The following is a 56994-nucleotide window of genomic DNA, read 5'->3' as shown; positions in this document are numbered from 1 at the left end:
AAAGTTAATCCGGCGCCGTTTTGCGTCCTTGATGAGGTGGATGCCCCCCTCGATGATGCCAATATCGGCCGCTTCAACCAGCTGGTGAAAAAGTTTGCCGCCCACAGCCAGTTTCTCATTATTACCCATAACCGGCGGACCATGACCATCGGTGATTTTCTCTACGGGGTAACCATGGAAGAGGATGGGGTTTCCAAAGCGGTGTCGGTACAACTTGCTGACTATGACCGTACAACCGAGCAGCCCCTGCCGGCCGCCGAAGAGTTGGCTGGATGATGGCGGCAGGATAGGGCGGAGAGCGAATAGCATTATGACGGATACAAGAAAAAAGGGTTTTATCGGGCGCTTGTTTTCGCGCCGGCAGGAGGATGAGCCCTTCGCTGAAAGTGGAGAGGAGGCGGCCGCTGGGGATGAACTGCCGGTGGAGCCTGAAACCGCAGGCGGGTCGGCCTCGGCAACCGTAGAGTCTCCTGTGGTGGAGGAAGAAACCGCGGTGGCTGACGGTGGCGGAGGGGATGTTCCGCAACCGCAACAGGAGTCGGAAGCGGGAGCGACCGGTCTGTTCTCCCGGTTGAAAAACGGTTTGCAGAAAACCCGCAAACGTTTTGTCGGGACCCTGGATACGCTTTTTTATGGCAAGAAGGAGATTGATGAGGAGTTCCTTGAGCAGCTGGAGGAGATTCTGCTGACGTCCGATCTTGGAGTGCAGACCAGTTATCGTTTGTTTGCCGAGGTGGAGGAACAGGTCAGCCACCAACTGCTGGAGGACCCGGTTCAGTTGCGCAGATTTTTGCAGCAGGAGATTGGCAGAATTCTCCAGACGGCCGAGCAGCCTTGGGAGATTACGGCAAAACCATACGTGATCATGGCGGTCGGTGTGAACGGCGTCGGTAAAACGACAACCATCGGCAAGCTGGCTGCCATCTTTGCCTCCCAGGGGAAAAAGGTGATGCTCGGGGCGGCAGATACCTTTCGGGCGGCAGCCATTGAACAGCTGGAGGTCTGGTCTGAAAGGGCAGGGGTGCCCCTGATCCGCCAGAAGATGGGAGCTGATCCGGCGGCCGTTTCGTTTGATACGGTCACATCAGCAATGACCAAAGAGGTCGATGTGGTTATCATTGATACCGCCGGCCGTCTGCATACCAAAGTGAATCTCATGGACGAGTTGAAGAAAATGAAGCGGGTGGTTGGCAAGGCGCTTCCCGGGGCTCCCCATGAGATTCTGCTGGTTCTTGATGCCAACACCGGGCAGAATGCCATCAATCAGGCACGCATGTTTCACGAAGCCCTGGGGATAACGGGACTGGTGATGACCAAGCTTGACGGCACGGCGAAAGGTGGGGTTATTGTCGGTGTCTGTGATGAATTGAAACTGCCGGTCCGTTATATCGGGATTGGTGAACAGCTCGATGATCTCCGACCATTTAAGGCGGATGATTTTGTCAATGCCCTTTTTGAGCGAGTCTTGTAATCAGTAAAGAATAGAAACTTTCTGAGGGACAGTACCGCCCATGAGCCGGGAAACCGAACTTGACGATCTTGAGCTCGATAAATTGCTTGAGGATGATGACTTCCTGGAGGATTTCGATTTTGACGACCTCTCGGACAACCTTCAGGAACAGGAAGAGGAACCGGTTCCTGAAGTGGAGAGAACTGTTGGTACACCGGTCACCAACGAACCTGTTGCGGTTGAACCGGGAGGTGGCGAGCAGGGTGGCCGGCTGGCTGTTCTGCAACCATTGTTTTTTCTCCTTGCAGTGGGAGCGGGTGGGCTGCTGCTCATCCTGCAGTTTTATCTGGCCCTCGGGGTCTTCCGGCACCAGCCAATCATCAGGACAGGGCCGCGCGAGATTGCCATCGCTGATATTATTACCCGGCAACTGAGCGAATTAGAAGATGAAGAACTGCCGGCTGAAGTACTTCCGCCTGAGATTGTTGCCTTTCGATTTCATTATCCCCTCTATTCCCTCCATGGCCTTCAAGTGTTGGGAGTTGATGTCAAACTATGCTATGTTGCCGGCGAGACGGTGCTTCCCTCTCCTGAGCAAGTCAAGCAGTTGAAACAGGAGATTCACGGGGCTCTGGCTGCCAAGGTTGACGGCCGCTTGCTGGATGAACTGGGCGATCAACCCGAGAAGTTGTTTGACGGGTTGATTTGGGAAACCCTGATTGCCGTGCTGGAACAGTGGAATCTTCAGCCGGACAGGATCGATTTGGAAAACCTGCTGATTCATTAGCTCTTTTGCCTTGTCATGACCTTTCCCCTTGAACAGCTGACTGCCTGCCTCCGTTCTTTTCCTTCGCTGCTCCTTGCCTACTCTGGAGGAGTTGATAGCTCACTGCTCCTTGAAGTGCTGCGGACCGAGGCTGATATCCCTTTCAGGGCGGTTTTTATAGATCATCCAGGATTGCTTGATGGAGAACGGCAGGCGGCATTATCCGTCATCCAGGCGGTTGGCGGCCTGGTGGAAACCCTTTCCCTGCAGGAGATGGAGAAGGTCTGGAGCGGCCGGCAGTCGGAGCGCTGCTATTACTGCAAACACCTGTTTTTCAGCCGGCTGTTGCGCTTGGCTGATGATCTGCAGCTGGCTGTTGTCTGTGATGGTACCCATGCCCAGGATGATCCCGCCCGGCGGCCGGGAATGAAAGCCCTTGAAGAGCTGGGGATCATGAGTCCATTACGGCTCACCGGGTGGACAAAGGAGATGATTCGTCACCAGGCCAGGATTATGGGATTGTCATGCTGGGACCGACCGGCCCGTGCCTGTCTCGCTGTTGCTGTTAAGGGTCCAGTTACCGGGAATCTCCTGCAACACCTTACCCTCCTTGAAACGTTTACTTCGCATGCCCTTGCCATTCCGGTGCGTTTCTGCATCGATGATCAGCAGCTGATTCTTCGGGCAATGGACCACCACCATCAACAGGTCAGGAGGCTGGTGGCGGGGGATGAATTTCAGGCGCTGATCCGGTCGATGGGGTTTATGCAGGTTGTCATTGAGTCGCTGACCGGCGGAGCAAGGCGGTAATATTCCACTGGACATGACCGACGGTGCTGTTCGGAAACCTGTTTCCATATCCATCAGGGACTATTCTTACAAATGAAGATGGCGCTGGCACTCCCGTGCCAGCGATAATGTCTGCCAGCTGAGTGCTGGTATTTTCACAGGTACATGCCATGGATACAAGATATATGCGGGATCTGCTTGAAAAGTACCAGGAGGGGAAGATCAGCCTGGATCAGGTGATGGATGTCCTGAAGGAGATGCCTTACCGGGATGTGGGGGTCGCTCATCTTGATACCCATCGGGGCTTGCGCGGCAAAGTCGGTGAGGTGGTCTTTGCCCAGGGGAAATCCGTGAGCCAGTTGACCACCATTCTTCAGTATATGGTGGGCTTGCCCGGCAATATTCTGGTTACCCGCCTGTCAGCGGAAAAAGCAGCGGCGTTGCAGCCCCTGTTTCCCGGTTTTACCTATGATGAGGAGGGGGAGTTTCTGCTCCTGAAGAGGCATGAGGTGAAGCCTTCCGGTCGGGGAACGGTGCTGATTGTAACGGCCGGGACTTCCGATCTCAAAACTGCCAGGGAGGCGGCGGTAACCCTTGAACTGATGGGTCAGGAACCCGAAGTGCTGATCGATGTGGGGGTTGCCGGCCTGCACCGGTTGTTGGCTTATCGGGAAAAGCTGGGTCAGGCTGCGGTGATTATTGTTATTGCCGGCATGGAGGGGGCGCTGCCCAGTGTGGTTGCCGGCCTGGTGGACAGCCCAGTTATTGCGGTGCCCACCAGCATCGGCTACGGCGCCTCTTTCGGCGGTATGGCGGCGTTGCTCGGCATGCTGAATTCCTGTGCTGGCGGTGTTGGTGTAGTGAATATCGACAACGGTTTTGGGGCCGGATATCTGGCCGGCTTGATCAACTGGCAGGACTGATGGCCTGGTGACAATGCCATCTTTTTGATTGTGCAATCGATTACTCAGGTTTTGCACTCTCAGGGGCATAAGCCTGCTTCGAATCTGGAGCCGTTACGGTGTCAGCTGGTTTCGACCACCAGATATTCCCGCAGGTCCCGCAGGCTGGTAATAATCATTTTGGTGGTGGGAGGCAGTTCTGCCGGACTCAGTTCAACCGTTATGGCGCCCTCATAGTTCAGTCGTTTTAGCAGGTAAAGGAAGCGGGTGAGGGGCAGGAGGCCGCGACCGGGGAACAGGTGTTCCCGGCCATGACCGTAGTCGCTGAAATGAATGTTGCGAATGCGTCCGGTTTGGTAGAATTCCTTAAAGCCGTTGAGAAAGTTAGGGTTGTGAGAGCCGAGATGGGTGGTGTCGAAAGTCATGTACAGATTGTGCTTTTCGATAAACCTGACCATATCCTCGGTCTTGCGCAGCATGTTGGGATTGAAGCGGATTCGGTTGCCGACGTAGGGCATATTTTCAATGGTGATTATGGTCTGGTTGTCAGGTGTCAACTGCTGGAAATCTTTTACCTGACGAAACCAGCGCCAGAAAGTAAATTCCGGTGGCAGCCATAGCGGTGGATGGAAATTGACCAGGGGTATCTGAAATTCATTCGCAAGGTCAATGGTTCTGAGCAGGGTTTTAACCTGGTTTCCCCACCCGGAAATCTTAAAAAAAGGGGCGTGAATCGAGGCGATCGGGCAGATTTTTATCAGGGTTTCAATGATCGTACGTGGGTCAAGCCGTTCAAAAACCTCATTGATAATCAGTTCCACCCCGTCGAACTGGCATTCTTTGGCAATGGCAAAAGCTTCCGACAGCTTCAGGTGGAAGAGGGTGCCAGCTGACAGCACAAGGGGAATTTTGCGAACCATTGTTGCGGCTCCGGTTGTCCCGATGATGCCCTCGTTGTTTTGCAGATCTGACATGGATTAAGTTGAGTTTTCAGAGGATTAAGTGGCAGGGAGCGGCCATGGTTTACCGTATACCTCTATAACTGAAACCGTGAAATCTTGTCAAATAGATTACTTGTCACGCCAAACGATTGCCAATTCTTCCCCTGCAGCCGGTCCTGATCAATATGATGTTTGGCTGCTGAGAACATGACCGTTGGAAGGGGATGAAAAGCTGAGCCGTCGATTTTCCAATAATGCCCCGTTGCCGAGGGCTTTTGATGTTCATTGAGCGCCTTCCCTCTGCCAAGCATGGGGATAGTGTTTGACATTCATGATGGTACTTATTATAGACGTATATGTCGGCAGGAGGAATTGGCATCCTGCCATGGGAACAGTTTGAGAGTGCTGCTCGGGGGAGGGGTTGTTCCATGTTTGGCATAGGAATGCCTGAATTGATCTTGATACTGGTGGTGGCGTTGGTGGTTATCGGACCGAAGAAACTGCCGGATCTGGCAAAGTCACTTGGTCGTGGTATGGCGGAATTCCGGCGGGCAACAGATGACCTGAAAGATTCCATCTACGCAGAGGATAAAAAACCAACGGAGACTGATGTGCAGCAGGCGGTGGCCAAACAGGAAGTGGCAAAAGTACCGCCGACCATCGGCCTCGATGAAACTGATAAGACGGAAGATCAAGCCGATGAGCAAGGCGCAGAAGCAGGAAGCTAAAGAGCAGGGATTGACCCTGACAGAACACCTGGAAGAATTGCGCCGGCGGCTGATAGCTTGTTTTGTTGCAGTCGGACTGGCATTTTGCGGCACCTATTATTTTGCCAAGGATCTTTTCCAGTTGTTGATGGCTCCCTTGTTGGCGGTCATGCCGCCGGACCAGGGGCTTATTTTTACCGGTTTGCCGGAAGCATTCTTTACCTATCTTAAGGTAGCCCTGGTTGCTGCCTTTTTTATCGCGGCGCCGGTTATTCTCTATGAGATCTGGAAGTTTGTTGCCCCCGGGCTCTATTCCGAAGAAAAAAAATACATCTTGCCCTTCGTTTTTTTCTCGACGGTTTTTTTTGCCGGCGGTGCCATGTTCGGCTACTATGTAGTTTTCCCTTTTGGTTTTCGCTTTTTTGTCGGTTTTGCCACCGACTTTATCAGGCCGCTACCCTCGGTAAAAGAGTATTTTGCCTTTGCCACCCGAATGCTCTTTGCCTTCGGAGTGGTTTTTGAGCTGCCGGTTTTCAGTCTCTTTCTGGCCCGTATCGGGGTAATCAATGCTGCCATGCTGGTTCGCCAGCGCAAATATGCTTTCCTCGGCGTTTTTGTTATTTCTGCTATTTTGACGCCACCGGATGTTCTCAGTCAGCTGATGATGGCGGGTCCGCTGATGATTCTCTATGAAATCAGCATCATTGTCGCCCGGATTTTCGGTAAAAAAGAGAAAGCTGATGAAACTGCGGGTACTGATGATCTGCCTGAAACAAGGGGGTGAGCATGACAGGGAAACGCTATAAGTATGTTCTCGGGCTGCTGCTGCTGGTTGGTGTGCTGATCTGCAGTGCCTGTATGGGGATGGACAATGACCTGAAATTCAACCTGGAGTTTGACCAGCTGCAGGGACTCAGCGAAGGTGATCGGGTTTATTTTAAAGAGTATCCCGTTGGTACCATTGGTATGATTCGCGTCCATGAGGACGGCATGTTTCTCGTTCAGGTACGTATCCAGGATGCCCAGCGGGCCGTAGCCTCACGGAATAATGTGTTTGTTCTTGATAATGATCCGGTAGTGGTAGGCAAAAAAGCGATCATGATTAAAAAGGGCAGGAAAGCCTCTCTGGTGCCCATCCGAGACAATGAAACGATTGCCGGCTGCACAAGCTTGGCCTACTACCTGCAAAGAAACCGGGAAACTCTGGAGGAAACTTCCGAGGTCATGAGTAAAACGTTTGAGGAGTTCCTTAATGACTTGAAGGATGTGCCGCAGTCAGTTGAGTATCGTGATCTGCAGCGCTCCCTGCGGGAAACCCTGGAGCAGCTTCTCCAGGAGGGGGAGCATTACAAGGAGAAGGTCCAACAGGAAATTCTTCCGGAGTTGCAGCGACGGATAGAAGAATTGAAACAGCAATTCCAATTATCTACTGAAGAACCTTTGCCGGAGAAACCGACCCCCCCGGTGGAAAGAGAGAAGTTATAGCCGGACAGGGGAACTTTTTGCATGTTCGGTAAGCCCATGCGTCATCCGACCGACGTGCGGGCGAGCGAATGCCGGCGTCCCTGACTCTGACAGGTTGTTCCACCGTGAATAGATTCATAACGATCAAGCCGTACTTGCTCAGCATACGTCAATGGTATCCAGGATCGCCTCATGCTCACCGTGTTATCCCTCTATGATGATGTCCCCAAGGATCGGCTGCTCAATCAGGTGGTGGATCAGTTGAGCGATGGCGGCTTGGCTATTGTTCCCACTGATACCAACTATGCCGCTGTCTGTTCCATCGATGCCAGACAGGGTGTTCAGCGGCTGTATGCGTTGAAAACCGGCAAGAAGCAGAAACAGTTTACTCTTGTGTGTGCAGATTTGACCGATATCAGTCGTTATGCAGTCGTCAGTAAACAGGCCTATCGCTGTATGAAAGGATTGATTCCCGGTCCTTATACCTTTATTTTGCCGGCTTCCCGGCAGGTGCCCAAGATGGTCATGACCAAGCGGAGAACCGTTGGCGTCCGGGTTCCTGACCGTCCAGCCTGCCAGGCATTGCTTGCCGGACTTGGCAGCGCCCTGCTTGCCGTCAGTGCCAGAGACGATCAGGGCCAGGTTGTTGGCTCCGTTGCCGGCCTTGTTGACCGGTTTTCCCATGTGGTTGACTATCTGCTGGATGCTGGGGATATCGTTTCCGAGTCATCAACCATTATCGACCTTACCACCACGGCGCCTGAAATTATTCGGGAGGGTAAGGGGCAGGTCGATTACCTGTAGCTGGTTGAAGTGTGGCCGGGGAGTTTTTTATTGACGGGGAGTAACTGGTTTTGTTAAGCTTCCCAATACGTTACCTTTTCCCGGGAGGGTCTGGCTGATAGCCGGTCGCTTTTGCAAGGTTTTTATTATGGTAAGGAGCTGAACATAGATGAAGTATATAACCAAAATGACCGTTCTGGTTGCTGTCGGTGTCCTGCTTTTTATAGCGGGCAATGTCGCCGTCTATCTTTCGCCGGAGATAAGGGCGCATCAGCGTGGTGTGCTGGTTAACCTGTATGGCGAGCACCGCGGGGTCCAGGAGAAGGAGCTGCAGCCTGGTAAATACGTCTGGTTTCTCTCCGGCTTTAATCCTCTGGCCCAACGGGTTATTATTGTCGATATCTCCGAGTCCAACCTGGAATTGGTAAATGGCGGCTGTGCTGAAAACAAGCTGGCTAATGAAACAGGCAGCGTCAACCTGGAAACTATGGATAGTGAAATTATCAAAGCTGACGTTAGCATCTGGTATCGGGTTATTCCTGAAATGGCTGATGTCTTTGTCACTTCGCTGGCCGCCGATGATGTGGTCAGTCTGATTCGCAACACAGCTAGATCGGTTATCCGCAACAAGTCCGGCTACTATGAGGTTGAATCTATTTTCAAAGGTGAAGTAAAAGAACAGATCATTGCCATTTCGAAAGATGGCATGAACGAAGAGTTGAAGCCTCGGGGACTGGAGGTTAGTTCGATTGAATTTAAAAAATTGTTGTTCAGTGAAGAGATTGTTACGAAGCTGACGGAAAAAACCCTGTCGGCAAAAGATATCGAAATCAACAAGAATAAAACGCTGGCCGCTATCGAAGCATCCAAGAGGATGGAAGAAGAGGCCAATGGCTTTAAGCTGGCCGAAATCCAGAAAGCGGAAGCTGCAAAGCGCCGTATTGTTCTGGCTTCGGAAGCTCAGATGGTGGAGGCAAAGAATGCCATGGAGGCGGCTAAAATGGAGTCCGAGGGGATTATGGCTCTTGGTAAAGCCGAGGCCGCATCCAAACGCTGGGAAGCGGAAGCCTATGAAGGTGACGGCGGTGAGCGCTATATGCGGGTCCGGATTGCCGAATCGCTGGGGAAGGGGATTGGCAGCTGGGAGATTGTGCCGGAGAACATGAGTATTACCGCCGTTGCCGAAAGTTTTGAAAAAGCTATCAACGTCGGTCTGCCGGCTGCGACCGGCAAGAAAAAGTAGTCGTAAAAAAAACGGCGCCTTCAGGCGCCGTTTTTTTATACTCGCGAGTCAATCGGTGGTCGGTCAGTCGTTTTTATCCACCGCCAGAATGTGTTCCAGGTTGTCAGGGTCATTCAGGTCAAGTTCGAGATCAAAAATCTGATCGTCATCGTTTAATTCGATCACTTTGCCGCCTTCTGAACGCGTTGTGCCACTCTTGCTGTCCACTTCTGAGATGGCATCATCAAGATCTAGAAATTCTTCATCTTCTTCCTGGCTGGCCTCTCCCAGGATTTCCAGATCAGCCAATGATTCTCCGTTGGTGAGCATGTCGTCCGTATCTGCTGTTGTCTGCGATTTATCCATGGTGGTAAAGTCGTTTCCTACAACCACCGCCTCCGGCTGGATATCTTCCATGGAACCCAGGCTGTCCATCGTGCCCAAGCCTTCCAGGGGCAGTGGAGTATCGGTGGTGCTGCTTGCCAGAATAATCCTTTCGACATCCTGATCATCATCCTTGTTTTCCGGCTGTTCGACAACGTCCTCGGTGTCTTCCTCTGCCACCATTTCAATCTCTGCGGATTCCTCGATCGGCGGTTCTTCAACGAAAAGGACCGGCTTGCTGTTCAGGAGATTCAGCTGTTTTCTTGCCTCTTCCAGCTGGTGGCCGCATTTGATGCATTCTGTGAGGTAATCAAAGCTGGTAAAACCACATTTGGGACATTTCATGGGTAAACCTCGCAACATTGCTAAAATGATAAATCGATACGTTTTTCCGAACAGATTTTTCAGTTTGGGGTATGATCGTCATTTCAGGTCAATTTCTTGAAGGTTTTTTACCGGCTGAAAATAATTGTTCAGATACTGGATGATGGCCATGGCAGCGATGGCTGCGGTTTCAAGGCGGAGAATGGGGCTGCCAAGGCTCACCGGCCGGTATCCCCGGCTGTTCAACCAGATGATTTCCTCGCGGGCGAAACCGCCTTCCGGGCCGATGATAATGATGATCTCATCAGCAGCGGCCAGGAGCGTGGTACATGACGAGATGCCCGTGGTTGCATGGTTGTCAAATACCAGGGCGATTTTCCGGTGGTCGGCCAGGGCTGGCAGGGAGGTGAGGGCAAGAGGCAGGCACAGCTCAGGCAGAAAGGGGTTGCCGCATTGTTTGAGCGCTTCTAGAGCGGTTTTCTGCCGTTGTGCGTGTTTGCGGGCTACCTCCCGGTCGTTGCCAGGTTTGACCATCGAATAACGGCTCACCAGGGGTATGATGCGCTGAATGCCAAGTTCCACCGCCTTCTGGACGATGATATCAAATTTTTTTCCCTTTGGCAGAGCTATTGCCAGGGTGACTGCCGGTCTGGGCGGCGGCGACTGGCGGGTTTCCTCGATGGTTGCCTCAAAAGTCTGCTTGCCGGGATCAATGCAGCTGATGGTGCCCCGGTAGACGCCGCCGCAACCGTCGAGGAAGCGAATGGTTGAACCAACTTTCTGGCGCAGTACTTTGACGGTGTGATAGTATTCCTGCTGGTCAAAACAGGCGGTTGATGCCGTAATCCGGCTGGTAAAACTGAAGTTGGCCATCAGTCGTGATCCAGGGGGTGTGCTTCGGGGAGTTCGGCAAAAAGGTCATACTCATGGGCCTCGTGAATCTTGCCGTTGATGATGGTTCCCGGAGTGGCAAAACCATCAGTGATATAGGTAACCCCATCAATATCAGGAGCCTGGAAAGAGGTTCTGCTCTGGAGCAGCAGTTCGGTTTCGCTGCTTACCCCTTCAACCAGCAAAGGAATGCTTTTGCCCCGGTAGACCGCCAGCTGCCGGCTGGTTACTTCCTGCTGGCAGGTCATGATCGCCCGGCAACGCTCTTCCTTCACCCGGTCCTCCACTTGTTGATCAAGGGAAGCAGCCCGGGTTCCGGTTTCCGGCCAATAGGGAAAACAGCCGAGATAGGTGAAGTGGCCTTCAGCAATAAAATCAAGCAGAAGCTGAAAATCGTGATCGGTTTCACCGGGGAAACCGACAATGACCGTGCTCCTCAGGTGTATGGTGCGCCCTAGCGACTGCAGTTTGTGGATCGTCTGTCTGATTGTTTCCGGTTGATCATGGCGGTTCATCCGCTGCAGGATATGCCCACTGATATGCTGGATCGGCAGGTCAAGGTAGGGACAGATTTTCTCTTCTTTTCCCAGCAGCGTGATCAGTTCATCAGTTATCTTGCCCGGATAGGCATAGAGCAACCGCAGCCAGCTGAGCCCGTCAATGGCTGCCAGTTGTTCCAGCAGGGGTACCAGGGTTGACTGTCCGGGGCGTTCCCGGCCGTAGGCGGTAATATCCTGGGCAATAATATTTAATTCCCTGATGCCGTAATCTGCCATCCGGCGGGCTTTATCCAGCAGCAGCGACGGGGCAAAACTGGTTTGTGGTCCTTTAATCTGCGGTATGAAGCAGTAACTGCAATGGTTGTTGCAGCCCTCGGCAATTTTAAGATAGGCGGTGTATGGCTGACTGCATATCTGCGGGATGGCCGTCAAGTCGGCATAATTGGTGGTGCCGGCATGAAATCTGGCGACCGGAATGCCGGCATGGAGTTTTTCCAGCAGGGCAGGGAGCAGGGGAAACGATGAAGTCCCCACAGCCAGGTCAATTTCCGGAACTTCCTCAAGGAGTTTTTTGCCGTATCGTTGGGGCAGGCAGCCGGCGACCGCCAGGTAACGGCAGGAGCCGGTATTTTTCAATTCCGCCAGCTCCAGGATTGTCTCCAGCGATTCTTCGACTGCCGGCTGGATAAAAGCGCAGGTGTTGACGATAATAATGCCGGCCTCTTCCGGTCGGGCCGTCAGGGGAAACCGGGCGGCCGTCAGCAGCTGGAGGAGCTGTTCAGCATCAACCTGATTTTTCGGGCACCCCAGGGTGACCAGCGCGGTAATCGGCAGTGGTTCTGGCATCTGGATATCAACGTTGGCCGGCAGAGGGTTGTAAGACGATGGTAGACAATGTTTTTTGGCTATAGCAGTTCTCCCTTCTCTTGACAAGCGGATCTCTGCATGGCAGAAATGGGAAAAAGCTGAATATGCTGTTTCGGGAACTTTTACCCGGTGTTTTCCCACTGCTGGCAGCGTTGCAATTGCCAAGCCCGTACATGTGCCAGGTGACGGTATGAATGATATGTTGGAATCCCATTCCTGGCAGCTTTCACCTACCGAAGCGGTGGAGGTTCAGCGTCATCTGCGAGAGCAGGTTGTCATTGCCGACCGGTTTCCGTGGCCGCTGGGAACGGTTGCCGGGGCTGATATCTCCTATGATCAGCGTACCGGAATGCTTTTTGCTGCCGTTTTGACCTTCAGTTATCCTGGATTGACCCTTTTGTCGGTGTGCCAGCATCAGGCCAAGTCGCAGTTTCCTTATCTTCCGGGGTTGTTATCCTTTCGTGAAGGACCGTTGCTGGCAGCAATTCTCAGTCGGCTTTCTGTCCTTCCTGATCTGCTGGTCAGTGATGGCCAGGGAATTGCCCATCCCCGTGGTCTGGGGCTGGCTTCCCATCTGGGAATCCTTTTTGATCTGCCGACAATAGGTTGCGCCAAAAAAAGGCTGGTGGGAACGTATAGGATGCCGGGGGAAAAGAAAGGCAGCATGGTACCGTTGATGGGGGTAGACAACAGGCAGATTGGCATGGTTGTCAGGACGCGGGACCGGGTTAAACCGGTTTTTGTTTCTCCCGGTCACCGGATCAGCGTTGCAACAGCTGCAGCACTGATACTACAGTTGACCGGGTGCTACCGATTGCCTGAGGTCACCCGCCAGGCTCATCATCATGTCAACCGGATGAGGCAGGATTGGCTGGCTGCGCATCCCTTCAGGCAGGGCTGATCAATCTTGATGGCTTCGTAACAACTCCACCTTCTTCTTCAAGCAGCAACCTTCGTCACTGCGGCGTACTGTATGGTCAACCCATTCATCAGGTTTTGCTTGCCTCAAATCTGGAGCTGTTACTATGCCATCCGGTTTCCAAGGCTTATTGCCAGTTGTTACGAGTTCATCAATCTTCCTGGATCAGGATCCGATGCTTCAGCAGATCCATCTCCTTGATGGTAGCTTTGACGTTCAAACGTTCACCAAACAGGCCCGTCAGTTCGAGCGAACCGTCTTCCAAAGGGGTGATCAGGGAGACATTTTCCATGACCATCTCTTCGGTTCCGTTTTCCTTGATTAAAAAAGCATTAGATTGACACATTGAATCCTCCAGCTGTTTTGTTCAGATTCGGCATGGGTAAATGGTACGGTGTTCCGGTGCCATGCCTGATTGATGGCTTAGGTCTCACGACGACAAATTGTAGACTAGCACAGTGGTTTCCCAATAATCAAGATGCAAATTATTGTTCTTTTTCATTGACATGAGGGGGGAAATGCGCTAACGAAAAAGAGCTTCACGCGCATTTTTTTTTATCCACAACTTAACAGTTAACGTAAAGTGATAAAAAGGAAAGAGGGGGTTGCCCGATGGCTTTGAATTTTGATCTGACTGAAGAACAGGAGATTCTCCGCAAAAGTGTACGATCCTTTGCTGAGAAGGAGATAGCTCCGGTAGCGCAGGAGCTCGATGAGCGGGAGGAATTCTCACTGGAAGTGACCAGGAAGATGGCGGACCTGGGGCTTTTTGGCATGTTTGTTTCACCTGAGTATGGCGGTTCCGGACTTGATTATGTTTCTTACATTATCGCAGTGGAGGAAATTGCCCGGGTGGATGGTTCGCAGGCGGCAACGGTTGCCGCCGGCAACTCTTTAGGTATCGGACCGATCTATTATTTTGGTTCGGAAGAGCAGAAGAAAAAGTGGCTGCCTCCACTGTGTTCCGGTGAGATGTTGGCTGCCTTTGGGTTGACCGAAGCCAATGCTGGCTCGGATGCCGGCAACTCCAAAACCAATGCCGTTCTCGATGGTGATGAGTGGGTAATCAACGGCTCAAAGATTTTTATTACCAATGCCTCGACGCCCATAACCGGGGTTATTGTCGTGCAGGCGGTGACCGGAACCCGGCCTGACGGCCGGCCGGAAATGAGTTGTATCCTGGTGCCGGCTGGCTCTGCAGGTCTTGACTGTCGGGTCATGCATAAGAAGATGATGTGGCGGGCTTCCAATACCACCGAAATCTATTTTGATGATTGCCGGGTCCCCAAAGAAAACCTGCTGGGTAAGCGGGGTGACGGCTTTCATATGATGCTTTCCACCCTTGACGGCGGTCGTCTCAGTATCGGCTCCATGGGGCTGGGCGGCGCCCAGGGGGCCTTTGAAAAGGCGTTGCGCTATGCCGGCGAGCGCAATCAGTTCGGCCGGCCGCTGCTTGATTTCCAGGTAACCCAGTTCAAGCTGGCCGATATGGCCATGGAAATTGAACTGGCCAGGAATCTGCTCTATAAGGCCTGCTGGTTGCGGGATAATAAGCGGCCGTTCTCCAAGGAAGCGGCGATGGCCAAATTGTACTGTTCCGAAACCATGGGCCGGGTGGTGAATCACGCAGTGCAGATTCACGGCGGCTATGGTCTGATGAAAGAGTACGATGTGGAGCGATTCTACCGGGATCAGAAGCTGCTTGATATCGGTGAGGGAACATCAGAAGTCCAGCGGATTGTTGTTTCCCGTTTGATCAGATAATGGTTCACCCGTACAATGCACTGCCGGCCACGGTCAGGGTTGTTGAAGTCGGCCCCCGGGACGGCTGGCAGAATCTGCCGGAATTTTTGGCGACCGAGCAGAAAATTTCTTTGATTAATGCCCTTTCAGCCTGTGGCTTTGCTGAAATAGAGGTCAGTTCCTTCGTCAGCCCCCGGGCCATTCCCCAGCTTCGCGATGCGGCTGATGTTTTTGCTGCCATTGACCGGGTTGCTGGTACCGTCTATTCGGCCTTGGTGCCTAATGAGCGGGGATTGGAGCAGGCCATTGATGCCGGAGTTGACAAAGTGGGCTTTTTCATCTCCGCCAGTGAAACCCATAACCGGCACAATATCGGCCAGACGATTGCTGAGACCAGAGCGGTTATTGGCAGAATGACCACCCGGGTGCCAACAACCATGAGTGTCCGGGCTTCCATCTCCAACGTGTTCGGCTGTCCCTATGAAGGCCGGGTTCCGGTTGCCGGGGTGGCGGGGCTGGTCAGTGAGTTGATCTCTTTGGGGATCAACGAAATAACTTTGTGTGATACTTTGGGGGTAGCAACGCCGCTACACGTGGCGGTGGTGCTGGAACACCTGGCAACCGCCGGACTGCAGGCCGATTTTGGTCTCCATCTCCATGATACCTGTGGTCGGGCCCTGGCTGGAGTTGTCGCCGGCCTGCAGATGGGCATAACCCGCTTTGACAGTGCCGTGGGTGGACTGGGTGGCTGTCCCTATGCTCCCGGTGCCGCCGGCAACCTGGCAACCGAGGACTTGGTTTTCTGCCTTGAGGATATGGGCCTTGCCACAGGAATTAAACCTGAAGCCCTGGTGCAGGCGGCAGAACTGTTTGCCCGCACCATCCCCCAGGCAAACAGTCATATGCTGGGATTTCTCAAAGGGTGTGAGATGGCGAAGGAATCAACTGCATCTTGATGGGATAGCTGCCCATTGCAGATAACAGGAAAGACTTAAAAAGAGGTGTGTAATGGCAGAGACAATTCTGACTGATAACCGTGACGGTGTGCTTCTGATTACCTTGAACCGTCCGGAGAGTATGAACTCACTTAACCGCGAGCTGCTTGGTTCCTTGGCCGACGTGGTGAAAGAGATCGCTTTTGACCGCGATGTTCGGGTAGTGGTGATTACCGGTGCCGGCGAGAAATCCTTTTGCTCCGGTGCCGATCTGAAAGAACGGGCGACCATGAGCCCCGCTGAAGTCAAGCAGTATATCTACAACATCAGAAATACCTTCACTATGGTGGAAAATCTGCCCAAACCGGTGATTGCGGCGATCAATGGTTTTGCTTTTGGCGGCGGTACGGAACTGGCTATGGCGGCGGATATCCGGATTGCCGCGCCCAATGCGGTCATGGGGTTGACGGAAACCAGCCTGGGGATCATTCCCGGGGCCGGCGGCACCCAGCGGCTGGCCCGCCTGGTGGGTAAAGGGAAAGCTAAAGAGCTGGTTTTTCTGGCCCAGCGGCTCAAAGCTTCTGAAGCGCTGGAAATCGGTCTGGTGAACCGGGTGGCAGCAGAGGGCAAGCTCCTCGACGAGGCTCTGGAGATGGCGGCTAAAATTAATGAAAATGCCCCCATTGCCCTTGAAATGGCCAAGTATGCCATCAACCATGGCAGCGAGGTTGATCTGGCTTCAGGCTTGGCGCTCGAATCCAACTGTTACGCCGTAACCATCCCCACCAAGGACCGCCAGGAAGGCTTGCTGGCTTTTCGCGAAAAGCGGAAACCGGTATATATCGGCGAATAAATTATTTCACCTTCTGGTGAAATGGCTATAACCAGCAGCATAACCTAATTTTTTTGGAGGAAAAGCGATGTCAAACCATGATCTCTTCGACGTGTTTAAGCGGATGCCGAAAAAGGTCAATATTGGTGATATTACCGTCAGAGACGGTTTTCAGCACGAGGAACACTTTATTCCCACTCGGGCCAAGATCTTTTATCTGCACGAAATGGCCTTTGCCGGTATCAAACGGATGGAGGTGACCAACCTTGGCAACCCCCGCAATATGCCCCAGTTCAGCGACGCAGAAGAGCTGCTGAAAAGTGTCCACAGCGATATTTTCAAAAAGCGGCTGACCAAACGGGGCATCAATCCCAGCGATATTGAATGGACCTGCATCACGATTCGTGAAAGTGCGGTGGATCGGGCGATTGAGTTGAAAGAAAAGGGCTATGGGCCGGATCGGATTCTGATGATGGTATCCACCGATGAACAGCACCATTTTGCCAACTCCGGCACCACTTTGCCGCAGTATTGGAAAGAGGCTGAACGCTGCATTAAAAAGTGCCATGCTGCCGGCATCAAGATGTGCGGGACGGTGAGCACCATCTGGGGCAGCCCCATTTCCGGTCCGACCAAATTTGAGGACGCAGTAGAGTTTACCAAGAGATGGCTGAGCATCGGTGCTGATGACATCGAACATGCCGACCATGATGGTTCGGCACCGCCGGACAAGGTCTACCGTTATTTTTCCATGATTCTCGATGCCCTGCCCAATACGGACCTGCATATAGGTCATTTCCATGTTACTCGGGGCTGGGGGAATGCCAATGTCCTGGCTGCCCTGCAGGCTGGAATTACCAATTTTGAGGCAACCATCGGCGGTACCGGCGGCCAGCCGGCCAATTTCGTCGATGGAGTGCCGGGACTGGGTACCGGGCAGTACTATTACAAAGATCCCAACGTGGTCGGCCTTTCGGTATTGGAAGATATGCTGGTGATGATGGATGAGATGGGGATTGAAACCGGCATCGACATTGACCGTATTCTGGAACTGGGGACCATGATGGAAAGAACCGTCGGCCGCCGCCTGCGTTCCGAATCGATCCTCAACGGGCGGATTCCCAAAGAGGTGCGTACTGATTTCAAACGGCCGCAGCTGCCCATTCAAAAAGAGAAGAACGGTGAAAAACCCGGTCAGCTGATTCCTGACGGCTGGCCTGAGAATGCCGTTGTACCGCCGGAGATTTCCGGCCTCAAATAAGTTATTCTGAAACCGGAAGATTCTCTGCTTCTAATGGTTTTTCTACCCCGGCTGCTGCGCCCCTTTCCCTCCTTCACTGTGCAGCAGCCGGGTTTTTTCTGCCCGCCGAATCTTCCTTGATCGAAGTTGCATACACGGTATTATTGTCCCTTTGTTTCAGCTTGAGTCCTCCCGGCGTCTGCTGATCGCCAGGCTGATGGTTCTGGGTTGATTGGCAGCCCGTCGTGGTAGGCTATCCCGGATTACCAGCTCGAACAGTCCCTCTTTTTCACCTCATCTCCTCCGTTTTGATGCGTGCCAATAGCAGTCTTAGGATCGTTGTTTTTTTGCTTGATCCTCAGCTGTTGCCTCCTGCGAAAAAAGAAAAGAGACCGGCAAAATCAACTTGACATCACCGGACCATATGTATACAGTATACCCCGTTTTGCAGCTCTTGACATGATGGTAAAGGTGAGACTATGCGGGAAATTGCAGTAGGTAGTATCAGTGATGCTGTGGCCAGTCTCTGTATGGCGGCCAATTACGAACTTGGTGATGACATGCAGGCGGTGATTGCCACTGCCATCGACCGCGAGGAGTCGCCCACCGGTATTGATATCCTCAAACAGCTGCAGGAAAATGCTGCTATTGCCGCCCATGATCGGGTAGCCATCTGTCAGGATACCGGTCTGGCGGTTGTCTTTGTTGAAGTGGGCCAGGAGGTTCACCTGGTTGGTGGTGATTTGTCAGCCGCCATCAACGACGGTGTCCGACGCGGCTACCAGGAAGGTTTTCTGCGAAAATCATCCTGCCATCCCTTTACCCGCAAGAATACCGGCGACAATACGCCGGCCATCATTCATTATTCCCTGGTTCCCGGAGACAAAGTTAAAATCATTGTTGCCCCCAAAGGCGGCGGCAGTGAGAATATGTCAAAAGTGGTGATGCTCAAACCTGCTGACGGCATTGAGGGGATCAAGCGGGAGGTGGTTGCCTGGGTGCAGCAGGCCGGTGCCAATCCCTGTCCGCCCACCATTGTCGGGGTCGGTATCGGCGGTACCTTTGAGCGGGCTGCCCTGCTGGCCAAAGAGGCGTTGCTGCGTCCGGCCGGGGACCCCAGTGCCGACCCAGAACTTGCCCTGCTGGAAAAGGATCTGCTGGCAGCGATTAATGAACTTGGCATCGGTCCCCAGGGGCTTGGCGGCCGGGTGACCAGTTTTGCCGTCCATGTCAAGATGCTGCCCTGCCATATTGCCAGTCTGCCGCTGGCCATCAATATTCAATGTCATGCCGCTCGGCATAAAGAGGTTGTCATTTAATAAAGAGGTTGCTATGAGTGAAGCTATTCGCCTGACTCCGCCATTGACCGATGCTGATGTGGAGCGCCTGCGCAGCGGCGATCGGGTTTTGATCAGTGGAACGATCTACACCGGGCGGGATGCGGCCCATAAACGTCTGGTGGATCTGCTGGAGCAGGGCAAAGAACTGCCATTGCCGTTGCAGGGGGAGATTATCTATTTTGTCGGGCCGACCCCGGCCCGGCCGGGGCATGCCATCGGTGCTGCCGGACCGACGACCAGCTACCGCATGGATTCCTATTCTCCCACCCTGCTGGCCCATGGACTCAAGGGCATGATCGGCAAGGGGGGGCGCAGTCAGGCGGTAAAAGATGCCATGAAGACCTATAAGGGGATATACTTCACCGCAGTGGGCGGAGCAGGTGCCCTGTTGGCCCAGCGGATCAAAAAGGCGGAAGTGATTGCTTATGAGGATTTAGGGCCGGAGGCCATCCGCCGTCTGGAGGTAGAGGATTTTCCGGTGGTGGTGGTCAATGATATTTACGGCAATGACCTGTATGAGCAGGGAGTCAGCCAGTACCAGAAATAGGGGAAAGGCCATGAAAGCAACGATTTCTCAGGATACCGTCCGCGCCGATTTTGTCCAGAAAGTGGCGGAAATCAGCGGTGAGAATTTCTTTAACTGTTATCAGTGCGGAAACTGTTCGGCTGGCTGCCCATCGGTGGAAGAGATGGATCTGCTGCCCAGCCAGGTGGTCCGCTATCTGCAGCTTGGCCTGGTGGAAGAGGTGAAAACCTGTAAATCCATGTGGGTGTGCGCCGCCTGCCTCATGTGTCATGCCCGCTGCCCCAAGGGGGTGGATATTTCCAAGATTATGGATGCCCTGCGGGTGCTGCGCCTGCGGGAGGATGAGCATAATTCCCGGATTGATGTTACGGATTTCGATGATGATTATCTTGAGAGGGCACCACAGATAGCCATGATCAGCGGCTATCGCAAATTTCTCTCGCTGTAAGAGATTGGCATACTTTTTTTGGAGTTAGCAGATGAACTATACCTACTTCCCGGGCTGTACCCTCTACACCAAAGCCAAGAAGCTCGATGATGCCGGTCGTGAGTGCAGCCGGCGCCTGGGGTTTGAGCTGGATGAGCTTCCCGACTGGACCTGCTGCGGGGCAACCTTTCCGCTGGTGAATGATTATCATATCGCCATGTCCGGCCCCACCCGGATACTTGCCGACACCAAGGAGCAGGGCAGTGATAAGCTGGTGGCGCTCTGCTCGGTCTGCTACAATGTGCTCAAACGCACCAATCACGTCATGCGCACCGATGAAGAACGGCGGGCTAAGATTACCGATTTTATTGAACGGGACTATCATGGTGAGACCGAAGTGCTGCATTACCTTCAGGTTCTGCGTGATGAACTGGGTTTTGACCAGCTGGCTGAGAAGATCAGCAAGCCACTGGAAGGCCTGAAGGTCGCCTGCTACTATGGTTGTCTGCTGCTGCGGCCGGTGAAGGAGATCGGCCTTGACAGCATGGAAAATCCCACCATCTTTGAGGATTTTGTCCGTGCTTTGGGAGCGGAGCCGGTTGATTTCCCTTTTAAAATTGAATGCTGCAGCGCCTTCCAGACCGTCCATTCTATGGATCTGGCCACCCGCTGTTCACGGGATATTCTCAACAGTGCCAGAAACTGCGGTGCCGACCTGGTGATCACCACCTGCCCCTTGTGCCAGTTCAATCTGGATGACCGGCAGCCGGAGATAAAAAAAGCCGACCCCTCCTTCGAGCAGATTCCCGTGGTCTATTTCACCCAGCTGCTGGCCCTGGCCTTGGAATTACCGGTGGCTGAACTCGGGTTTGAACGTAATCTCATCGATCCGCTGCCCATGCTGCAGGCCAAAGGGATCGGAGTCGAATAGGGGGCGCGAGGCATGGGAGACGTTGTGCAGATGAGTGAAGAGCAGCAAAAGGCACCGGCAGCAACTGTACCCGTAGATCGACGGGTTATGGTGATCGGCGGCGGCATTGCCGGGATTACCACCGCCATCGATCTCGGCAGCGCCGGGTACCAGGTGGTTCTGGTGGAGCGGCTGTCGGCGATTGGCGGCCGGATGCTGCAGCTGTCCGAAACTTTCCCCACCCTTGATTGCGCCCAGTGTACCCTGACTCCCAGAACGGTGGAAACGGGCCAGCACCCCAATGTCCAGCTGAAGGTTTACTGTGAAGTGGAAGGCCTCAGTGGCCAGCCGGGTGATTTCACCGTCAGTATCCGCCAGAAGCGGGCCTATGTTGACTGGAGCAAGTGTACCGGCTGCGGCACTTGTGTGGAGAAGTGTCCGACTAAGAATTTCTCCCTTTTCGAGCGTGATGCCGGGACAATGAAAGCAATCTATACCCCGTCTCCCCAGGCGGTGCCCAACAAGCCGGTGATTAACGAGGAGTTCTGCCGCTACCTTACGAAGGGCAAGTGCGGTGTCTGTGCCAAGGTCTGCCCGGTGGGGGCGATTGATTTCGAGCAGCAGGACAGTTTTTTCGAGGAGCGGGTGGGGGCCATTGTGGTGGCCACCGGTTTTGATATCTACGACTGGAAACGTAACATGCCGGAACTGGGCGGCGGAATGATACCCGACGTTATTGACGGGCTGACCATGGAGCGTTTTCTCTCGGCCTCCGGGCCCACCGCTGGCAAGGTTCTTCGGCCGTCGGACGGTCGGGTGCCCCGGGATGTGGTGTTCATCCAGTGTGTCGGTTCCCGGAACCCGGAGCTGCATAAATCCTACTGCTCACGGGTCTGCTGCATGTATACCGCCAAGCATGCCCGACTCTATAAGCATAAGGTCCATGACGGGCAAGCCTATATTTTTTACATTGACCTGCGAACCACCGGCAAGGGCTATGAGCAGTTTCTCCAGCAGTCAACCTCTGAAGAAAACCTGGTCTATCTTCGGGGTCGGGCTGCCAAGTTGGTTCAGCAGGGTGATAAGGTGATGGTCTGGGGAGCTGACACCCTGAGTGGTAAAAAGGTTGAGATCGCCGCTGATCTGGTGGTGGTGGCCGCAGCCATGGTTCCCAATGAAGGGGCGGAAAAACTGGCTGATATCCTTGGCATCAGGTGCAATAAGGACGGTTTCTTCGTTGAAGAGGATTATAAGCTGGCTCCTATTGACAGCGGGCAGCAAGGGATTTTCCTGGCCGGCTGCTGTCAGGGGACCAAGGATATTGCCGACAGTGTTGCCCAGGGCAGCGCGGCGGCCAGCAAGGTACAGGTATTTCTCTCATCTTTGCGCCGTGGCCGGCAGTCGGCGGCTGCTGAATAGGGAATAACGGGAAAAACATCGATGAAAAAAATAGGGGTTTTTGTCTGCTGGTGCGGTTCCAATATTGCCGGTAGTGTTGATGTCGACCGGGTGGTGACAGAGGTCCGGAAATGTAAGGATGTCAAGCATGCCGAGAACTACATGTACATGTGTTCTGATCCCGGCCAGCAGTTGGTGAAAGATACCATTGAAAAAGAAGGGCTCAACGGGGTGGTGGTGGCCTGCTGCTCGCCCCGGATGCACGAAAATACCTTCCGCAAGGCAGCCGGTCTCGTGGGGCTGAATTCCTACCTGGTGGAAATCGCCAATATCCGCGAACAGTGCAGCTGGGTCCATCAGAATAATAAGCCGGTGGCCACTGCTAAAGCGATCAATATCATCGAGGCCACCCTGGATAAGGTGCGCGACAATATCCCGTTGGAAACCATTACCATCTCGCTTAATAAACGGGTACTGGTGGTAGGTGCCGGTATTGCCGGAATCATGGCGGCCCTGGATCTTGCCGATGCCGGCTATGACGTGGCCATGGTGGAAAAGCAGCCAGCCATCGGCGGCCATATGCGGCAGCTGGGAAAAACCTTTCCCTATTTTCAGGATGTGCCAGCCATGCTTGGCCGCAAGGTGCAGGAGGTGATGGCGCACCCGAACATCAAGGTGTACTGCAATGCCGAAGTAGCTGACCTGGATGGCTACGTGGGTAATTTTGAGGTTACCATTGCCACCCAGGCTGCCTATGTCAACCAGGAGCTTTGTACCAATTGCGGTGCCTGTCTGGAGGTCTGTCCGGTTCAACTGCCCAATGCTTTTGATCGCGGACTGACCACCCGCGGCGCAATCTACCGATATGGTGGTCAGGAGCTGAAGCCGGTTGTCGATCAGGATGCCTGCCTGCACGTTGCCGATGGCAGTTGCGATAAATGTTTCCAGGCTTGCAGTGAAGCGGCGATCTCTTTTGCCGCTGAGCCGGAGTCTGAGGTGGAGAAGATTGGTGCGATTATCATGGCCACCGGTTATGACCTGTATGACCAGCGGCAGTTTCCCGAATATGGCGGCGGCCGCTATCCTGATGTAATAGATGGTCTGGCCATGGAGCGGATGCTTGATCCCCTGGGGCCAACCGGCGGTAAAGTTGTCTGCCCTTCCGACGGCCGGATTCCCAGGAGTGTGGTGTTTGTCCAGTGCGTCGGTTCCCGTGACCCTGAACGGCATAAGCCCTACTGCTCCCGGGCCTGCTGCATGTATGTTGCCAAACAGGCTCGTCAGTACCGCCAGCAGGTGGCGGAGGGGATGGCATATATCTCCTATATGGATATCCGTTCCGACAGCCGCGATTTTGAGGAGTTTGTCCAGCAGGGGATGGAGGAGGACCGGCTGGTCTATATTCGCGGCCGGGTGGCTAAAATTTTTCCGGAAAACCAGAGTCTAAAAGTCTGGACCGCTGACACCCTGACGGGCAGAAAAGTTGAGATCGATGCCGATCTGGTGGTTCTCGCCCTGGCGATGGAGCCGCGGGCTGGCATCAAAGAGCTGGCCAAGAAGATGCGGGTGACGGTGGACGAAGAGGGATTTTTCTCTGAAACCCATATCAAGCTCTATCCGGTGGAAAGCTCCACCAAGGGTGTTTACCTGGCTGGTTGTTGCCAGTCACCCAAAGATATAACTGATACGGTTTCCCAGGCTTTAGCCACTTCCGGAAAAATTCAGACCCTGTTTTCCAATGAAACTCTGATTGCCGATCCGCTGATTGCCGAAGTCAAGGACGATGTCTGCAGCGGCTGCGGCATCTGTGTGGAAATCTGTCCCTACGGAGCACGGGTGATGAATGATTTCAGCCGAATTTCCGAGGTCAACCAAGCGGTCTGCCAGGGCTGCGGCGCCTGTATCTCCGCCTGCCCCAATAAAGCATGTGAACTGGTGAATTCAACCTCCTGTCAATTTATCCGGATGATTGGTGATTTTGTTCAGGAAAGCCCGGCTCTGGAGCTGGTGGAGCAAGGAGCTGAGTAATGGCTGAGCAAACCTTTCTCGAGCAGGTAGTGGCCCGAAGCGGCCAACCCGTCAATCTCTGCTACCAGTGCCGCAAATGCACCCTTGGCTGTCCGACGGTGGATGACTTTGATTATCCGCCCAACATGGTGATGCGGATGATTCAATTGGGGATGAAGGATGAGCTGCTGCGCAGCAAAGCAATCTGGATGTGTGTTTCCTGTGAAACCTGCGGCACCCGCTGCCCAAACGGTATCAAAACGGCACCGGTAATGGATGTCCTGCGGGAGATGTGTCTGCAAGAGGGGATTGCGCCTGCGGATCAGGTGACGGTGGATTTTCACCGGGCTTTCACCGGCAGCATCCGGACTTTCGGCCGCATTCATGAAGCCACCATGCTCATGCAGTATAAAATGAAAACCAGGAATTTTACTACCGATGTCGATGTGGGCCTAAAGCTCTTCCTTAAGGGAAAAATTCCCATTCTTCCAAAAAAATCAAAGAATATTAAGAAGATAAAAGAAATATTTGATAAGTCAGGTGTAAAATAGTTATTAACACTTTGATATTCTGATATATTATGAAATATTCCTACTATCCAGGCTGTACCAATCACTCCACTGCGGTTGAGTATATCGAAGCCAGCCATGCGGTGATGGCGGCAATGGGCATCGAGCTGGCAGAGTTGCCCGATTGGTCCTGCTGCGGGGCTGCCTCTGCCCATAATCTCTCCCAGTCCCTGGCTCTTGGCCTGTCGGCCTTTAATATAGCCGAGGCTGAAAAGCAGGGTGCAGATCTGGTGATTCCCTGTGCCGGTTGTTTCAATAACCTGGCACGGGCCCAGCGGGTGCTGCAAACCGATCCGGAAAAGAAAAAAGAGCTGGAAGCTCTGCTGGGTTTTACCTATTCCGGGACGATCAGCATGCTGTCCATCGTCGACCTCCTTGCCGATGACCAGCGGCGGGAGCAGATCAAGGGGCTGGTGAAAAAGCCCCTGAGCGGTCTGAAAGTGGTCTGCTACTACGGTTGTGCCATTATCCGTCCCCAGGAGGTGACCGGTTCCGATGATGTGGAAAACCCCCAGCGACTTGACCGTTTGATGGCGGATCTGGGGGCGGAGGTGGTTGACTGGTCCTGCAAGGTGGATTGCTGCGGCAGTGACCTGGGGTTGACCCATCCCGATAAGGCGGCCAAACTGGTCAACAGGATTACTGATTATGCCGTTGCTGCCGGGGTGGATTGCATGGTGACCTCCTGTGCTTTGTGCCAGGCCAATGTCGATATCCGTCAGCAGCGGTTGCCGATCCTCTATTTTACTGAAATGATGGCTGAGGCGTTCCAGATCGGCAATCGTCCCCGCTGGTGGAAGAAGCATTTCAATGATCCCTCGGGGCTGTTTTAAACCACAGCAGCTGTAATCGAGTATAGTTATGGGTGTAACAGGCGTGATGAGTAACTCTGCGGACAAGAAAAAAATTATGGTGGTCGGCGGTGGTTTTGCCGGCATGACAGCATCTCTGTTGTTGGCGGAGCAAGGTCACGCCGTCTGCCTGGTGGAAAAAGAGGCGGCCATCGGCGGATTTTTCCCTCTGCTGGACAACACCTTTCCGACGAACTCCTGCGGCGTCTGCTTTTTATCGCCTCGCCAGCCGGCTTATTGTCCCTTTGTTGAGTGCCGCCTGCACCAGAATCTTGAAATCCAGGTTAATGCCAGGCCGCTGGCCATTGCCGGCGAGCAGGGCGATTTTATCGTCACCCTGGCTGTCGATCCCCATGGTGTCGATCAGGACAAGTGCATCGACTGCGGCAAATGCAGTGACGTCTGTCCGGTTGCCGTTGCCGATGAATTCAGCGGCGGGCTGGAGGAGCGCAAGGCAATTTATAAACAGTATCCAAAAATGGTGAAGGCGGGCTACCGTATTGATGCCGCCGCCTGCAACCGCTGCGGCGCCTGTGTCGACATCTGCCCCACCAAGGCGATCGACCTGGATATGCCAACCGGACAGCGTGATGAACAGGTGGCGGCGATCCTGCTGACCCCGGGTTTTTCCCTGGTTGAGGGCACGTTGAAGGGGGAGTTCGGCTTCGGTCGCTATGCCAATGTCATTACCAGCCGTCAGATGGAGAGGATGATCAGCTATTCTGGCCCGACTGGTGGTGCTCCCCGGCTGCTGACCGATGGTTCCGCTCCTGAACGGGTGGCTTTTATCCAGTGTGCCGGTTCCCGGGACATTGCCTGCGGCCGTGGTTACTGCTCCAGTGTCTGCTGCATGTATGCCACCAAGCAGGCCATGTTTCTCAAAAAACGGCTGCCGGAAACCGAGGTCACCATCTATTACATGGATCTCCGCGGCATGGGCAAGGAGTACGAGCGCTATCTCTGGGAAGCCGAAGAGCACTACGGCATTCGCTACCAGCGGTCGATGATCTCCACCGTCAAGGAGGATCCCCAAAGCCGGAAGTTACGCCTGATTGCTGATGATCATGGCCGCCGGCGGGAGGAGGAGTTTGACCTGGTGGTTCTCTCCCTCGGTTTTGATGCCCCGATCCTCGATTGTACCGGTTTGCCGGCCGATGCTCTTGATGATTATGGTTTCTGCCGTCCCGATGAATTTTTTCCAGCCGCAACATCGGTTGCCGGGATCTATGCGGCCGGGGCATTTACCGGCCCCAAAGATATTCCTGAAACAGTGATGGAAGCGGCCTGTGCCGCCGATCTGATTGCCGCTGCCGTAAGCCGGGAACCGGCCGCTGAGCAGTGTCCGAAGATGCCCCGGGAAGGGGCGGTTTGGGAGGAAAGGCCGCGGATTGGTGTTTTTCTCTGCCGCTGCAGCGGTCTGCTGGAAGAGCAGCTGGATCTGGAGTCACTGGCGGCGGCTGTGCGGACCGAGCCCCATGTGGCCCATGTGGAAATTATCGACAATGCCTGCATCACCGGTGGCTTTGCCATCGTCCAGCAGGCCATCGGCAAGCATTCATTGAACCGGATGGTGCTGGGTGCTTGTTCCGTGCGGGAGATGGAACGTCAGTGCGACGAATTTGCCCGTCTGGCCGGGTTCAACAGCGCTTTTTTCGCCCTGGCTAATTTGCGGGAACAGTGTTCCCTGGTTCATGACAACAATCGTCAGGCGGCGACCGCGAAGGCCAGAGCGTTGCTGCAGGCAGCCATTACCCAGGTGTTCGGCAGTCGGCAGACGATGGCTGTACAGACCATTGCGGTTGATCAGCGGGCCCTGGTGATCGGCGGTGGCGTTGCCGGCATGACGGCCGCCCTTTCCCTGGCCGGCCGCGGTTATCCTGTAACCTTGCTGGAGAAAGAGGAACAGCTGGGCGGCCGGTTGGCCAAGGATTCCCACTACACCCTCAGGGGAGGGGAGCCTAAGCAGCTGGTTGAAAAGCTGCGTCAGGCAGTTGCGGCCCAGGAGAATCTGGACGTATACTGCCGGGCGACAGTGAGCCATCATGAAGGGCGGACCGGCAACTATACCACCATCTTTCGCCTGGATGACGATCAGACTGATCATCTGATCCGTCACGGGGTGCTGGTGATGGCCACCGGTGGCCGGGAAGCGTCAACCGATGAGTATCTCCGGGGTCAGGACGAGCGGGTTTTGACGCAGTCTGAACTGGAATCGCTGGTTGCCACGAATGGTGAAGCCCTGAAAAATCTTCAACGGGTGGTGATGATCCAATGTGTCGGTTCCCGTGAGCGGGGAAAACGGGAATACTGCAGTCGGGTCTGCTGCACCCATGCCCTGAAAAATTCCCTGAAGTTGAAAGAACTTAACCCGACCCTTGAAGTTGTGGTTCTTTACCGTGATCTGCGCGCCTATGGCCTCTATGAGGATGATTACCGCCGGGCCCGTGAAGCCGGAGTGCTCTTTACCACCTATGACGTGGAGCAGAAGCCGGTTGTCGAGATCGGCAGTCATAGCCTGCAGGTCACCTATGATGATCAGATTCTCCAGCAGAAGCTTTCGCTGGCGGCCGACTACGTGGTCTTGAGCACCGGGGTCGAACCTCATGAAGTTGGTGAGCTTTCCCGGTTGCTGGGTCTGCCCCTTGATGATTTCGGCTTCTACCAGGAAGCGAATGCCAAAGCAGCCCTGGTTGATTTTGTTGGTGAAGGACGCTACCATTGCGGTCTGGCATCCGCTCCGCTGCATATCAATGAAACGCTGATCCGGGCCCGGGCGGCGGCGGCGAGGGCGGCGACGGTGCTGGGCAAGGGCGAGCTGGTCAGTGAAAAAACGGCGGTGACCGTCAGCACCCGCCTGTGCAGCGGCTGCGGCCTCTGCGTTGAAGCCTGCCCCTACGGGGCCCGGGAACTGAACCAGGAGACTAGGATTGCCGATGTTCACTATGATCTCTGTCATGGCTGTGGAAGCTGTGCTTCCGTCTGTCCCAACGGGGCCACCCAGCAGTACGGGTTTGACAAGGGCCAGGTGATGGCGATGGTCAATCGACTGTTTTAATAGCTCAGCAAGAACCTTAATAGGGCGCTGTAAAGAGCTGTATCTATAGCGTTAATACTTTATATGCATGAGTGAGGGAAGTTATGTCGGAAAATTTTGAGCCGCGGATTGTCGCATTCTTATGCCACTGGTGCACCTATACCGGTGCCGATCTTGCCGGCACCACCCGGCAGCAGTATCCATCCGGGATCAGGGTGATTCACCTGATGTGTTCGGGAGCCATCGACGTTGTCTATGTTTTGAAAGCCATCCTGGAAGGTGCCGACGGGGTGATGATCGGCGGTTGTCATCCGGGTGACTGCCACTACCAGAGCGGCAACTTCAAGGCCCGGCGCCGCATAGCGCTCTTGCGGGAAATCATGGCCTGCCTGGGGATGGATGCCGACCGGGTCTGGCTACGGTGGATCAGCGCCAGCGAGGGGCGCCTGTTTGTCGAAACGGTGCGGGAATTCAGTGGCGCTCTGGAAGAGCAGGGGGCCAATCCTTTGGCCCAGGAATGGGATATCTAATTACGGAGACAGAGAACGTGATGAAATCGACGCTTATCGACCTGAAAAGCGATAATTACAATGAAGAAATCAGCGGCTTTCTCAGCCGGTTGCTGGCAAGCGGCCTGGTGGGCAGCCTGTTGGTGCCGAAAAAGAACACCGGCGGCGACAACTATGTCCAGGCCCTGATCAAGGATCCGGCCATGCTGGCTGATACCGATGTGACGGTGCCGGTGATGCCGGTCCAGTCGGCAAGGATTATCGCTAACCTGGCGGTCCGGGAACCCGGTGAGGTGATCGGGGTGGTAGTCAAACCATGTGAAGTGCGGGCCATCGTCGAGCTGGTCAAGTTTCAGCAGATCATTCGTTCGGCAATCATGATTATTGCCGTCGACTGCCTGGGAACCTATGAGCCGAAGGTCTATTCGGCGATGGTCAAGGCAGGTCATCATCCGGCTGCTGATCTGCGGCAGAAAGCGGCGGCTGGTAGCTTTGCCCCTTTGGATGGCTATGCCTTCCGCAGTGCCTGTGATATCTGCGAGTTTCCGGCACCGAATCCGGAGGTTGTTGATGTGGTGATCGGTCTTTGGGGGGTGGATACGGCTAAACAGCTGTGTCTGGCAGTCCGGGATGAGTTGGCTGATGCCTTTGCGGCCAAAGACATTTTGGCAATCAATGGTCAGGAAGCGCCAACCCGTCAGGAATGTATCGACCAGCTTGCCAAGGCACGGACAGCCAACCGTGATGTTGTTCTGGGTGAGTTTGGTCAGCGTATCGGCTCCCTCAAGGGGATGCAGGAGCTGCTTTCCACCTGCATCCGATGTCACAACTGTATGATCAACTGTCCCATCTGCTATTGCCGTGAATGTGTTTTCCGTTCCCCTACCTTTGAGCATACCCCGGATCAATATCTGAGCTGGGCGGAGCGTAAGGGGGCCATGCGGATGCCGGCCAATACCCTGATGTTTCATACTACCCGCCTTAACCACATGGTCACCTCCTGCATCGGTTGTGGCCTTTGTGATACCGCCTGTCCCAGTGATATCCCGGTGATGTCGCTGTTCCGCACCGTGGGTATGCGGGCTCAGCAGGCAATCGAGTATCTCCCCGGCCGCAGCTATGATGAACCGGCGCCGGTAACCACCTATAAAGAAGATGAACTGCAGGATGAGTCCGGGGCCAGATAAGCCCGGGGAATTCAGCCCGATGATGAGCGTATGAAGCAGGAGGACAAGGATATGAGTGAGGGACAAAAAGAATTCAAGATTGCAACCGGTGATCGGGCCATACTTCCTGAAGGTACCCGGCTGGTGCCCATCTACATTATGGGTAAACGGTACATGGTGCCGGAAACACTGACCATCCAGAAAGCGACGGAATATGCCGGTTATCAGTTTATCCGGGCCTGCGGCTGCCGGGGTGGCATCTGTGGTGCCTGCGGCACGGTCTACCGGATACTGGGAGATTATCATCTCCACTTTGGTCTGGCCTGTCAAACCGTGGTTCAGGAGAATATGTACCTGACCCAGGTGCCGTTTTTCCCCGCCAACCGGGCAGTCTACAATATTGAGGAAACTTCGGCAACAGCGGAATCAATCATGAAACTCTATCCGGAGGTGATGAAGTGCGTGGCCTGCAACACCTGCACCAAGGCCTGTCCGATGGATATCGAAGTGATGGAATACGTCAATGCTGCCATGCGCGGTGATCTGGCTAAGGTTGCCCGGCTTTCTTTTGACTGCATTCAGTGCGGCTTGTGTTCGTCCCGCTGTCCGGCCCAGATCCAGCACTTTCACCTGGCACAGATGTGCCGCCGGCTGTACGCCCGCTATAAAGTTCCCCAGGCGGAACATCTTCAGAACCGGGTAGGGGAGATTAATGAGCATAAGTATGATACCCTGCTTCTTGACCTGGTGGGCAGTGATCATGATACCTTGCGGAAACTGTATGTTGACCGGGAAATGGAACCCCAGGACAGTGTCGGCTGGGAACCCCAGGACAAAACAAAACTTTAGGTTGAATTGCAAACCAATGATGATGGACTTTTTTTCAAGTCATACAACAGGGAGGATGTAAAGCATGGGATACACTCCTGAAATGCTGGAATTGATTAAGCGGGTGGAAAAAAGCCGGCCCGAACGCATTGAACGGGCCAAGAAGGGGGAGCACTTTACTCCCTTGACCTTGGCCGGTCGCGAAGAGGTTCTGGGTAAATTCCATCCCGATTACAAAAAAGAGGGACGCCGGGCCGTAAAAGTGGGGCCCAGCAAAGGTGAGAGCTATCCGGATGAGTTTGTCGACCTGCTGGAATCCAAAAGCAGGCTGCTGGTGGATGATGCCGCGTTGCAGGATCTGGTGGCTTATGAAACCGATGTGCTGGTAATCGGCGGTGGCGGTGCCGGGACTTCAGCCGCCCTGCTGGCGGCGGAACATGGAGCCAAGGTTGTGCTGGCCACCAAGCTGCGGCACGGGGATGCCAATACGGTGATGGCTGAAGGTGGCATCCAGGGGGCGACCCAGGAAGTGGATTCTCCCTATTTCCATTATCTTGATGTCATCGGTGGTGGGCACTTTACCAATACTCCCGAATTGGTGGAAGCTCTCACCCATGATGCACCCCTGGTTATCGAATGGCTGGAACGGCTGGGGATGATGTTTGACAAGAATGCCGATGGTCGTCTGCGGGTCCGCCATGGCGGCGGTACCAGCCGTAAACGAATGCATTCAGCCGGCGATATGACCGGTTCGGAAATCATGCGGGTGCTGCGGGATGAAGCTCGCAACCGGCAGGATATGATTACCATTCTTGAATTCTCGGCGGCGGTGGAGATCCTCAAGGATACCCAGGGCCGCTGCGCCGGGGCACTGTTCTACAATATGGAGACCGAGGAATACTTTGCCATCAGGGCAAAAGCGACGGTGGTTGCCACCGGCGGTTACGGCCGCCTGCATGTCCAGGGGTTTGCCACCACCAACCACTATGGTGCCACCGCTGACGGGCTGGTAATCGGCTATCGTGCCGGGGTGCCGCTGGCCTTCATGCATTCAACCCAGTATCATCCCACCGGTGTTGCCTTTCCGGAACAGAATATCGGTCTGCTGATTACGGAAAAGGTCCGAGGGCTTGGGGCCAACCTGCTGAATATCAATGGTGAACAGTTTGTCTTTGAGCGGGAGCCGCGGGATGTGGAATCAGCCTGCATCATCCAGGAATGCCTGGATCGGAATAAAGGGATTATCACCCCCACCGGCCGGATCGGTGTCTGGCTTGATTCGCCGATGATCGAGGTGCTTGAGGGACCCGGGGCAGTGAAACAGGAACTGCCGGCCAAGTATATCCAATTCATGCGCTATGATATCGATATCAGCAAGGTGCCCATGCTGGTCTATCCCACCCTGCACTACCAGAATGGCGGTCTGCAGATCAATAACCTGACTGAAACCGGAGTGCCTGGTCTGTTCGGTGCCGGGGAAGCTTCGGGCGGCGTCCATGGAGAAAACCGGCTGATGGGTAATTCCCTGCTGGATATCACCGTTTTCGGCCGGCGGGCCGGCCGGAGCGCGGCGGAATATGTCAAGGGCCTGGAAAATCAGTCGAGCACTTTGACCATGGATCACGTGCGTCAGTTCCATGCCGAACTGCAGGCTGCCGGGGTGGAAACCAACCGGGTGTCACCGCTGGTGCTGCCCAACTATACCCGTGAAGAGACCATGGAAAAACAGTTGACCACCCATTATCAGGGCGGGATGCGCTAACGGTCTTGAAGGGCAGGATCAGATGCATAAAAGACGGGGTGGTATCTCCCGTCTTTTATGTTGCTATTCGGTACAGAGTTTGCTAGCTCAGTGTTTCAACGGCACGCGTTGCTGCTAACAAGGGAGGATATATGAAAATTCATGAATATCAGGCGAAGGCACTGTTGCGGGACTTCGGGGTTGAGGTTCCGAGGGGATTTGCCGTCTTCACCGTCGATGATGCTAAACAGGCGGCGATCGATCTGGGCGGCGGCACCGTGGTAGTCAAGGCCCAGATTCATGCCGGCGGCCGGGGCAAGGGCGGCGGCGTCAAGGTGGTCAACGGTCCCGACGAAGCCCATGAAACAGCCAAGCAGATTCTCGGCATGCAACTGGTGACCCACCAGACCGGTCCCGAAGGCAAGGAAGTCAAAAGGCTGCTGGTGGAAGAGGGGATGGATATCCAGAAGGAATACTACTTCGGGATTGTCATTGACCGGGCCACCAATCAGCCGGTGATCATGGCCAGTACCGAGGGGGGGATGGAGATCGAAAAGGTGGCCGCCGAAACCCCGGAAAAAATTGTCAAGGAATATGTTCATCCGCTCCTGGGTCTGCGGCCGTTCCAGGCGGCCAAAATTGCCTATAAACTCGGCTTGGATGCCCAGCTGGTGCGCCAGGCGTCGCGGATGTTCATCAATCTCTTCAAAGCCTTTGAAGCCAATGACTGCTCGCTGCTGGAGATCAATCCGCTGGTGGTTACCGGTGACGGCCGGGTTCTGGCTCTTGATGCAAAAATAAACTTTGACGATAATGCCCAGTACCGGCACAAGGACAGTTGGACGGAACTCAGGGATCTTTCCGAAGAGGAGCCTCTGGAGATCGAGGCATCCAAGTTCGGTCTCAACTATATCAAGCTTGATGGCAATGTGGGCTGCATGGTCAATGGGGCCGGCCTGGCCATGGCGACCATGGATATCATCAAGCTGGCCGGCGGTGAGCCGGCGAACTTCCTCGATGTCGGGGGCGGCGCCAATGCCGAAGGGGTGGCCAACGCCTTTCGTATTATCCTCTCCGATCCCAATGTCAAGGCGGTGCTGATCAATATCTTCGGTGGCATCGTCCGCTGTGACCGGATTGCCAACGGTATTATCGAAGCGACCAAGCAGGTGGAAATCAAAGTACCGCTGGTGGTGCGCTTGGAAGGCACCAATGCCGAAGAGGCCTCAAAAATTCTCGAGGAATCCGGTATCGACATGATTGTCGGCCGGGGCCTGGCGGACGCGGCCCAGAAAGTGGTGGCCGCCATCCAGTAGTTCCAGCTGCCGCACGGTGCTGGTACTGATCTCGTAATGTCTGATGAGGAGGTAGAAAAGCATGTCCATCTTAGTTAATAAAGATTCAAAAATTCTCGTCCAGGGGATCACCGGCCAGGAAGGGATGTTCCATACTCGCCAGTGTGTAGCCTATGGCACCCAGGTGGTTGCCGGGGTTACCCCTGGAAAGGGCGGCCAGGATATGGATGGTATTCCGGTATTCAATACCGTTGAGAGTGCCGTCCAGCAGACCGGTGCCAACGTGTCGCTGATTTTTGTGCCGCCCCCCTTTGCTGCTGATGCGATCATGGAAGCTGCTGATGCCGGGGTTGACCTGGTGGTCTGCATCACCGAAGGGATCCCCACCGTCGATATGGTGAAGGCCAAAGCCTACCTTGATGATGGCCAAACCCGGCTGGTCGGCCCCAACTGTCCAGGGGTGATCACCCCAGATGAAGCCAAGGTGGGCATCATGCCTGGCTTTATCCACCTGAAGGGCAAAGTTGGTCTTATCTCCCGCAGCGGCACCCTGACCTATGAGGCGGTGAAACAGCTCACCGAACGGGGTCTGGGGCAGTCCACCTGCATCGGCATCGGCGGTGACCCGATCATCGGCAGCCAGTTTATCGATCTGCTGGCCCTGTTTGAGGAGGACCCGGAAACCGAAGCGGTGGTGATGATTGGCGAAATCGGCGGTTCCGCCGAGGAGGAAGCGGCTGCTTTTGTCAGCAACTGCATGACCAAACCGGTGGTAGGCTTCATCGCCGGGCAGACGGCGCCTCCGGGGCGGCGCATGGGCCATGCCGGAGCGATCATTGCCGGCGGCAAGGGCACCGCGGCCGAAAAGATGGCCGCCATGACCGCTGCCGGGATCGAAGTGGTGAAAAGCCCGGCCGACATTGGAGAGGCGGTGGTTCAGGTGCTGAAGCCCTGAGCTGTTATTTTCCCGAAATAAAAAAGCGGTGCCCGACAGGCACCGCTTTTTTATGCCGCAGGGTTGACACCATGTTATCTTTTGATAATTCGGCCATCACGGAGGAACATGCGCTGCCCGGCTAATTCACCCAGGGCCAGGTCATGGGTGGCAACGATGACAGTGAGGATCTGATCGTGGTTCAACTGCTGCAGGAGGGCGAAGATCATCCGGGAATTTTCCGAGTCCAGCTGGCCGGTGGGCTCGTCAGCGATGAGGATTTCCGGTTCGATCAGCAGTGCCCGGGCGATGGCCACCCGCTGTTTTTCGCCGCCGGAAAGCTGGCGGGGCAGGTGACTGCCGCGGCCCGCCAGGCCGACCATGGCGAGGGCTTTATCGATTTTTTTACCATTGGTTGTTCTCCGGCTGAGACGGGCGGCCAGCAGCAGGTTTTCCCTGGCGGTCAGGGTCGGTACCAGGGAAAAATCCTGAAAGACAAAGCCGATCCGCCCCCGGCGCAGGTTGACCAGCTCATGTTCCGGCAGTCCGGTGACCTTGGTGCCCAGCACCTCAAGGATGCCTGAGGTGGGCTGGTCGAGGCAGCCGAGCATGTCCAGCAGGGTTGTTTTACCTGACCCTGAGGGACCCAGAAGGGCAACAAAATCCCCTTTGTTGACCAACAGGTCGACGCCGTCAACCGCAGCAACCTGTTCGGCGGCCAAGTGAAAGATTTTTTTCAGCTTTGCTGTCCTGATCAGGATCTCCGACATGGGTTACTCCGTTGACCTGATGGCTTTGACCGGCATCATGGAGGAAGCCCGCCAGGCTGGATAGAGGCCGGCCAGCAATCCCAGGATTAGGGTGCCAGCAAAAGCAAGCATCAGAACCACAGGCTCGATCATTACCAACTTCCCTGGTGGGGTATAGGGCAGGATTCGCTTGATCATTCCCTCGATGCCGCGGCTACCGGCCAATGCAATGACCATTCCTCCCAGGCCGCCCATCAGGCAGACCAGCATGGTTTCGGCCCAGATAAGCTCAAAAACCTCGAGTCGCGAAGCCCCCAGGGCTTTGATGATGCCAATCTCCCGGGTTCTTTCAAAAACCGACATGAGAATGGTATTGATGACCCCGATGGCGGCGATGAATATGGCGACCAGGGCTACCGAGTTGGCCATTACCCGGGCTGAGGAGATCAGGTTGAGGATTGTGCCGCGCACCTGGGACATGCTGATCACCTGGATGCCAGGCTCGTTGTAGAGATCTTCTTCAAAGGCGGTTAACTCCTGGAGCTCTTTCAGTTTGATGCCGACCCCGGTGAGTTTGTCCGGCAGGCCGAAAAGCTGTTGGGCGGTTTTCAGGGGCAGAAAAATGATCCCGTCATCCTGGGTGCCGGTGCGTTTAAAAATTCCCACCACCCGGAGTACCCGGTCCAGTTTTGGAATAAAGATCTGGTCGCCCACCAGCCGTTGTTCCACTTCGGCAGCTTCGTAGCCCATGATCACCTCTTCGGCGTTTGGCTGGGAAAACCATTGACCGTCCTGGAAGGTCGACCAGGGCTTCAGCTTCAGATAGTCGTCGGTGATGCCCATATACAGGGAAAAACCACCCTGGCCGTCCAGCCGGTCAGGATCATAAACGGTGGCCACCAACTGGGGGGAAAGATGTTTGACCCGGGCATCATGACTGATTTTTTCGTAGATGCCGGCATCCATGTAACGCAGACCGCTGCCCCCTTTAAGCATCAGGGTGGCCGCTTCGTAGGGACAGCCCTTGGCGGTTACCAGCAGCTGGTAGCCCATGCGGTCAATGGTGGCTGACAGCGATTGGCGGTAGCCCCGGCCGAAGCCCATGAGGCTGACCAGGACGGCCACCGCCAGGGAGCCCCCCCCCATGGTTAGCAGGGTACGGATCTTCTTGCGGGCCAGGTTGCGGCAGGCGAAGGTGAACAGGTTCATCGGATTTTCACTCCCTTGCCGATAATGGAAACCTGCGGCCCGTTGCTTTTCACGGTTCCGATAACCTGGGCGGTTTTGCCAATCCGCTGGGGAATGGCCAGGCCCGACGGCTCGATGTCGACATAGATGACGGCATTGCCTTCGGCAAGGTCAAACCAGCAGCCGGTTGGGCATTCCCGCAGAATTTTACCCTCAATAACCACGGTCTGGTTCTGGTGCCCGGCGGGATTGGTCAACAACTCGCCGATGGAGACCGTTGTTGCCGTGCGGTCGCTATGCTGCCCGAAGGTTTCGCTTTGCTGCCCACAGCCAGCGGAAAGAATCAACAGGCCCAGAAGCAAAAGAATGATGGTGAGCAGGGATTTTTTATTCATGGCGTCCTCCAGTGGCTGGCTGGGAAGTTTTGGCTTTTTGGTCATGGATATGCTGCAGTTTGAATTCATCCAGGAGAATCAGATTTTTCATTATTCCTCTCATGGTGGCCGCAAAATCTGCCGAGCTTGCGGTGCTGGGATCCCTGATGATGGCTGCCGCCCTGTCCTGAAAGAAGTCAGCCAGGGTCAGGCCGAGAAACTGGCTGGTAAAATGCCGGTCTCTGAAAAGCCTGGCCTCCGGCGAGGATATTTTCTGGTAGTAGAAATTCCTGATCACCCCTTGCGGGTCGGTGGCCAGAATAAGCTGCAGGCCGCCATAGGTGCCTTTTTGATTAACCCCGTGGACATAGCCGATGGTTTTTCCTCCCTGGAGAACAGTGTAATAGGCATAGGGGACATCAAGGCTTTCGTAGTGGGGATCAAGCCGGTCGCCGAGCTTCTTTTCAATCTTGGCCGCCAGGATTGCCCCGCCCCGATCCTGGATAGAGATAAATTCGGTGCGGTAGTTGGTGGCGGCGGGAAAAATCCTGATGATATCCCGGTCGGGATTGTTCAGGGTGCAGCCCACCGCCGCCAGGGCCGGGCAGCTCAGCAGCAGCCAGCCGGCCATTGCCGGCAGAAGGAGTGAGGCTCTTATTCTACTGCTCATGGCGATTGTCCCCTTATTGTCCGTAGTAATACAGTTGCAGCAGCAACAGGCGGTCTTTCTCCTGGGCCGTTGAGCTGAATTCATGGGCATAACCGAGGCGGATGGTGGTGGTGTTGCTCAGGCGGTATTCAGCCACCGGAAACAGGGTCAGGGTTCGGCCGGCCTTTTTCTGCCAGTCATCCGTCCAGTAGAACCCCTGGATTTTCAAGGTAATCTCCTGGAAATCCGGAATGGCCGTCAGCCACTCGGTCATCACGCCGGCGGTGGTGGCTGATTCCCGTCTTCCCATATGGAGTTCGCCCCGCAGGATGGTAATGCCGAGTGTCTGCTCCCAATCCAGGGCAATCCCCTTTTTTTCAACGCTTTTGACTCCCCATTCAGGGGCAGGCAGGGTGCGAAACTGCTCCGTCGTCAGGGTGTTGCCGGTCATCAGTGACAGGCCGTAGCGGCCGGCGTCAGCAACGGTGGTGCTGATCCGCGTGCTGAGCAGATAGCTGCCATGGCGATGCTCGAGGCCCATTCCCGAGCCTAGCTGGACAGCCGTCTGCCAGTTATAGCGTCCCACAAAAGAGCGGTAGGCAAGGCCCCAGTCTTTTTTGAAGCCGATGGCATGGCTTGCCAGGGTCTGGTGCAGGGTGCTGTGGGTGTCGAGCGCCGTCTCAAGACCGAAAGGCGGGGTAAAATGGCCTACCGTGAAGGCTTTCCCCAAGCCGGGCCGGTACTCAAGCCAGGCGCTGTGGACCTCAAGGGCCCAAGCGTCCTGACGCTCAGTGGTGCTGTCGTAGGAGAGCCGCAGCTGCAGGTCGCCGGTCAAAAAATCGCCATAATCATTGGCAAATGGATGGAAATACTCCATGCCGATGGAGTTTTTCATCCTCTCATTGAACGTGGAGATCACCTTTTCTTCGTGACGGTAGCCCGCCAGTAGGTTGACCTCCCGGTAGAGAAGACCTTCAGCCAGGCTGCCCACAGGTAGTATCATAATGACCATAACTAGGGCAGTCTTCATAATCTTAGTATAATTGTCAGGTATCGGTTTGGCAAGGGTTGCCAGTGATATAAAAAAAGGAGATAATCAGGATTGATGAGTGACCAGGAATCTTGGAGTTCGCGGATGAAACCGACTGATTGCCGGTTGGCGGTTGGTTTGATGTTTGCCAGGGGGCATGTTGGGTGAGTGCCGCTCGCTTGTACGCCACCGGTGGGATTTTTCCCGGTGGCGTACAAGCTGCATGACTAAAATCTGCCATACCCTGGTGGCTGAAAAAAGTCTGACCGTTCTATCGTTCGGCAACTTCCTGACACCGCTGCCAGGTTTCATCGGGGTCAAAGAGAGTCATTGCGCCGGCGACAGCAGCAGAGTTTATGCCGAGGTCTTTTTCATAGATATCGCCCTCATGGTTGACCATAAAGGTCATAATCCCCGATGAGCCGTATTTGGCAGGGTAGGCCACTAGGGCAAAGCCGAGGATCATGTTCCCTTTGACGATATAATCAAAGGCGCCGCCGTTGGCATGGGGGCCCTGGGCTTTGAGGATCTTGTAATAATAGCCGTGGAATGGTTCTGAACGCTGATGTTGTTTGAAGCTGCCCGCATAGCCCTGAAGGGTGGCCCGGGCAATCAAGGGGCCGAAAGGACTTTCCTGTTCTCCCTTGCCGGTTTCCCAGTAGAGGCCGTCTTTGCGGCCCTTGCTGCTGGCAAACTGTTGGGCGAACTCGGGATAGCCGTCGGAATTGCGATCCACGGCGGCGTATTCGCGCTGAGCGTCAATATAGGCCTGGAGTACTTTGATGGTGCACAGCTCGTTTCTGCCAATCCGGCGGTTGAGAATCTCCTCCCTGCCGGCCGCAGTGTCGAAAATCCAGACGTTTCCCTGCTGTGTGATGGGGATGGGAAACGGGTAGTTCTGGCTGCCTATAATGAGGATGGCCTTGGTGTCTCCTTCATGTTCAAAGTGATGTTGCTCGTTGAATACGCTGAGAAAACGCGCTTTGCGCTTCTGGTCGGCAACCGGGTCGCCGGAATATATCAAATCCTCGGCTTCAGGACCTAGAATAGCAAGCAGCTCAACATTATTATTATCACTCACCGCATTAACAAGGGCCTGCACTGCTTCCGGTGGAGAGATGAAGACTTTTTGCTCCGTGGCTACCGCGGGAGTTGCCCCAATGAGGCAGGTGAGTACGATCCCCACCAGAAGAATTACCGTCGGATAAGGAAAAAACCATCGTTTCCTTGATTCGCATAGACCTTGTCGTATCATCGCTATTTTTCTCCTTATGCTAAAACCTCAGGAAGCTTGTTCCCGGAGTTATCGTTTCCGCTGCCCCATGTTGCGACCACCGGTCCGGCCGTCGCCGGGGGTCACACTCCGCTGGCTTTTACGGCTCACGCTGCCCCGCTGGCTTGACCGGCGTTCATCACGGCCGTCACCCATGATGCTGAAGGGGCGTTCATCATCCCGGTCACCTTGTCTGACTTTCGGGGGAGAAGTGTCACGGATGGCAGGTCTCCTTTTCCGTAGGTCAAGATTTTGCTCCTTCATGAGCTTCTCTTCCTGCCTGCTGCGGCTTAACTTCTCCATGATTCTTTTTTCCTGGCTAGCAGGGCTTTGTTTTTCTTTAACTCGTCCAAGGTCAAGTTTTTCTTTTTCCCTGACCTTTTCTTCCTGCAGGTTACGGCTATCCTTGTCTTTGCTCACTTCTTTCCGACTGATAACGGGGGTGCTTTTTCGGATGTCAGGAGGATTGCGTCTTGCACTAGCCGCCGGTTCGGGGAAGCCTCGGATATCCCGTCTGAAAACCTGCTGGTGAAGGGTTGGTCTGCCATATTTGCGGGCGGTTGGCTTGTCGCGATAGGCTACCCCCCGCCGGTGTACAGGGGCATGATACCAGATTCCCGGTTTGGCTCGCCATTCATCATGCCTGAAAAATCGCGGTCGTTGGTGGATGTCGATGAAGATAACCCGCCGATACCAGTCAATGGTACTCCATGAAATGAGGGAAAAACTGATAAAGGGTCCAGGCCAGAAGGAAATTCCGGCACCGATGATCAGCCTCCCCCCCGGACCCCAGTAATAAGGCGGATAGTAAGGGTACCACCAGCTGCCGTAGATGCGGAGGGAATTATAGTAGGGGACATAGACAATTCCCGGGTCTGCCGGTTCGATGACAATGACTTCCTTTTTTACTATCACCTTCTGTTTCTCATCGGAGGTAAGGTTCCCCTGTTTGTGAGCTTCTGTCCTGAGTTGCTGAATGGTGTCAATGACTTGGTCTTCCTGGGCCAGGAAGGCATTCCCCAGGTTGGTGGTTTCGGTAATCTTTTCGCTCATCAGCGCCAGGAGTGACGGGAAATGGCAGAGAGCTTTGACGCTTGGGTCCCAATCCTTATCCTGCAGTTTTGCATCAAGGTCGTCGCCGGTCAGTTTTTGGTTTTTGCCGATCCAGCGGTCTGCTTCAATGATTTCAAGGGGATAGGTTGAGGCCATCAGAACTTGGGACAGCAGGGCGTCGGGGTAGAGGGCGATGGGCGCCAGCATCTGGGCAAGCTGTTCTTTGGTATATAGTTCAGCGGTTCCAGCGTCCTGCTCATCCAGTGCCTGTCCAGAGGTTGGCAGCATCAACAGTATAGTGAGTAACAGAATAATTATGCTCAAAAAAAGTTTTGCAGCTTTCATGCTACCTCCTGGATTCAGATACTATTAGGTTGTTAAGGCGGGTGACCATAAGGTTGCAAGCATAGAGAAAGTATAGGCAGAGAAATGCCAATATGCAAATTTTTTTTGACGTTTTTCAGCCTATCAGTGTTTCAATGATCAACGATGGGGTTTGCCTTGGGGTCAAAAGGATTTTTACGAACTGCCAATGAAAACAGATAGGGGTATTGTTGTCGGAGATGTCCCAGGTAGGCAAGCCACTGCACCGTAAGCTTGCCGTAGGCGCGGTTGATATCGATGTTAAGATGTTTCAGGTCGGTTGCCGGCAGGCCGATGAGGGATTCCCGGCTGTCCATTTCATCCAGCAAATGGAAAACGGCCAGCAGAAGCTCACTGAACTCCTCATGTTCAACCAAGACGGGATTTTCCATCAGGCCCACGAGGAAATCCCGCTTACTGTGCAAAAATATCCGTAAATCAGCCAGTTCCAGCCTGTCCATATCAATGTCTATCCGGTGATGATCAAGTATGGTGCGAGCGGCAGCAAAGTTTTTTGCTGACCAGCCGGCGCTGATCAGAAGATGTTCTTTGATCTTGTCGAGTTCTTGGTCATGGGGGGTGAAAATTTCGAGGAGCGTATTGCCCACTTCGGCGAAAAAGACGCCGAGAACCATGTTTACTTTCCGCATCCTCATTTCTGCTTCTTTTCGCAAAATGATCATTTCGGTAGCGTTGGCAATGACCCCGAGAAAGGCAGCGCCGCCCATGATAATCAGAAAAACGGCAAAGAGGCGGCCGACTTCCGACGTCGGATGAATATCACCAAAGCCCACCGTCGACATGGTAACGATGTTGAAGTAGAAAGCGTCAATGAAAGAGAGCTCTTCGAGGACCATAAAGCCAACCGTACCAATGGCCGTCACCAGTAAAAACAGCATCAGGGCCAGTTGCAGCCGGCGTTGTACCTCTTTCATGGATAGTTCCCCGTTGTATGATTTTTATGGTTTTTACCGCTGTTGCAGCCGGGGTGATCAACTCGATGATAGCTGGAGATCAACCGGTGGCCTCTTTCTGCTGGGGTGGAACACGGCTTTGATAAAGCGAACCATCTTTTTCAGAAACCAAAAGGAAAAAAGCAGGAAAAGGGCAACCAGCAGAATGGTGATAGCCGGGTAGGTGACCATCAGAAAGAGAATGCCACCCACTGAGACATCTTCTGCTACACTGGCAATGGCGTTGGTGAAAGGCTCTGGTGAAGTATTGATGGCAGCCCTGGTTGTGGCCTTGGTCAGGTGTGAATCAAGGGCGATGGAACCGGTGGTCAGGGCGGCCGGTATCTGGGCCAGGGGGCCATAGTCGCCCATGGCCAGATAGCCCAGGACAGCGCCGCCAATGGGTCGGATCAGAGTATGGACACTGTCCCAGAGAGAGTCAATGTAGGGGATTTTATCGGCGATAAATTCAACCAGATAGAGCATGATGGCGAGAAAAATGACCGGCGGCTGAGACAGCGTTTCCAGGTTGCCTGGCAGGCTTATCCACTCCAGCCGGTGGGCGATGCCGAGGGCAGCGGTAGTCAGGTAGAGATTAACCCCGGAACCCCAGGAACTGCCAAGGAGAATGCCAAGCGAATTCACCAAGTCCATGATACTTCCTTTCCTGATGATAGCTTTGTAACAACTCCACGCTGTTCGTTAAACTGCAGTCTTCATCAACCAACTGTGCAGCGTGCTCCCATGTATGCAGCATTCTTCAGGTCTTGCTGGAGCCACTACTGTGCCATCCGGTTTTCAAGGCGTTTTGCCGATTGTTACGAGTTCATCACCGATTACATAGCAGGAAATAAAGCATCATAAAAGGCTAAAAAAAGTTGATGGCACCCCTAGTTACCCGCTTCATCGGCGGCAAAAAGCTTGCTGTAGCGGCCGTACCCCTTTGTTTCCAGCTCTTCTTTGGGGATGAACCGCAGGGCGGCAGAGTTGATGCAGTAACGCAGGCCGGTGGGTGCCGGACCGTCATCGAACACATGGCCTAAATGGGAATCGGCCTGGCGACTGCGGACTTCAGTCCGGGTTGCAAACAGGGTGCGGTCCACCTTCCTGACAATATGGCCCGGTTCTAAAGGCCGGGTAAAGCTTGGCCAGCCGGTTCCTGATTTGAACTTATCCTGTGAACTGAACAGAGGTTCACCGGAGACGATGTCGACGTAGATTCCCGCCCGTTTATTGTCCCAGTACTCATTATTGAATGGCCGTTCCGTGGCATCTTCCTGGGTTACTTGGTACTGCAGGGGGGTTAGCAGGCGACGAAGTTCTTCAGGGGATGGCCGGCTGTAAGCTTCCCGGCCGCTGCTCACCGGTGTTTTTTTCGGTTCGGTTTTCCATATTCGCTCGAGAAAGGCATCCCGGCCAGAGCGGGAGCGGTAGAATCGGTAGCGCAGAGGATTCTTTTTATAGTAGTCCTGATGATACGGTTCTGCTGGGTAGAAGGTCGTTGCCGGCACAATGGGGGTAACGATCGGCTGGTCATAGCGGCCGGAGCTGCTGAGCTCATGCCGGGATTGCTCCGCCAGCCGGTGCTGTTCTTCACTATGATAATAGATGGCCGAGGCATACTGGTTGCCCCGGTCGACAAACTGGCCGCCGGCATCGGTGGGATTGATCTGGCGCCAGAATACTGCCAGTAGTTCACCATAGCTGATGACTGCGGGATCATAGGTGATCTGCACTGCTTCAAGGTGACCTGAGGTTCCTGAAGATACCTCTTCATAGGTGGGGTCTGCGGTGGTGCCGCCGGTATAGCCAGAGATGACCTGATCAACCCCTCCCAGTTTCTCAAAGGGGTGTTCCATGCACCAGAAACAGCCGCCGGCAAAAGTTGCGGTTGCGGTGGCAGGTTGGGCACCGGCCTGTCGGGCGATGACCATGAACAGGGAGATGAGGATAAGGGACAGAAATTTAGTGAGCATCCGGGCCTCCAATCTTGGTGCTGGTTTACCTGATTATCTACTTACAGTAATCAGTGGCTGGCTTCAGGTCAAGGGGAGGTTGTCCTAAGCGGGTGTGTTGGTTCATTATGCCGTTTTTTTGTCCGTTCTGGTGTTAGCACTAATTCTACAACTTCCTCTGCATTTTCAAATGTTATTTTGAGTAGTGCTTGAATTTCTCTGGACCGCAGCTTTTTTAACACTTAAAGTATTATCTCATTTATAGGTTGTAATAACTTGTTTATTGGTTGTAATTAGCTATTAGTAGTGTTTTTTATTACCGGTAGCCGGGCTGGCAGATGATGCAAAACAGTATCTTTTGCAATGATATCGTAGCCTTGATGTGCTGGTGAAAACCAGGGTGTCACATGGACCGCCACTGAAATCTTCACGTTGCAGACGGTTGCTTGCCGGTATTAAAGGTTACTGCTTGTTTTGCCGTTGTCAGTATGGTTTTCCGACAATAGGCTGAGCAACGGCGGCCTGCCAGCCCGTTGTCGCAGGTGGTTGATGGCCAAATGGACTTTCGGCAGCCGGATGAAGCGCTGCTCCAGCCTGCGTTTGCCGGGGAAATTGAGCAGGGTGATGCCGATGAGAATGGTGAGGATACCTTGACCGGGAACAAAAAGCATCACCAGTCCGGCAAGCAGGAAGGTGATGCCGAACAGGTTTTTACCGATCAAGATGGCCCAGTGGACAACTGGATGGTGGCCGCGATAATAGGGACGGTGGCGGGCGAAGTAATCGGCCGGCATGCGGACCAGCAGGGCCGGAACAATGATCAGGGTGCCGACAAAAGAGATGGCTGACGCCAGGGTTAGCCACCAGAAGAGCGCTGAGTGGGCCTGATACCAGGTTATCATAGCGGCCATACGTTGATTACCAAGGTTAGTCCAGAGTTTTAACAATCATCTCCAAGGGTCGTTTTTTCGGGCTTTTGCCAGCAGTGGCGGCATGGCCGATGGGAATTACTGCCATGAACTCGCCGGCCGGTTCACCGAGAAACTGGAGAATATCGTCTTTGATTAGAAAAAGGATGCCGAGCCAGACGGATGACAGACCGAGGGCGGTGGCCGCCAGCAGCAAGTTTTGGACGGCAGCGGCCGAGCTCTGGATCTCCATGGTGCGGAAAAAATCGTGGGCAATGGTCTTGTCCACTTTGAACAGGTCGATGCCGTGGGCGATCAGTTCGCCGGTGTTGGCCACTGCGATGACTACCGGGGCACTGGCAATACTGCGGGAAGCCATTCGCAGCAGGGCCCGTGATGCCCGGGGGAAATCGCCTGCCCGGGCACTGACCAGCTGTACCAGCTGATGTTTTTTCTCCCCCCGAATGACGATGAAGCGCCAAGACTGCTGGTTATGGGCCGAGGGTGCCCGGTTGGCCGCCTGGAGTATGGTGAGCAGATCCGCTTCGCTGATCGGCTGGTCGGCAAACACCCGGGTGCTGTGCCTCCGGTTGATGGTCTCCAGGGTTTGGTTGGCAAAGGGGGACGATGGGGTTGTTGTATGATCCATGGGGTACGTTCCTCAGAAATGTCGATAGCGGGGTGACTCGACGTCCTTGCATAGTGCTTGGTGAACCAGCCGACTGATCTTTGCTGCCGCTCATTCCCGCCGGCCTTTCTGTTTGCAAGAGCGTGCCGCACGATTATGGGGCCGGCTCCGAGGTGTCCGCCGGACGAATCACCATCCAGGTGATTCGTCCGGCGGACAAAACCACTTGCAGTAAAGACCAGGCGGCTTCAGGCAGTCATAATCGAATAATGCAGGTAGCAACATCATAACTAGTGTCGATTACGGGGCGGTGCCGAAAACCCGCTTGAGCAGTTCCGTTGTTCGTTTGACCGGGTTCTGGCGGATGGCTGCCTCCTCCTTGGCAACATAGTGGAAAATGCCCGCCAGTCCCTTGTCAAGCACATGGGTGGTGAGGTCGGCCTTGACGTCGGGAACGAAGGGCAGGGCGCTGTATTTTCCCATGACGTTGTCATAGGATTGGATGGCCCCCACCTGGGCCAGGCTTTCTTCCACCACCGGCCGCATCTCTTCGGCCAGGGGGGCTGACATTTTGCCCTGGAAATAGCGGGTGGCGGCATCGTCGGGGCCCTTATAGATGCCCTGGACATCGTCGAGGGTCATCTCCTGGATCGACTGCCAGAAAAGGGTTTTGGCTTTCGGGGTAGCCGTTTCCGCCGCCCGGTTGAGGCGCAGTTCTAGATCGTCAAGCATGGAGGAGAGGCCGATCTTATTCAGGGCGGATTGGACTTTGGTGAGGCTGTCCGGCAGGGGAATGTGAATAGCCGGGTCGGTGTTGAAGCCGTCGTTCTGTCCCAACTGGGCGACGACCCGCTCGGTCCCCACCTTGAGGGCTTCCTTCAGCCCAGCGCCGATCTCATCAGTGGTCAGGACAGCAGGTTTGTCGGTGCCGGTGCTGGTTACCGCCTGGTTCAGCAGCTCTTTGCCTTTGTCCAGCCAGCCGCCGAAAGCGGTTGCTGTACCAATGACAATCATAATGGTGATCCAAATGAAGATGGTCAGAAAAGGTGGTTGGCTGACTTTCTTCTTACTGATATTCATGGTGTTTCCCTCCTGTTTTTCTGGTTATTCCGGAGAACAATGGTGCAGCTTGACAAAGGAGACAGTCATCAAATAGCATTCTGACGGTTGCGGCATTAGCCGTCTGGTGGTTACGTTACGTTGTTCTGGCGGCACCGTGGGGCGCTAAGGCGGCGATGATCTGTTCATGAAGCTGGCCGTTATCGGCAATAAAGCCATTGACCAGGGTTTTGGGGCGGTTAAAGGAAAAGGGAGTATTGTTGAGATCGACACAGCTGCCACCGGCCTCGTCAATCAGTAGGACGCCGGCGCAGATATCCCATTCATTTTTGGGGCCGCGGCTCCAGGAGGCATCGCAAAGACCGGCAGCCACCCGGGCTAGTTTGTAGGCGGTGCTGCCGACAATGGTGATTTGCAGCAGATCCTCGAATGGTGTGAACTCACCCCGGTTGCACTCGGAACGGCTGGCATCGATGGCCGCTCCCGGCAACAGAGTTCGACTAGTGGTTTGCATCGGCTTGCCGTTGAGAACAATGCCGTTGCCGCGGCTGCCGGCGAACAGTTCATCGGTTGCCGGATTGTAGATGACCCCCAGTACCGACTGACCGTTGTCGACCAGGCCGATGGAGACGGCGAATTCCGGGATGCCCAGGATGAACTCTTTGGTGCCGTCGAGGGGGTCCACCACCCACACCTGCTCCTTCTGGAGCCGTTCCGGCTGATCAACGGATTCCTCACTGAGCCAGCCGGCAGTTGGCAGCAGGGCGGTGAGTTGTTCTTTAAGCAGGCGGTCGGCGGCATAGTCGGCATCGGTGACCGGGTTGTCAGGGGCCTTGTTCTTAACCTCATAGTTTGAACGGTAGTATGCCATGATGGCCGCTCCCGCTGTCTTGGCAATGGTGCAGGTCTTTTGTAACAGTAGTTCCATGTAATCTTCTTTGTCTTTCACGTAGTTCCTTTGCATCATGATTTTTTCAGAGTCGTAACCTTATTTAGAGCATCATGCTCGGTGACTCTGGAGGTTTATGCGATCACTGCATCCTCAAGGGATGCTGTGATCGGCAGCTGAGCGTCCGGCCAGCCAGCCGGTGGAAAAAGCGGCCTGAAGGTTATATCCGCCGGTGTCGGCCTGGAGGTCAAGGATTTCACCGGCCATGAAAAGTCCCCTGCTTTTCCGGGATGCCATGGTCCGGGGATCAATTTCTTTAGTATCGATGCCGCCGGCGGTGATAATCGCTTCGTCAAGTGGGCGGGCCTTGGTTACCTGCAGGCGGAAATTTTTGAGCCAGGTCCGCAGGCGCCGCCGCTCCTTGGCATTGATGCTACTGGCCAGACGTTCCGACGGAATCCCGGTGGCATCAGCGCAGACCGGGACCATCTCGCGTGGTAGTAGCCCCCGCAACAGGCTGCTGAAAGGCTCCTTGCCCCGGGCGGCAATATCACGCAAGAGCCGGGCGTCGAGTTTTTTTTCGTCAAGGGCCGGTTTGAGATCAAGACAGAATTCCACCGTCTGTTTCTTGATCAGGGCATCCACTGCTATGCCGCTGAGGGTGAGGATTACCGGACCGCTTACCCCGAAAGGGGTGAAGGTCAGTTCGCCGAAATCTTCCTTGCTTTTTTTGCCGTCGAGCAGCATGCGGACTCTGATGTTTCGCAGATTCAGCTCTGCCATCCGGCCAGCCGTGTTGCCGGCAGTTTCCAAGGGAACCAAGGCCGGCCGTATGGGAATAAGGGTATGCCCGACTGCCGTGGCCAGGGTGTAGCCGTCACCCGTTGATCCGGTGGCCGGATAGGAGGCACCGCCGGTTGCAAGAATGACGGCGTCGGCGGTATATTCCTGACCACCGGCAACAACACCGGTGACCTGTCCCTTGTTGGTCAGTAGTTTTTCCACCGGTGAAGAATTCCTGCTCTGGACGCCGCACTTTTTCAGCCAACGCTGCAAGGTTTGCAGCACATCGGTGGCGTGCCCGCTGGCGGGAAATACCCGCCCACCCCGTTCAGTTACCAGTTCCAGGCCATGATTCTGAAAGAACATCATAAGATCAGCAGTAAAAAAACGGGCAAAAGCCTGGTGGAGAAATCTGCCGGTGGTGTCAAAATGGGTGATGAAATCGGTGATTTCGGCGGTGTTGGTGAGATTGCAGCGACCTTTGCCGGTGATGCTGAGCTTGCGGCCGGGGCGGTTCATCTTTTCCAGCAGCAACACGTCAGCCCCCGCTGCAGCTGCCTGGCCGGCGGCCATCAGACCGGCCGGTCCGCCGCCGATTACCACAATTTTTTTTCTGGTCATCTCGTCGATTTTTCCATGGGGTATGTGGTGCGGGGTGGATGATGTATAGCCTCACCGTCCCTTGATCGTTTATCATGGTTACCAGTGATGGTTTTAAGATAGTTATTTTTTGAGATCATTATCTCTTGAATGGCAGTAGACTGCCGATTTTCTTCTTCATCCTGCCAACCACAAACGGCAATAGCCGACCCTTTTCCTTGAGGATGCGGACAAAAAGTTCCTGCCGCTTTGCGGGTGGCACCGGTCTTTCTGCGAGTTCAACAAGGGAGATGGCATTGTGGGGGCAGACGCTGATGCAGGCCCCGCAGCCCAGGCAGACGGCGCGGTTGACCTGGGCGATGGGGGTGTCGCCGGCAGTCTGCCCGGCGGCCGGACCGATTGCTTTGACGTTGCAGGCGGCAAAGCAGAGGCCGCAGCCAACGCACTGGCTTTCGTCAATGGTGGCCAGAAAGCCGGTTTTGCCGATTCCCTGGTGAAAACCCTCCTGGACGCCAGCCATCAGTTCACAGCAGCACTGGCAACAGTTGCAGATGAACGACGGCTTATGGCGGATGTTGTCCGTCACGTGGGTGAGGTTCAGCTGTCGTGCCTGATCGAGGATTGCCAGCAGTTCCTCAGTGCTTTTTTCGTGGGCGAAACCCCGCCTGACGAGAAATTTTGCCCCCGCTCCCAGGGAGATGCAGATGCCTTCCACCGGGGCCCCTTTTTTACAGGTTTCACCAAGATGCTGTTTGGCATGGCGGCAGTAACACATGCCGGCGGCGCCATAACCTGCAGAGGTAATGATCTTACGGGCCTGTTCATAGGTTGCGATCTGGGAGGATACAGGAATGTGCTCTTCGTAGACCAGAGATCTGGTCAGGGGGGTTCGGCTGCCAAAAAATTCGTCTGCCTGACCGCCGCTGTGCGGACGATCATGGAGATAATCAGCCATCAGCCGGGCCAGTTCTGTCATCGGCAGATCAGAGCGGTTTTTCATGAAGGTCAGTTCAAAAAAACCGATCAACCCAGGCACCAGGAGGTAATAGGTCGTGTTGCCATAGGGCAGATCCATGACCAGTCCCTTGTCGGCCATGGATGCTAGGATGGTCTGCAGTTTTTCCTCCTTCAGGGACGTCAGTCGGGCCAGCTCCGGCAGGGTGGTTTCCTCAAGGGGAAAGCTGGAGGCGATAATGGCTTCTTGTTCCGTAAAAAGGAAGGAGAGGATTTTCCGCAATTTTTCGCTGTCAACCAGGCCGATGGGATACTTATTCAGCCGGTCTATCAGCGGTACAAGATTGCTTTTAGCGTCAAGATGGTGGCCCATGTTCTCCTTTCAGCTATCCTGCTTTAATAAGGCGCATTGCTCCCTGACGACAGCGGGAAAGGGGGTTGATTTCCGTTGTCGGCGGTCAAAATGGATTCCCATCAATTCACAGCGGGCCGCTTCCTCCATGGTTTCCGCATCATACATGATGTGGAGAAAGCGGACGGTTTTTTCATTGACCGCCAGCAGTCTGGTCCTGATCAGCAGCAGCTGGCCAACGTTGACTTCCGATTTAAACTGGGTCTTTTGCTCTAGCGCCGCCATGCCCTGGTGGTGTTCCTTGATATAGGCTGAAGTAATGCCGATGGCTGAAAGAAAGTGCCAGGTTGCCTCGTCGAATTTTGCCGCATACCACTGGATGTTCATATGCCCCATGTGGTCCAGTTGATGAGGGTAAACGATGCCACGATAAGTTTCAATCATTTGTCTGCCTTCTGGTTTCCGTCCGGACGTGGTTCATGGCAGGAAAAAGTGTCTTGTCATGGGGGTCCGGCCCATCTTTTTCACCCATGCTTACCCAACAACTATGGAGCAATATGGAAAAATTGTCAATCAAAGGTCCCCGTGGTGATGGCTAAGGCCATTATTGTGGCGTTACCCGGATAAATGGCAAAATATAACCGTTTCCCGGTGAATAATTGCTGCCGGTGGCCAGCCGTTGAAGTTGAATAAATCGTTGTTTTATCAGATATGCCGTGCTATGTTTTTTTGCATTGAAATGGTTGTCCATCAATTCCGGGTGGATTGATATTTGCTTAACTGTGTCAACCGAGTATTGTTAACTGTTGACGCAGAGGGGGAAATCGATGTTGATAACTGAAATATTGGCCCGTAACGCCCGGATGTATCCGGCTGAAACAGCTTTGATTGAACGCGATCCGGTCCAGCAAACCAGACGTGAAATTACCTGGAGTGAATTTGACCGCCAGGCTAACCAGGTTGCCAATCTTTTGCAGGGCATGGGTATTGGCAAGGGGAGCAAGGTCATTCATCTGCTGATGAACAGCCTGGAATGGCTGCCGCTTTACTTTGGCATTCTGCGTTCCGGGGCCTGGGTGGTGCCGCTGAATTTCCGTTTTACCGCCGATGATATCAAATATTGTATCGAGGTGGCTGAAGGGGACGTGCTCTTTTTCGGACCGGAGTTCGCCGAACGGATCGAGCAGATCAAGGATGAGTTACCGACGGTGAAAAAGTTTGTTTATGTGGGAGGAGAGGGTCCTGCCTATGCCGATATATACGAGCAGCTGCTGGCCGGCGAATCTGCCGAACCCCTGGATGTTCCCCTGGAACTGAACGACGAGGCGGCGCTTTATTTCACTTCGGGTACCACCGGACGGCCCAAACCCATTCTCCTGACCCAGCGCAACCTGGAAGCATCCTGTATTACTGAAAACCGCCATCACCTGCAGACCCACGAGGATAATTTCATCCTTATTCCGCCTCTCTACCATACCGGGGCAAAAATGCACTGGTTCGGCAACTTTATCGTCGGGGCCAAGGCGGTCATTCTCAAGGGGGTCAGCCCCCAGTGGATTCTCGAAGCGGTTTCCCAGGAGCAGGGCACCATTGTCTGGCTGCTGGTTCCCTGGGCCCAGGATATCCTGACCGCCATCGAAGATGGGCAGGTCAACCTCGATGATTATAACCTTGGTCAGTGGCGGCTGATGCATATCGGTGCCCAGCCGGTACCTCCCAGCCTGATCAGAGAGTGGTTGAAGGTTTTTCCCCACCACAGCTATGATACCAACTATGGGCTCAGTGAATCAACCGGCCCCGGCTGCGTCCATCTGGGGATGGAAAACCTGCACAAGGTGGGGGCCATTGGTGTTCCCGGCTTTGATTGGGAATACAGCATTGTTGACAGTCACGGTCGGCGGGTAACGCCGGGAGATCCGGGGGAGCTGGTTGTTCGCGGTCCGTCGGTGATGAAGGAATATTATAAAAATCCGGAGGAAACCGCCAGGGCTTTGCGGAATGGCTGGCTCCATACCGGCGACATTGCCCGGGTGGATGAGGATGGTTTTATCTATCTGGTGGACCGGAAGAAAGATGTTATCATTACCGGCGGGGAGAATATCTTTCCGGTGGAGATCGAGGACTTCCTCCAGGATCATCCTGATGTGCAGGATGCTGCGGTTATCGGCCTTCCTGATGAACGGCTGGGTGAGTCAGTGGCCGCCATTATTGAGGTGAAGCCGGGGCGGGTGTTGACCGTGGAACAGATGCAGGAATTCTGCGACAAGCTGCCGCGTTATAAGCAGCCGAGGACCTTTTTCTTCGACGATGTGCCACGCAATCCCACCGGCAAGATAGAAAAACCGAAATTGCGGGAAAAGTATACCGGCAATCGAGAGATGTTCACGCTCGAGGGGAAGTAACCCCTCGCTGAGGGGAGGGAAGAATGTTTGGCAGCAAGCTGAAAAAAGAGTATCGTCAGATCCGTAAAATGGTTACCGAAGTCAATGCCAAGTTGACCAAACTGGCTGAACCGCAGCAAATCAGGGAGGCGGGTGCCAGTCTGGGGCTGGTGGACCGGGACGGTACCCTGAATCTGGTGAAACAAAGCGATACGGAAGCAATGATGGATCTGTTGATTTTTCAGCAGGCCGCTGATGTTCGCCCGTTGCCGGCGGTATTTCTCGACAGCGTTGGTGATGACTTTCTGCCGGCCCTGGAGCGGCAGTTATTGGAGAACTACCTTAAAGGTACAGTTTTTTCCCTCTTTGCAGTTACCGATTGGAAAAAAAAGGATTTTCTCACCCTTGAACCCCTCCTGGACGGTACCTCGTTTGAGCTTTTTGATGCGGTTCTCGGCCGGATTGCCGACGAAAGCTGGATGCTGGCCGGCCGCTTTGTTCCGTTTGGAGATCGCTGGATTCATACCGGGGTCATTTATGCCTTTGATCTGGCCGCCAGGGAGCGGCTGTTAAGCTTGCTTGACGAGGTTGATGAAGCGACTGGTGCCAGCCGGCGGGCGAGCGTATCACGTTTTCCCTGCTACTTTTATCAATGGTACCGGGATTTTGGCACTCCCCTGGGACAGCGATGATGAAAAGATGGTGTACGATGGACGATATAAGGGGGAGCACAATAGTTGCTACACCGCTCAATTTCTGGGATATATTACCTACTGTTTGGCTTGCACCCTAGACCCTGTGCCGTTTTTCATTAAAACTTCCTGGTAGATGGAGAGCACGCGGGAAAAAATATGTTGCCAGGTATTGTTCTGCAGGGTTTTTTCCAGCGGCAGACAGCAGAAGGTCTGCTGTTTTTTTACCTTTTCCACCTGATCTTTAATGGCCTGTTTCAGGTTGTTGCAAAAGCGTGGCAGGTGGTCCGGGTTCGGGGTGTCGGGGCCCATGAGTTCCGGCATCGGCACCAGGGTTACCAGGCCATCATCTAGGGTTTCCTCAGGGAACATAGTCCGGATGCCCGGCAGGTCGGTGACCACCAGCCGGCAGCTGCAGGCCAAGGCTTCCAGCAGGACCAGGGGCAGCCCCTCGTAGAATGAGGGGAGTACAAAGATGTGGGCTTTTTTGCACTCTTCAGCCAGTTCTTCCTGAGACAGGACACCCAGCAGGGTGACGTTCGGCCGCAGTTTCTGTGCCTGTCTCCTGATCTCTTCAGCTTCCTTGCCACCCCCGCCACCGGCGATCTTCAAAGTAATGTCAAGTTCAGCCACCGCTTCCAGCAGCCAGGGTACGCCTTTTGCCCGACTGAGCTTGCCGGCATAGAGCAGGGTGATATCGCTGCCCTTGGTGCAGAAATCAGTGCTGAACAGATCGTCACGGAAGCCGGTGCCGGTGACCACCACCTGATCGTTATCAACGCCATATAACTCGATGATATTTTTTTTCTGTTCTTCATTCAGGGCCATGACTTTATCCACTTCCTGGCACCCGGAGATGACCCTGAGCGCCAGGTGGTCAGCCAGTTGCAGCTGTCGCAAATCGGTGCCATGACTGGTGGTAACCAGGGGGATGTTTGGAAAAAGGCGGCGGATCAAAGCGGTCATCAACCACAGGTGGTGCGAGTGGATGATGTCGGGCGAGAGCCGGCGTACCACTTCCTGAACTACGCGGGCAAAAGCAGCCTCGTAGCGGGTCAGCTTGTCACAGCAGAAGGAGGAGAAGAGGGTGCTGGGGTAGGGCATGACATCGCTCATCCCGGCAACCGGAAAAGGGAGCTGCTGGGAGTCGAAAAGGACGGGAAAGATGTGCTGCTGGGTGAGATGTTCAATCTCGGCTTGAGGGGTTTCAGCCGGCAGGCCGCAGATCACCCATTGCTCAAGTCCCCGCCTGTGACCTTCGCGGATCAGTGATTGGAGGTAGACGCCGCTGCCGGTTTGGCCGGGGATTTGAGACAGGCAGTGGAGAACCTTGATCATAACAGGTCGGCAACAACTTTTTCCCCGGTCTGACGGGCATGGTTGATGCAGTCGGGCAGGCCGATGCCGCGGTAGCCGGCCCCGGTCAGGTAGAGTCCCGGCAATGCTTTGAGCTGCTGGTCGATGACTGCCAGTCGATCCAGGTGGCCAACAATGTACTGGGGCATGCCCTGGGGCCAGCGGTTGATCCATACCTGTTCCGGTTTAGCGCTAATGCCGATAATCTCCTTGAGCTCATGGAGGACCGTGGCGGTGATGGTTGCATCATCAAGATCGGCCAGTTCCGGCTGTTGGGCACCGCCAACAAAAGAGCGCATCAGCACTTTGCCTGCCGGTGAGCGATGAGGCCATTTGATTGATGACCAGGTGGTGGCCATGATTTTGCGGTTTGAGATTTTTGGGACGATGAAACCGTAGGTGTCCAGAGGATGGGGGATGTCGTCGCGGGAAAAAACCAGCGAAACAATGGAAGAAGAGACATAGGGAATCTTTTTCAGGGTGGCGGCCAGGTCGGGTGCCAGGGAGGCAACCATATCGGCCGTGGCAAAGGATTCACTGGCCATGACAACGCTGTCTGCCTGCCACTGCTGACCATCGGCAGTTTCCAGGAGATACCCCTCCTGGTCACCTTTGGCAACCGTACGGATGGCAAGGTTGGTGGTAATCCGCTGGCGACCGATGACATCGGCCAGGGCATCGGTGAGTTGGGCCATCCCTTTTTTCATCGAGATGAAAAAGGTGCGGGGCGGAGCCCCGGTTTTCGGCCGGTTTTTCATTGCTTCAGCCATTGCTTTCTTGCGCGCGAACATGCCGCGGATAAGGCTTCCCGACTGCTGTTCCATTTCGATGAAGCGGGGAAAGGTGGCCAGCAGACTCATGTTGTCAGGATTGCCGGCATGAATACCGCCCACTAAGGGTTCAGCAATTTTTTCCAGGGCCTCTCTGCCGAGGCGTCGGGTGACGAAACTGGCCAGACTTTCGTCGCCACCCCCCTGTCGCCTGGGAATCAGTAGATCCATGCCCATCCGGATCTTTCCCGGCCAGGAGATCAGCGGTGAAGTGGCAAAGGGGATGATTTTGGTGGGAATCATCATAATCAGACCATCCGGCAGGCGGTGGAGGCGATTGCCGGCATAGATATAGGTGCCGCTGGCGCTGCTGCTGGTATTGACGAGCTGATCCTCCATGCCCAGTTCCCTGATCAGGCTCAGGGCCCAGGGTTTTTCCAGGATGAAGCAGTCGGGGCCGCCCTCGACGGTATAGGGATCGGCGTAGGTGGTTTTGATCTTGCCGCCGATATACGATGCGCGGTCGACGACTGCTACCTCGATGGGCAGCCCTTTATTCCGTGCCTGGCTCAAGATTTCATAGGCACAGGCCAGGCCGGCAATGCCGGCACCAATAACAGTAACACGCTTGGGATCCTTCATGGTTCTACCGCCCTTTCAGTCGCCCCCATCCGGTTATCAGTGATCTTTAGGATAGGCAGCTGGCCGTTTATGGTAATTTATGAACTAATTAATTTAAGCGTTTATTATAAGAGACTTGACAGTCTAAAGTTTTTAGAGGGTTAAGCCGCTATTTTCACTAAATCAGGCTTGATTTTACTGCGTTTGTTACGAATTATTC

56 protein-coding genes (1 of these 56 only partly in view) are annotated in these 56994 nt (G+C 54.5%); 32 read left to right on the top strand and 24 right to left on the bottom strand.

All coding sequences use genetic code 11. The features are described from left to right. From smc to larB, 5 genes are all read left to right on the top strand, one after another. Nucleotides 1–276, top strand: partial view of a chromosome segregation protein SMC gene (gene smc / locus JXO50_11960; GenBank protein ID MBN2333807.1) — the final stretch only. The gene continues 3324 nt to the left of window position 1, outside the view; the window shows 276 of its 3600 coding nt (coding positions 3325–3600); its start codon lies off the left edge, out of view; the stop codon is at nucleotides 274–276. Between the two features lie 34 nt (nucleotides 277–310). Next, nucleotides 311–1471, top strand: coding sequence for a signal recognition particle-docking protein FtsY (gene ftsY / locus JXO50_11955; GenBank protein MBN2333806.1), 1161 nt, complete (start codon nucleotides 311–313; stop codon nucleotides 1469–1471). A 40-nt stretch (nucleotides 1472–1511) separates the two neighbouring features. Continuing rightward, the gene (locus tag JXO50_11950; GenBank protein ID MBN2333805.1) at nucleotides 1512–2237 is read left to right on the top strand and encodes a hypothetical protein; all 726 of its coding nucleotides are present in this window, start codon (nucleotides 1512–1514) and stop codon (nucleotides 2235–2237) included. Between the two features lie 15 nt (nucleotides 2238–2252). Then, a complete protein-coding gene (locus JXO50_11945) occupies nucleotides 2253–3026 on the top strand; it encodes a hypothetical protein (GenBank protein MBN2333804.1) in 774 nt (257 codons plus the stop codon). A gap of 149 nt (nucleotides 3027–3175) precedes the next feature. Next, nucleotides 3176–3928: a nickel pincer cofactor biosynthesis protein LarB gene (gene larB, locus JXO50_11940; protein ID MBN2333803.1), complete on the top strand. Its 753-nt coding sequence runs from the start codon at nucleotides 3176–3178 to the stop codon at nucleotides 3926–3928. Between the two features lie 101 nt (nucleotides 3929–4029). Here larB and JXO50_11935 read toward each other — a convergent pair whose 3' ends face one another. Then, nucleotides 4030–4815: a sugar phosphate isomerase/epimerase gene (locus JXO50_11935; GenBank protein ID MBN2333802.1), complete on the bottom strand. Its 786-nt coding sequence runs from the start codon at nucleotides 4813–4815 to the stop codon at nucleotides 4030–4032. Nucleotides 4816–5276: 461 nt separating this feature from the next. Here JXO50_11935 and JXO50_11930 point away from each other — a divergent pair, with 461 nt between their 5' ends. From JXO50_11930 to JXO50_11910, 5 genes are all read left to right on the top strand, one after another. Then, entirely contained in the window at nucleotides 5277–5576 is a 300-nt protein-coding gene (locus JXO50_11930) for a twin-arginine translocase TatA/TatE family subunit (GenBank protein ID MBN2333801.1), read from the top strand. A 10-nt stretch (nucleotides 5577–5586) separates the two neighbouring features. After that, the gene (tatC, locus tag JXO50_11925) at nucleotides 5587–6339 is read left to right on the top strand and encodes a twin-arginine translocase subunit TatC (protein ID MBN2333800.1); all 753 of its coding nucleotides are present in this window, start codon (nucleotides 5587–5589) and stop codon (nucleotides 6337–6339) included. Between the two features lie 2 nt (nucleotides 6340–6341). Continuing rightward, a complete protein-coding gene (locus tag JXO50_11920) occupies nucleotides 6342–7040 on the top strand; it encodes a hypothetical protein (protein MBN2333799.1) in 699 nt (232 codons plus the stop codon). A 171-nt stretch (nucleotides 7041–7211) separates the two neighbouring features. Then, the gene (locus JXO50_11915) at nucleotides 7212–7823 is read left to right on the top strand and encodes a threonylcarbamoyl-AMP synthase (protein ID MBN2333798.1); all 612 of its coding nucleotides are present in this window, start codon (nucleotides 7212–7214) and stop codon (nucleotides 7821–7823) included. Nucleotides 7824–7971: 148 nt separating this feature from the next. Continuing rightward, nucleotides 7972–9045 carry a hypothetical protein gene (locus JXO50_11910; protein ID MBN2333797.1) on the top strand — a complete coding sequence of 358 codons (1074 nt, stop codon included), beginning with the start codon at nucleotides 7972–7974 and terminating at the stop codon, nucleotides 9043–9045. 63 nt (nucleotides 9046–9108) lie between these two features. Here JXO50_11910 and JXO50_11905 read toward each other — a convergent pair whose 3' ends face one another. From JXO50_11905 to rimO, 3 genes are all read right to left on the bottom strand, one after another. Continuing rightward, nucleotides 9109–9753, bottom strand: coding sequence for a hypothetical protein (locus tag JXO50_11905; GenBank protein ID MBN2333796.1), 645 nt, complete (start codon nucleotides 9751–9753; stop codon nucleotides 9109–9111). 78 nt (nucleotides 9754–9831) lie between these two features. Beyond that, nucleotides 9832–10605 (bottom strand): 16S rRNA (uracil(1498)-N(3))-methyltransferase, encoded by a 774-nt coding sequence (locus JXO50_11900; protein MBN2333795.1) that lies wholly within the window; start codon nucleotides 10603–10605, stop codon nucleotides 9832–9834. After that, the gene (rimO, locus tag JXO50_11895) at nucleotides 10605–11969 is read right to left on the bottom strand and encodes a 30S ribosomal protein S12 methylthiotransferase RimO (protein MBN2333794.1); all 1365 of its coding nucleotides are present in this window, start codon (nucleotides 11967–11969) and stop codon (nucleotides 10605–10607) included. The genes JXO50_11900 and rimO overlap by 1 nt, the downstream gene beginning before the upstream one ends. Before the next feature lie 220 nt (nucleotides 11970–12189). On the opposite strand from rimO, the gene JXO50_11890 reads away from it, so the two are divergent. Further along, nucleotides 12190–12891 (top strand): endonuclease V, encoded by a 702-nt coding sequence (locus JXO50_11890; GenBank protein MBN2333793.1) that lies wholly within the window; start codon nucleotides 12190–12192, stop codon nucleotides 12889–12891. A 169-nt stretch (nucleotides 12892–13060) separates the two neighbouring features. Here JXO50_11890 and JXO50_11885 read toward each other — a convergent pair whose 3' ends face one another. Continuing rightward, a complete protein-coding gene (locus JXO50_11885; GenBank protein MBN2333792.1) occupies nucleotides 13061–13255 on the bottom strand; it encodes a CooT family nickel-binding protein in 195 nt (64 codons plus the stop codon). A gap of 272 nt (nucleotides 13256–13527) precedes the next feature. Here JXO50_11885 and JXO50_11880 point away from each other — a divergent pair, with 272 nt between their 5' ends. The 19 genes from JXO50_11880 to sucD all read left to right on the top strand — a co-directional run bounded on the left by JXO50_11880 (nucleotide 13528) and on the right by sucD (nucleotide 35215). Continuing rightward, on the top strand, nucleotides 13528–14673 hold the full coding sequence (locus tag JXO50_11880; protein ID MBN2333791.1) for an acyl-CoA dehydrogenase family protein: 1146 nt from the start codon (nucleotides 13528–13530) through the stop codon (nucleotides 14671–14673). Next, nucleotides 14673–15608: a hydroxymethylglutaryl-CoA lyase gene (locus tag JXO50_11875; GenBank protein MBN2333790.1), complete on the top strand. Its 936-nt coding sequence runs from the start codon at nucleotides 14673–14675 to the stop codon at nucleotides 15606–15608. The genes JXO50_11880 and JXO50_11875 overlap by 1 nt, the downstream gene beginning before the upstream one ends. 52 nt (nucleotides 15609–15660) lie before the next feature. Beyond that, the gene (locus JXO50_11870; protein MBN2333789.1) at nucleotides 15661–16440 is read left to right on the top strand and encodes an enoyl-CoA hydratase/isomerase family protein; all 780 of its coding nucleotides are present in this window, start codon (nucleotides 15661–15663) and stop codon (nucleotides 16438–16440) included. 67 nt (nucleotides 16441–16507) lie between these two features. Beyond that, nucleotides 16508–17680, top strand: a complete 1173-nt coding sequence (locus JXO50_11865) for a pyruvate carboxyltransferase (protein ID MBN2333788.1) — start codon at nucleotides 16508–16510, stop codon at nucleotides 17678–17680. A 458-nt stretch (nucleotides 17681–18138) separates the two neighbouring features. Continuing rightward, a complete protein-coding gene (locus JXO50_11860) occupies nucleotides 18139–18978 on the top strand; it encodes a fumarate hydratase (protein MBN2333787.1) in 840 nt (279 codons plus the stop codon). A gap of 13 nt (nucleotides 18979–18991) precedes the next feature. Then, nucleotides 18992–19546: a Fe-S-containing hydro-lyase gene (locus tag JXO50_11855; protein MBN2333786.1), complete on the top strand. Its 555-nt coding sequence runs from the start codon at nucleotides 18992–18994 to the stop codon at nucleotides 19544–19546. A 10-nt stretch (nucleotides 19547–19556) separates the two neighbouring features. Then, nucleotides 19557–19973 carry a 4Fe-4S dicluster domain-containing protein gene (locus tag JXO50_11850; protein ID MBN2333785.1) on the top strand — a complete coding sequence of 139 codons (417 nt, stop codon included), beginning with the start codon at nucleotides 19557–19559 and terminating at the stop codon, nucleotides 19971–19973. Nucleotides 19974–20004: 31 nt separating this feature from the next. After that, entirely contained in the window at nucleotides 20005–20883 is an 879-nt protein-coding gene (locus JXO50_11845; GenBank protein MBN2333784.1) for a CoB--CoM heterodisulfide reductase iron-sulfur subunit B family protein, read from the top strand. A 12-nt stretch (nucleotides 20884–20895) separates the two neighbouring features. Then, nucleotides 20896–22281, top strand: coding sequence for a CoB--CoM heterodisulfide reductase iron-sulfur subunit A family protein (locus JXO50_11840; protein ID MBN2333783.1), 1386 nt, complete (start codon nucleotides 20896–20898; stop codon nucleotides 22279–22281). Between the two features lie 21 nt (nucleotides 22282–22302). After that, nucleotides 22303–24288, top strand: coding sequence for a CoB--CoM heterodisulfide reductase iron-sulfur subunit A family protein (locus JXO50_11835; GenBank protein ID MBN2333782.1), 1986 nt, complete (start codon nucleotides 22303–22305; stop codon nucleotides 24286–24288). Then, a complete protein-coding gene (locus JXO50_11830) occupies nucleotides 24288–24818 on the top strand; it encodes a 4Fe-4S dicluster domain-containing protein (GenBank protein ID MBN2333781.1) in 531 nt (176 codons plus the stop codon). The genes JXO50_11835 and JXO50_11830 overlap by 1 nt, the downstream gene beginning before the upstream one ends. Before the next feature lie 29 nt (nucleotides 24819–24847). Continuing rightward, nucleotides 24848–25669, top strand: coding sequence for a CoB--CoM heterodisulfide reductase iron-sulfur subunit B family protein (locus JXO50_11825; GenBank protein ID MBN2333780.1), 822 nt, complete (start codon nucleotides 24848–24850; stop codon nucleotides 25667–25669). A 46-nt stretch (nucleotides 25670–25715) separates the two neighbouring features. Beyond that, nucleotides 25716–28742: a CoB--CoM heterodisulfide reductase iron-sulfur subunit A family protein gene (locus tag JXO50_11820; protein MBN2333779.1), complete on the top strand. Its 3027-nt coding sequence runs from the start codon at nucleotides 25716–25718 to the stop codon at nucleotides 28740–28742. Nucleotides 28743–28825: 83 nt separating this feature from the next. Next, the gene (locus JXO50_11815) at nucleotides 28826–29251 is read left to right on the top strand and encodes a hydrogenase iron-sulfur subunit (protein ID MBN2333778.1); all 426 of its coding nucleotides are present in this window, start codon (nucleotides 28826–28828) and stop codon (nucleotides 29249–29251) included. Between the two features lie 17 nt (nucleotides 29252–29268). Then, a complete protein-coding gene (locus JXO50_11810; GenBank protein MBN2333777.1) occupies nucleotides 29269–30417 on the top strand; it encodes a 4Fe-4S dicluster domain-containing protein in 1149 nt (382 codons plus the stop codon). A gap of 51 nt (nucleotides 30418–30468) precedes the next feature. Further along, nucleotides 30469–31245, top strand: coding sequence for a 4Fe-4S dicluster domain-containing protein (locus JXO50_11805; protein ID MBN2333776.1), 777 nt, complete (start codon nucleotides 30469–30471; stop codon nucleotides 31243–31245). A 64-nt stretch (nucleotides 31246–31309) separates the two neighbouring features. Beyond that, complete coding sequence (locus JXO50_11800; protein ID MBN2333775.1) at nucleotides 31310–32986, top strand: FAD-binding protein; 1677 nt, start codon at nucleotides 31310–31312, stop codon at nucleotides 32984–32986. Between the two features lie 131 nt (nucleotides 32987–33117). Further along, nucleotides 33118–34281, top strand: coding sequence for an ADP-forming succinate--CoA ligase subunit beta (gene sucC, locus JXO50_11795; protein ID MBN2333774.1), 1164 nt, complete (start codon nucleotides 33118–33120; stop codon nucleotides 34279–34281). A gap of 61 nt (nucleotides 34282–34342) precedes the next feature. Further along, on the top strand, nucleotides 34343–35215 hold the full coding sequence (sucD, locus tag JXO50_11790) for a succinate--CoA ligase subunit alpha (GenBank protein ID MBN2333773.1): 873 nt from the start codon (nucleotides 34343–34345) through the stop codon (nucleotides 35213–35215). Between the two features lie 74 nt (nucleotides 35216–35289). Here the strand turns inward: sucD and JXO50_11785 are convergent, their stop codons facing one another. From JXO50_11785 to JXO50_11705, 17 genes are all read right to left on the bottom strand, one after another. Further along, a complete protein-coding gene (locus JXO50_11785; protein MBN2333772.1) occupies nucleotides 35290–35964 on the bottom strand; it encodes an ABC transporter ATP-binding protein in 675 nt (224 codons plus the stop codon). 3 nt (nucleotides 35965–35967) lie between these two features. Beyond that, on the bottom strand, nucleotides 35968–37152 hold the full coding sequence (locus JXO50_11780; GenBank protein MBN2333771.1) for an ABC transporter permease: 1185 nt from the start codon (nucleotides 37150–37152) through the stop codon (nucleotides 35968–35970). Beyond that, complete coding sequence (locus JXO50_11775; protein ID MBN2333770.1) at nucleotides 37149–37526, bottom strand: hypothetical protein; 378 nt, start codon at nucleotides 37524–37526, stop codon at nucleotides 37149–37151. Before JXO50_11775 ends, JXO50_11780 begins: the two co-directional genes overlap by 4 nt. Continuing rightward, on the bottom strand, nucleotides 37519–38175 hold the full coding sequence (locus JXO50_11770; protein ID MBN2333769.1) for a hypothetical protein: 657 nt from the start codon (nucleotides 38173–38175) through the stop codon (nucleotides 37519–37521). Before JXO50_11770 ends, JXO50_11775 begins: the two co-directional genes overlap by 8 nt. Before the next feature lie 13 nt (nucleotides 38176–38188). Beyond that, nucleotides 38189–39157: a hypothetical protein gene (locus JXO50_11765; GenBank protein MBN2333768.1), complete on the bottom strand. Its 969-nt coding sequence runs from the start codon at nucleotides 39155–39157 to the stop codon at nucleotides 38189–38191. Nucleotides 39158–39455: 298 nt separating this feature from the next. Next, nucleotides 39456–40439, bottom strand: coding sequence for a DUF2950 domain-containing protein (locus JXO50_11760; GenBank protein MBN2333767.1), 984 nt, complete (start codon nucleotides 40437–40439; stop codon nucleotides 39456–39458). A gap of 48 nt (nucleotides 40440–40487) precedes the next feature. Beyond that, entirely contained in the window at nucleotides 40488–41855 is a 1368-nt protein-coding gene (locus JXO50_11755; GenBank protein MBN2333766.1) for a DUF3300 domain-containing protein, read from the bottom strand. Between the two features lie 131 nt (nucleotides 41856–41986). Next, nucleotides 41987–42808: a two pore domain potassium channel family protein gene (locus tag JXO50_11750; GenBank protein MBN2333765.1), complete on the bottom strand. Its 822-nt coding sequence runs from the start codon at nucleotides 42806–42808 to the stop codon at nucleotides 41987–41989. A 57-nt stretch (nucleotides 42809–42865) separates the two neighbouring features. Continuing rightward, nucleotides 42866–43480: a DUF4126 domain-containing protein gene (locus JXO50_11745; protein MBN2333764.1), complete on the bottom strand. Its 615-nt coding sequence runs from the start codon at nucleotides 43478–43480 to the stop codon at nucleotides 42866–42868. Between the two features lie 236 nt (nucleotides 43481–43716). Beyond that, nucleotides 43717–44802 carry a peptide-methionine (R)-S-oxide reductase MsrB gene (msrB, locus tag JXO50_11740; protein ID MBN2333763.1) on the bottom strand — a complete coding sequence of 362 codons (1086 nt, stop codon included), beginning with the start codon at nucleotides 44800–44802 and terminating at the stop codon, nucleotides 43717–43719. Between the two features lie 434 nt (nucleotides 44803–45236). Next, entirely contained in the window at nucleotides 45237–45683 is a 447-nt protein-coding gene (locus JXO50_11735; protein MBN2333762.1) for a hypothetical protein, read from the bottom strand. A 25-nt stretch (nucleotides 45684–45708) separates the two neighbouring features. After that, complete coding sequence (locus JXO50_11730) at nucleotides 45709–46338, bottom strand: nitroreductase family protein (protein ID MBN2333761.1); 630 nt, start codon at nucleotides 46336–46338, stop codon at nucleotides 45709–45711. A 279-nt stretch (nucleotides 46339–46617) separates the two neighbouring features. Continuing rightward, nucleotides 46618–47331, bottom strand: a complete 714-nt coding sequence (locus tag JXO50_11725) for a DUF4197 domain-containing protein (protein ID MBN2333760.1) — start codon at nucleotides 47329–47331, stop codon at nucleotides 46618–46620. Between the two features lie 181 nt (nucleotides 47332–47512). Continuing rightward, entirely contained in the window at nucleotides 47513–48325 is an 813-nt protein-coding gene (locus JXO50_11720; protein ID MBN2333759.1) for a 3'(2'),5'-bisphosphate nucleotidase CysQ, read from the bottom strand. Nucleotides 48326–48418: 93 nt separating this feature from the next. Further along, complete coding sequence (locus JXO50_11715) at nucleotides 48419–49669, bottom strand: NAD(P)/FAD-dependent oxidoreductase (protein MBN2333758.1); 1251 nt, start codon at nucleotides 49667–49669, stop codon at nucleotides 48419–48421. A 118-nt stretch (nucleotides 49670–49787) separates the two neighbouring features. Further along, nucleotides 49788–50975 carry a 4Fe-4S dicluster domain-containing protein gene (locus JXO50_11710; protein MBN2333757.1) on the bottom strand — a complete coding sequence of 396 codons (1188 nt, stop codon included), beginning with the start codon at nucleotides 50973–50975 and terminating at the stop codon, nucleotides 49788–49790. A 9-nt stretch (nucleotides 50976–50984) separates the two neighbouring features. Continuing rightward, complete coding sequence (locus tag JXO50_11705; protein ID MBN2333756.1) at nucleotides 50985–51398, bottom strand: thioesterase family protein; 414 nt, start codon at nucleotides 51396–51398, stop codon at nucleotides 50985–50987. A gap of 383 nt (nucleotides 51399–51781) precedes the next feature. Between JXO50_11705 and JXO50_11700 the strand changes: the two genes are divergently transcribed. Together JXO50_11700 and JXO50_11695 are read left to right on the top strand one after the other, a co-directional pair. Continuing rightward, nucleotides 51782–53356, top strand: a complete 1575-nt coding sequence (locus JXO50_11700) for an AMP-binding protein (protein ID MBN2333755.1) — start codon at nucleotides 51782–51784, stop codon at nucleotides 53354–53356. A 23-nt stretch (nucleotides 53357–53379) separates the two neighbouring features. After that, a complete protein-coding gene (locus tag JXO50_11695) occupies nucleotides 53380–54027 on the top strand; it encodes a hypothetical protein (protein MBN2333754.1) in 648 nt (215 codons plus the stop codon). Nucleotides 54028–54105: 78 nt separating this feature from the next. Here the strand turns inward: JXO50_11695 and JXO50_11690 are convergent, their stop codons facing one another. After that, entirely contained in the window at nucleotides 54106–55365 is a 1260-nt protein-coding gene (locus JXO50_11690) for a glycosyltransferase family 4 protein (protein MBN2333753.1), read from the bottom strand. Beyond that, nucleotides 55362–56795: a protoporphyrinogen oxidase gene (gene hemG / locus JXO50_11685; protein MBN2333752.1), complete on the bottom strand. Its 1434-nt coding sequence runs from the start codon at nucleotides 56793–56795 to the stop codon at nucleotides 55362–55364. Before hemG ends, JXO50_11690 begins: the two co-directional genes overlap by 4 nt. Nucleotides 56796–56994 lie beyond the last annotated feature (199 nt).

Origin of the sequence: Candidatus Anaeroferrophillus wilburensis (genome assembly GCA_016934315.1) — a bacterium.
Lineage (GTDB): Bacteria > Desulfobacterota > Anaeroferrophillalia > Anaeroferrophillales > Anaeroferrophillaceae > Anaeroferrophillus > Anaeroferrophillus wilburensis.
The sequence above is the reverse complement of the archived record's forward strand: the minus strand, read 5'-3'. Positions and strand labels throughout refer to the sequence as shown.

Coding starts and splice junctions, on each gene's coding strand:
- ftsY (MBN2333806.1), top strand. CDS start 311: ATGACGGATACAAGAAAAAAGGGTTTTATCGGGCGCTTGTTTTCGCGC.
- JXO50_11950 (MBN2333805.1), top strand. CDS start 1,512: ATGAGCCGGGAAACCGAACTTGACGATCTTGAGCTCGATAAATTGCTT.
- JXO50_11945 (MBN2333804.1), top strand. CDS start 2,253: ATGACCTTTCCCCTTGAACAGCTGACTGCCTGCCTCCGTTCTTTTCCT.
- larB (MBN2333803.1), top strand. CDS start 3,176: ATGGATACAAGATATATGCGGGATCTGCTTGAAAAGTACCAGGAGGGG.
- JXO50_11930 (MBN2333801.1), top strand. CDS start 5,277: ATGTTTGGCATAGGAATGCCTGAATTGATCTTGATACTGGTGGTGGCG.
- JXO50_11920 (MBN2333799.1), top strand. CDS start 6,342: ATGACAGGGAAACGCTATAAGTATGTTCTCGGGCTGCTGCTGCTGGTT.
- JXO50_11915 (MBN2333798.1), top strand. CDS start 7,212: ATGCTCACCGTGTTATCCCTCTATGATGATGTCCCCAAGGATCGGCTG.
- JXO50_11910 (MBN2333797.1), top strand. CDS start 7,972: ATGAAGTATATAACCAAAATGACCGTTCTGGTTGCTGTCGGTGTCCTG.
- JXO50_11905 (MBN2333796.1), bottom strand. CDS start 9,753: ATGAAATGTCCCAAATGTGGTTTTACCAGCTTTGATTACCTCACAGAA.
- JXO50_11900 (MBN2333795.1), bottom strand. CDS start 10,605: ATGGCCAACTTCAGTTTTACCAGCCGGATTACGGCATCAACCGCCTGT.
- rimO (MBN2333794.1), bottom strand. CDS start 11,969: ATGCCAGAACCACTGCCGATTACCGCGCTGGTCACCCTGGGGTGCCCG.
- JXO50_11890 (MBN2333793.1), top strand. CDS start 12,190: ATGTTGGAATCCCATTCCTGGCAGCTTTCACCTACCGAAGCGGTGGAG.
- JXO50_11885 (MBN2333792.1), bottom strand. CDS start 13,255: ATGTGTCAATCTAATGCTTTTTTAATCAAGGAAAACGGAACCGAAGAG.
- JXO50_11875 (MBN2333790.1), top strand. CDS start 14,673: ATGGTTCACCCGTACAATGCACTGCCGGCCACGGTCAGGGTTGTTGAA.
- JXO50_11870 (MBN2333789.1), top strand. CDS start 15,661: ATGGCAGAGACAATTCTGACTGATAACCGTGACGGTGTGCTTCTGATT.
- JXO50_11865 (MBN2333788.1), top strand. CDS start 16,508: ATGTCAAACCATGATCTCTTCGACGTGTTTAAGCGGATGCCGAAAAAG.
- JXO50_11860 (MBN2333787.1), top strand. CDS start 18,139: ATGCGGGAAATTGCAGTAGGTAGTATCAGTGATGCTGTGGCCAGTCTC.
- JXO50_11855 (MBN2333786.1), top strand. CDS start 18,992: ATGAGTGAAGCTATTCGCCTGACTCCGCCATTGACCGATGCTGATGTG.
- JXO50_11850 (MBN2333785.1), top strand. CDS start 19,557: ATGAAAGCAACGATTTCTCAGGATACCGTCCGCGCCGATTTTGTCCAG.
- JXO50_11845 (MBN2333784.1), top strand. CDS start 20,005: ATGAACTATACCTACTTCCCGGGCTGTACCCTCTACACCAAAGCCAAG.
- JXO50_11840 (MBN2333783.1), top strand. CDS start 20,896: ATGGGAGACGTTGTGCAGATGAGTGAAGAGCAGCAAAAGGCACCGGCA.
- JXO50_11835 (MBN2333782.1), top strand. CDS start 22,303: ATGAAAAAAATAGGGGTTTTTGTCTGCTGGTGCGGTTCCAATATTGCC.
- JXO50_11830 (MBN2333781.1), top strand. CDS start 24,288: ATGGCTGAGCAAACCTTTCTCGAGCAGGTAGTGGCCCGAAGCGGCCAA.
- JXO50_11825 (MBN2333780.1), top strand. CDS start 24,848: ATGAAATATTCCTACTATCCAGGCTGTACCAATCACTCCACTGCGGTT.
- JXO50_11820 (MBN2333779.1), top strand. CDS start 25,716: ATGAGTAACTCTGCGGACAAGAAAAAAATTATGGTGGTCGGCGGTGGT.
- JXO50_11815 (MBN2333778.1), top strand. CDS start 28,826: ATGTCGGAAAATTTTGAGCCGCGGATTGTCGCATTCTTATGCCACTGG.
- JXO50_11805 (MBN2333776.1), top strand. CDS start 30,469: ATGAGTGAGGGACAAAAAGAATTCAAGATTGCAACCGGTGATCGGGCC.
- JXO50_11800 (MBN2333775.1), top strand. CDS start 31,310: ATGGGATACACTCCTGAAATGCTGGAATTGATTAAGCGGGTGGAAAAA.
- sucC (MBN2333774.1), top strand. CDS start 33,118: ATGAAAATTCATGAATATCAGGCGAAGGCACTGTTGCGGGACTTCGGG.
- sucD (MBN2333773.1), top strand. CDS start 34,343: ATGTCCATCTTAGTTAATAAAGATTCAAAAATTCTCGTCCAGGGGATC.
- JXO50_11785 (MBN2333772.1), bottom strand. CDS start 35,964: ATGTCGGAGATCCTGATCAGGACAGCAAAGCTGAAAAAAATCTTTCAC.
- JXO50_11780 (MBN2333771.1), bottom strand. CDS start 37,152: ATGAACCTGTTCACCTTCGCCTGCCGCAACCTGGCCCGCAAGAAGATC.
- JXO50_11775 (MBN2333770.1), bottom strand. CDS start 37,526: ATGAATAAAAAATCCCTGCTCACCATCATTCTTTTGCTTCTGGGCCTG.
- JXO50_11770 (MBN2333769.1), bottom strand. CDS start 38,175: ATGAGCAGTAGAATAAGAGCCTCACTCCTTCTGCCGGCAATGGCCGGC.
- JXO50_11765 (MBN2333768.1), bottom strand. CDS start 39,157: ATGATACTACCTGTGGGCAGCCTGGCTGAAGGTCTTCTCTACCGGGAG.
- JXO50_11760 (MBN2333767.1), bottom strand. CDS start 40,439: ATGATACGACAAGGTCTATGCGAATCAAGGAAACGATGGTTTTTTCCT.
- JXO50_11755 (MBN2333766.1), bottom strand. CDS start 41,855: ATGAAAGCTGCAAAACTTTTTTTGAGCATAATTATTCTGTTACTCACT.
- JXO50_11750 (MBN2333765.1), bottom strand. CDS start 42,808: ATGAAAGAGGTACAACGCCGGCTGCAACTGGCCCTGATGCTGTTTTTA.
- JXO50_11745 (MBN2333764.1), bottom strand. CDS start 43,480: ATGGACTTGGTGAATTCGCTTGGCATTCTCCTTGGCAGTTCCTGGGGT.
- msrB (MBN2333763.1), bottom strand. CDS start 44,802: ATGCTCACTAAATTTCTGTCCCTTATCCTCATCTCCCTGTTCATGGTC.
- JXO50_11735 (MBN2333762.1), bottom strand. CDS start 45,683: ATGATAACCTGGTATCAGGCCCACTCAGCGCTCTTCTGGTGGCTAACC.
- JXO50_11730 (MBN2333761.1), bottom strand. CDS start 46,338: ATGGATCATACAACAACCCCATCGTCCCCCTTTGCCAACCAAACCCTG.
- JXO50_11725 (MBN2333760.1), bottom strand. CDS start 47,331: ATGATTGTCATTGGTACAGCAACCGCTTTCGGCGGCTGGCTGGACAAA.
- JXO50_11715 (MBN2333758.1), bottom strand. CDS start 49,669: ATGACCAGAAAAAAAATTGTGGTAATCGGCGGCGGACCGGCCGGTCTG.
- JXO50_11710 (MBN2333757.1), bottom strand. CDS start 50,975: ATGGGCCACCATCTTGACGCTAAAAGCAATCTTGTACCGCTGATAGAC.
- JXO50_11705 (MBN2333756.1), bottom strand. CDS start 51,398: ATGATTGAAACTTATCGTGGCATCGTTTACCCTCATCAACTGGACCAC.
- JXO50_11700 (MBN2333755.1), top strand. CDS start 51,782: ATGTTGATAACTGAAATATTGGCCCGTAACGCCCGGATGTATCCGGCT.
- JXO50_11695 (MBN2333754.1), top strand. CDS start 53,380: ATGTTTGGCAGCAAGCTGAAAAAAGAGTATCGTCAGATCCGTAAAATG.
- JXO50_11690 (MBN2333753.1), bottom strand. CDS start 55,365: ATGATCAAGGTTCTCCACTGCCTGTCTCAAATCCCCGGCCAAACCGGC.
- hemG (MBN2333752.1), bottom strand. CDS start 56,795: ATGAAGGATCCCAAGCGTGTTACTGTTATTGGTGCCGGCATTGCCGGC.